Raw genomic sequence first — 57,671 nt, forward strand, 5'->3', positions numbered from 1 at the left:
ATACGAATAGTAATTCGTCTACAGAATTTAAATATTCGAATATTTCATCTCTAGTGTCGTTATTCCTATTAAAGCCAGGTGTCACTACAAATGTAAGTTTATTTTCATTTAAAAATCTGCATGGTAATTTAAATTCAACACACGCTCTATCTCTATATGTTTGATGGTGCTGAGACATCATATTATGGTAATCAGAGACATCTTCCGTTGTTGTAATTGCTGAGTCTGTTATAGCGTTTATTTCTATATGAGCATCATTTTTTAAAACTACTATATTTGAAATTGATTTTTCTAATATATTTTCTCCTAATATAGAGTTAATAAATGTAGTTTTTCCATTTCCTGAAGTTCCCGTTACTAAAATACGATTTGTTCTTAAATCTGCGAGCTCGTCAACTAGCCATTTAAATCGGTGACCTATTTCTATATTGTGCTTTTGTGCCCATTGTGTAATAGATTCAAAAAGGTGTAAGCTGTACTCTAAGCCATTTACATGATTAATAGAATGTGACAGTAAGTTTTCCGCATGTTCTATATTTGCTGAATCTATTTTGGAAGGGAAAATCTCATCCCATGCCAATACAGCTGCAGATGGAAATACAGCATAAGATGGATTGACTACCTTTAACCAATTTGCTAACAGATTTGGTATGATATCATTTAATTGTCTAAGCGTATATTGACCTTGAATTAATGCAAAGTACGTTTCTTCGTAAAGAGCAGAAACTTTGTTCCATATATCGGACGAATGTATTTCAATATGTAAGAAAAATTCATTTATTGTGTTAAGCCACAATAAGTAATTTTTTTCATTTTTATAACTGTTCCAGAGTGATGAAACCATTTGCGTAAATTGTACTTGATCTACATTATTTAATGTAGCTAATGCATCATAAAAATAGTCTGGTGAAATATGTTTAGTAAACCCTTTATCGATATATCCTTTTAACACCTCAAACCAAGGATACGATTCTATGCGAATTAACTCATTCACAGCAAGCTCTACTGCACTATCAAAATCTTGCTGTTCCTCATAAAAGGAACGGGCAATTTTTGTGACATTCGGATAATCAGGATTTAAAGAAACTGCTTCTTTAATAACACCGAAAGCTGATTCAAAATTATTTTGCTCAATGTAAAGAGAAAGTAATTGTAGTCTAATTTCGGTCATCAATATTTTATTATCAGTGGTAATAGAAGTATAAATATTTTCAGCAAATGATAACTGATTAAGTTCGAAATAAGCATCCGCAATATTTTTTTGTGCCCATGGTGCTAATTCATTACTAACCTTCTCCCATTTAAAAATAGCTGATTCAAAATCTTGATGACGATAATAAAATTCACCTTGTGCAAAACGAATATAAGACCCATCAGAAATCTCATTTTTTTCTTCGTTTACATAAGCTTGTCCAAGTACGTCAAGAGTTGGTTTTGTTCCATTCTCCATTAGGAATGTTTCATAATACATTTTTTTTATTAATTGTTTTTCTAATCTCATCTTTTCCCCCACTATATCTTGAAAATACATTTTTAAGATATGTCAATACTTTTTGTATGTATGCTTTTTATCTTAACAAAGAATATCTTTTGGAAAATTTCATTTTCCTTTCATTTTTCAAGTTAGATTGAATTTTTATGAGAAAAGTTTCAGTTTTTTTTCAATTCCCTTTCAGTTATGAAACAGCATTAAATGTTCCTAATAACCTAATAACACTATAATATTCCACATTATATTATCAGGAAAATCCCATATAAACCATATTATAAAAACAATCTATATTGAATTTATATACATAATTCACTGTGCTGTCAAACAAAAAAACAACAATAAGAGCCAACAGCTATTCATACCATTTCTTTCTCAAATTGTTTTCCTTTAAAATGTTTCAGTAGTTATGTAATTAAATTCCATTAACCTATATAAATAACTAGTCCAAAAAATATCTATATGCATATCATGTTATAGTAAAGAATTTAGGAGATCCTAAAAGGAGGCATTTTCATGTTTGAAGATAAATCTAAAATAAATTACCCATATGAATTTACTGAAACTACAACAGTTCCTCTAAAGAACCCCATTGACAAAAAATTCAAGAACGGGACAGGTACACATAACTTTCCAATTAAGAAGCACTATAAAGAGCAAGTTCTATACACTGAAAAAATCAATAATAATAAAAATAAATAATTGTATAGATCCTTATAACAATTAGCCAAATAAGAAGCAACATTTGGCCATGCATAGTTATTTGGTTAGTAATGTAGAAATCTTTATTATACAATTCATGCACCTTTTAAAAAGTGCTGTATACAGCGCTTTTTTATACATAGATAAATTTAAGCTAACGCAACCAAGAAATAAACTGCAAAATTACTCCACCTTATTTTCGTTTAACAATTAAATCTACATATTAAAAGGGAGCAACAGTAAATGTTGCTCCCTTTTGAAAAGTAATTTTATTCACTCTACATAACCCTCTTAAACATCTTCTCCAACTCATAAGTAGAATGATGCACAAGAATCGGTCTTCCGTGTGGGCATGTGTATGGGTTTGTTGTTGTACGAAGTTCCTCAAGTAAAGCAAATATTTGATCGTTCGTTAAATATTGATTTGCTTTAATGGATGCTTTACAGCTCATCATAATGGCTGCTTCTTCACGTAACTTTTTAATATCAACTTTTTTTAGTTTAACAACTTGCTCCATCATTTCATCGATAATTTCTGTTTCTTGTCCTTTCGGGAACCATGTTGGATGCGAGCGGACGATAAAGGATTGATGACCGAATTGTTCTAAAAATAGCCCGACTTTTTTTAGTTCTTCTAACTGTTCTTCGACACGTAAAAATTCAGTAAGAGATAGATCAATACGGTACGGTACAAGTAACTCTTGTACTTCTTGCGCTACCCTTCCTACTTTATCACGGAAGTATTCATAATTAATACGTTCCTGCGCGGCATGCTGGTCAATCATATATAAGCCTTTTTCATTTTGAGCGAAAATATATGTTCCATGCATTTGTCCAATTGGATAAAGTGGTGGTAAGTCATTCCCGTTCATTTCAATCTCTTTTATTTCCCGAACTTCTTCTTCTAATTCCTCTAGTTCAAAGTCCTCTTCATTACTGTCCCACGATTTCTCTTCTTGAATTGGTTCTTCGATTATCGGTTTAGTGGATGGTTGCCAACTTTGCTCTTCTCTTATGAGCGACTGTGGTGGTTGCCATTCTTGTTTCGGCGGTTGCCACAGTTGTGGTGGCTGTTTCACAGCCTGCGGTTCTTCTTGTTTTGCATCCATGCCAGTTGGTAAAACAATGTCCGGCATAGATGGTTCTTTCGGCTTTGCATGCTCAAACTGGAACTGTTCTTGCACACTTTCGTCTTTTTCTTTTTTCTTCGTTGTTACGCCTGCATCTGGAATGAGCTGTATTTTTTTAAATGCAGCTTGCAATGTTTCTTCGATCAGCTTTAGCAATTCTTGTTCTTTACTAAAACGAACCTCTAACTTCGCTGGATGTACGTTAACGTCAACTAGCATTGGATCCATTTCAATCGATAAGAAGCCAATTGGATACCGGCCGACTGGCAGTAATGTATGGTATCCTTGCTGAATTGCTTTTATTAGTACAAAGTTTCGAACGTAACGACCATTTACGATCGTTGACATATAATTACGAGATGCTCTTGTTACTTCTGGTAATGTTACATAGCCTTTAATTGTAAAGTCTAAAGATTCAGCTTCAATTGGAACAAGCTTCTTCGCAACTTGAATACTGTAAATCGATGCAAGTACTTGCCTTACATCACCGTTACCTGATGTATGAAGCAATTTCTTTTCATTATGAAACAGTTTTAACGATACTTCTGGATGTGACATTGCAATACGATACACGATATCTGTAATATTCCCGAGCTCCGTATGAATGGTTTTCATATATTTAAGACGCGCTGGTGTATTAAAGAATAAGTTTTGTACTGTAATATCTGTTCCTTTTCGGCTCGCAGTTTTCTCTTGTTTTATAATGTCTCCACCTTTAATTATGAGGTGTGTACCAGGCGCATCACCTGTGCTAGTAATTAATTCTAATTCACTAACAGAGGCAATACTCGGCAATGCCTCACCGCGGAAACCGAGTGTTCTTATGCGAAACAGATCGTTTTCATCTTTAATTTTACTCGTCGCATGGCGTTCAAAAGCGACGATACAGTCTTCTTCTGCAATACCATCACCGTTATCAATGATACGAATTTTCGATAACCCAGCTTCTTCTAAGTGGATTTCAATAGATGTACTATTCGCATCGATAGAATTTTCCACAAGTTCTTTTACGACTGAAGCAGGGCGCTCTACTACTTCCCCTGCCGCAATTAAGTTAGAGAGTTGGTCATCGAGTTTGCGAATTTTCCCCATCTACTTACTCATCCTTTCTTTAACTTCTTCTGTAAGCGATACAATTCGTTCATCGCTTCTAAAGGTGTCATATCAAGTAAATCAATTTTTTTAATTTGCGCAAGTACTGCGCTTTCTTTTTGATCAAGCACAGGCTTGTCTTGTTTTTTTGAAGATTGGTCTCCTCCAAAGAAAGATAGTTGTGACTCTTCTTCAGTCTCTTCTTTCTTTTCTTGTATTTCTGCCGGTTCTTCTTTTACAACTACAGGTTCTGGAACAACTTCTTGTACCTTTACTTCTACACGCTTTGGAATAATAATTTCTTCCTGTCCTTCTAGTTGTGCTAACACTTCTTTCGCGCGGGCGATTAAGCTATCTGGAAGCTCTGCAAGTTGCGCAACGTGAATTCCGTAACTTTTATCAGCTGCTCCATCTTGAATTTTATGAAGGAATACTACTTTTCCATTCTCTTCAATTGCTGAAACGTGTACATTTTTCAGTTGATCTAAACTCTCTTCTAACACAGTCAATTCATGATAATGCGTAGAGAATAACGTTTTTGCACCAATTTGGTCATGAATATGTTCAATGATTGCTTGTGCAAGTGCCATACCATCATACGTAGATGTACCTCGTCCAATTTCATCGAATAAAATTAAACTTCTTTCTGATGCGTTTGCAATTGCATTTTTCGCTTCTAACATTTCGACCATAAATGTACTTTGACCTGATATTAAATCATCCGCTGCACCAATTCTCGTAAAGATTTGATCAAATACAGGTAATACTGCTTCTGTTGCTGGTACGAAACAACCGATTTGCGACATAACAGTTACAAGTGCTAATTGTCTCATATACGTACTTTTACCAGACATGTTCGGTCCTGTAATTAAAAAGACATCCATCTTCTCTGGCATAATACAATCATTCGGTACATACAATTTCCCGTTCAATACTTTTTCAACGACAGGATGACGACCATCTTTAATAAAGATTTCACGCTTCGTTGTTAGTACAGGTTTTACAAACTGTTCTTCTTCACTAACTGTCGCAAAACTTTGCAGTACGTCTAATTCACTAATTACTTTTGCTAAATGTTGTAATTTCGGAATAAATACTTTTACTTCTTCACGAAGCGCTGTAAATAAATCGTATTCTAGTTGTACAATTTTTTCTTCTGCTTCTAAAATTAACGTTTCTTTTTCTTTCAGTTCATCTGTAATGAAACGTTCAGCATTAGCAAGCGTTTGTTTTCGTTCGTAGCGGCCTTCTGGAAGTGCTGCAAGATTCGCCTTCGTCACTTCAATGTAGTAGCCGAAAATACGATTGTACCCGATTTTTAACGATTTAACTCCTGTAATATCACGCTCTCGTTTTTCAAGCTCAGCGATCCACGTTTTTCCGTTTTTACTAACGTAACGATATTGATCAAGCTTGTCATTATAACCGTCTTTAATAATATCTCCATCTTTAATAGAAAGCGGTGGGTTTTCTTGAATACTTCTTCCTAGTAATTCAGTTAAGCTCTCACATGGATCCGCCCCTTGAATTAACCTTGCTGCATAAGCATTATCTAACAAACTAATCGCTTCTAAAATAGCTGGCACTTGAAGTAAAGATCGTCTTAACTGTAATAAGTCCCTTGCATTAACATTACCAAATGCAACTTTTCCTGCTAAACGTTCTAAATCATATACTTCTTTTAATTTTTCTTTTAAATCTTCACGTAAGAAGTAATCATTTACAAATGTTTCAACCATTTCTAAACGCTCTTCAACTTTTTCTTTCTGAATAAGTGGACGTTCCATCCACTGTTTTAACATACGACCACCCATAGCTGTTTTTGTTTTATCCAATAGCCATAATAATGATCCTGTTTTTTCTTTCGTTCGAAGTGTTTCCGTCAGCTCTAAATTTCGCTTTGAATGCACATCAATTTTCATAAATTGATTCGTATAATAAATTTCTACAGGTTGTAAATGATCTAATGAACGTTTTTGCGTTCTTATCACATAGTTAAATAAGCGTCCAATTGCTTTAATTAACTTTGCTTGCGAAACATTTTTCACAAGATGTTCTAATCCTTCAGGAATTGCCGTTGCATCTTCATATGAAATTGTCATTTTTAACGTTTCAGTTAATTTATTTAATTCATCTTTAGAAAATGAAGAATCTACAACAATTTCTTTCGAACCAGTTGCATACACTTCCAATAAAATATCTTCTACTGAACCAGTCAATAACGTTACTGTATTTTGTCCAGTCGTTAAATCATTACAAGCTAAAGCATATGATCCATCTTCAAAATGTGTTAATGCGGCTAAGAAGTTGTTTTCTTTCTCATCAATTGTACGCCCTTCCATCATCGTTCCTGGCGTAATTAGTTGTACTACTTCACGGCGCACTACACCTTTAGCTGTTTTTGGATCTTCCACTTGCTCACAAACAGCAACTTTATATCCTTTTTCAACAAGTTGTTCAATATAGTTTTTAGCTGCATGATGGGGTACACCGCACATCGGTATACGATCACTACTGCCACCATCTCGGCTCGTTAATGTAATCTCAAGCTCATGAGCTGCTTTAACGGCATCTTCAAAGAACATTTCATAAAAATCGCCTAATCGGAAAAATAAAAAGGCATCTTGATAGTCTGCCTTAACCTTTAAATATTGCTGTATCATAGGGGTATATTGCGTCATACTTTTCCTCCATAATTCTTACATAGTAATCAATTTTCATATATGTCACATTTCACGGACATCCATATCTCCTATTTCAGGAGTCTATCTTCATTATAACATATTTCATAAAGAATCATGTTCATTCAGCGCCACTTATGTAAAGTAAAAAGCTAGGAAGAACTTCTCCCTAGCTTTCTATTACTCTTCTTCTGCATCAACGATAAAGTTCGGATCTAATTCTTCAAATTCATCATCAGCAATTTGGAAATCATCATCTGATTCTACGCAGCCTTCAGGATTTACACTTACACAAATTTTCGTTTCTCCAACTACTTCTGTTACAAATTCACGTTCTACAGTTACAACAATTTTATTACCGTTTGGTGATACAAGCGCTTCTAAACAATTTGGTGGCTGAATAACACGAGCAATAATTTCTAAATCGTCACCAGAAAAGTTTTTATCACGATAACCAATGCTGACTTCGTCCGTGTAGTTCACGCGTTCTGTTACAACTTCAGTCTTTGTATTTCCATCAAATGAATACCAAGTGTTCACATCATAGAAACCTTCAATTTCCACATGCTTCCCATTCTTTCTTGCTTCGTACGAGTGGTTAATTACCCAGCACCCTAAAATACTTGTTGGTTCATTATTCGATTCACATGTATGCGTTGACTTTGTATACTTACGTCCTTTTCCAACCACTGCTTTTGTAATAATCTCTCTAAATTCGGACATTCGTAACCCTCCTCAATCACTATTCACTTAATCATATGCGTGACAATAGCGGAATGTGTCATTCTTTTTTTGAGAAGAACTTACGTTTAATCAACTAAAAAAAAAGAGATGTCAATATGACATCTCTTTAACAACCACAATTTCCTTTTTTACTTTCTACCGCTGCGCCAGTTTCACCCTTAAGTACATCGCCACCAGTTGAAATTAATATTTCATCTGTTACGTTGTTAGAAATTGTACTAGCAACTAACTGTAATAAGTCATTTACGTATGTTTGTGAAGATTTAAATTCTTGTACGACTGGAATACTGTCTAACTTATCTTGCAATGCATCAATTTCAGCTTCTACCTTTTTTAAAGCTTCCCACTTCCCGTAATGCTGCAAGTTTACTGCTTGTTTTTGCAGTGCTTTAATTTCATCGATTGCGCGCTTTACATTTTCATTTTTATGAATTTGCGCCTCTGCTTTCTTAAAAAAATCAACTTCTTCTGTTTCAGAAATCATTTTTGCTAATTCTTTCGCTTGTTCAACAATGTCATCTTTCGAATATACTTTCATCTATTATTTCACCTCAATCGGCTCTTCAACTAATTCCCCGTTAAGAGACCAAGTTTTTGCTTCCGTTACTTTTACTTTCACAAGCTGACCAATTAAAGATTTTGAAGCGACGAAGTTTACAAGTTTATTCGTACGAGTATAACCTGCAAGTACTTCCGGATTATTTTTACTTTCCCCATCAACTAACACTTCTACAATTTGACCTTTATAACGACTATTCTTTTCAATTGCCAACGTATTTACTAGTGTATTTAAGCGTTGAAGACGTTCTTTCTTTACTTCCATCGGTACATTATCTTTCATTTTTGCAGCTGGTGTACCTTCGCGAGGAGAATAAATAAATGTAAAGGCAGTATCAAATCCTACTTCACGATATAACGACATCGTTTCTTCAAATTGCTCATCTGTTTCATTTGGGAAACCAACGATAATATCTGTTGTTAATACTGCATCTGGAATTGCTTCTTTAATTTTTCTTACAAGTTCTAAATAATGCTCACGTGAATATTTACGCGCCATAATTTTCAACATATCTGTACTTCCAGATTGAACTGGTAAATGGATATGTTCTACTAGGTTGCCACCTTTGCCAAGCACTTCAATTAAGTGATCATCGAAATCACGTGGATGGCTCGTTGTAAAACGAATACGGGCAATATCAACTTTACGAAGTTCGTCCATTAAATCGCCAAGACCGTATTCTATATCTTCAAAGTCTTTACCATATGCATTTACGTTTTGTCCAAGTAACGTAATTTCTTTATAACCATTTGCAGCTAAATGACGAATCTCTTGGATAATATCTTCTGGACGTCTACTTCGCTCTTTTCCGCGTGTATACGGTACAATACAATACGTACAGAACTTATCACAGCCATACATAATATTTACCCAAGCTTTAATATCACCACGACGTACTTTCGGAAGGTTTTCAATTACGTCGCCTTCCTTTGACCATACTTCAACTACCGTTTCCTTCGAGAACATCGCATCTTTTAGAATGTACGGTAATCTATGAATATTATGCGTTCCAAACACCATATCTACATGCTGATTTTTTTGCATAATTTTATTTACAACAGATTCTTCTTGAGACATACAACCACATACACCAATTAAAAGGTCCGGATTTCTTCGTTTGAGTGACTTTAAATGGCCTAGTTCACCAAACACTTTATTTTCAGCATTTTCACGAATCGCACAAGTATTTAATAAAACTACATCTGCATCCTCAGTTGAAAAAGTTGGTTCATATCCAAGTGTTGTGAAAATACCTGCCATTACTTCCGTATCATGCTCATTCATTTGACAACCATATGTACGAATATAGAACTTTCGGCCTGTACCAAAATTGCGAAACTCTTCAGGTAATCCAAAATCCCGTTCAATTTTAACTTCTTCTTTCCCGCGCTTTTTCGCATCCTTTAAGGAAGGTGGTTGATATACACTTTCAAAGTATTTACTATAATCTTTCTCTTCTTTTTTCGTAGAGGAATTTGCTTGTTGACTTGCTAATCGTTGTTGCTCGTTCATCGGTAATCTCCTTTCACCCTTAACTATACACACTCTATAGTCCATTTTAATGCGCTTAGACTCACCTCAAAAATGGTTAGATAGCTTGGAGATAACTTGTCCTTTGAAACTTGAGTAATCAATCTAATCATTCATAAGAATGAAGTCTTCCCCACGCAAATAGACATTCCCTTTTTATCATTTCTTGTTGTCCTACCCAAAAGCATATTGCTTTATCCCTATAAACATTACCATAGTATGACGTGTTTCGCCAATTTTAACAATTCAGAGGCCCTTTATTATCTTACATTTCATAAGCAATGAACTTGCCATTTTCATACAACGATTTACATATTATTTTACCATTCTGAATTTTCTAAGTAAATAAAACTACCCTATATTTTTTGCACATAAAAAGGTTGCCAAATCGGCAACCTCCTCTTCTTACATTACATAAATTCAGCAACAAGCTCATCAAACATTTTCTGATCCATATTTAAATCAGATTTCACTAAAGGCTCTTCACTATAGCCTTTAACAAGTTCTTGATATGATGGTTGCTTAGTATTTTGATAAATCAAACCTGTTACTAAACCGTTATTTTCCATTAACGTTTGCATAGCCATCATGCGATTAGATGGATCATATCCCTCTACTGTGCTTAGTTTCGTTAAGTTCTCTTTAAACCAATCGTAAGTATTTACTTTATTATAAGTAACACATGGACTGAATACGTTAATTAATGAAAATCCTTTATGGTTAATACCAGCTTCAATAATTTGTGTTAATTCTTTTAAATCACTCGAAAAGCTTTGCGCCACAAATGTCGCACCAGCTGTTAAAGCCATTTCCATTACATTTAGTGATGGTTCAATTGAACCTTGTGGTGTGCTTTTCGTTTTAAATCCCGCTTCACTACGTGGTGAAGTTTGCCCTTTTGTTAACCCGTAAATTTGGTTATCCATTACGATGTACGTAATGTCGATATTACGACGAATAGAATGGATTGTATGTCCCATACCAATCGCAAATCCATCACCGTCACCACCTGAAGCGATAACTGTTAAATCACGATTTGCCATTTTCACACCTTGTGCAATTGGAAGGGCACGACCATGAATACTATGCACACCATATGAATTAATATAACCTGAAATACGGCCTGAACAGCCGATACCAGAAATAACAGCAAGTTCATCTGGATTTAAGCCAACGTTAGCTGCTGCACGTTGAATTGCAGCTTGCACTGAGAAGTCTCCGCAACCTGGGCACCAGTTTGGCTTTACACTGTTACGAAAGTCCTTAAATGTTGCCATTTAATACAACCCCTTTTTTGCATTCGTTGTAAATCTCTTTCGGCAAGAATGGGTTTCCATCATATTTTAAAAGACTAGAAATTTTCTCACCATTACCAAGATTCATTTTCATAATGTTAGCAAGCTGACCTGTTGCATTGTTTTCTACTACTACAACACGCTTCGCCTTTTTCACAAGTGGATCGATTTCAGCTGTTGGGAACGGGTGAATTAAACGCACATGAGCATGGTTTACTTTCATACCCTCTTGTTCTAAACGCGTCATTGCCTCTTCGATCGCACCACGAGTTGAGTTAAATCCAACAAGCAATACATCTGCTTCTTCATGCTTAACATTTTTATAAACAGGGGTATTAAACTTCAAGTTCTCCATTTTACGGAAACGTTTGTCCATTTGATCTTTACGGTTTATTGCTGATTCCGATGGCTTTCCAGTTTCATCATGTTCTACACCTGTAACATGGTGAACACCATTTTTCATACCAGGTAAAACACGCGGCGAAACGCCGTCTTCAGTTACTTCATAACGCTTGAAGTATGCTTTATTTTCACGTTCTGGTAATTCTGCTTCTAAATCAAGCTTACCACGACGGATTTCCACTTTATCTAATTTAAGTGGTTCTACTGTTTGTTTTCCTAACGAAAGCTGTAAATCTGTTAAGAAAATAACAGGAACTTGATATTCTTCAGATAAGTTAAATGCTTCTACAATGTCATAGAAAGCTTCTTCAACTGTACTTGGCGCCATTACGATTTTTGGAATTTCACCATGCGTACCGTAAATCATCGCCATTAAGTCAGACTGTTCTTGTTTCGTTGGTAATCCCGTACTTGGACCACCACGTTGTGTATCAACAATTACTAATGGGGTTTCTGTAATACCTGCTAAACCGATTGCTTCCATCATTAATGACAGACCAGGACCAGCAGATGCAGTTAATGTACGAACACCAGCATAGTTTGCGCCGATTGCCATTGTACAAGCTGCAATTTCATCCTCAGTTTGAATTACTGTTCCGCCGACTTTCGGTAATTTTTTAATTAAGTATTCCATAATTTCTGATGCAGGTGTGATTGGGTATGCTGACATAAAACGAGCACCACCAGCTACCGCACCAAATGCGATTGCATCGTTTCCAATCATAAACATGCGTTTTTTACCATCAGCTTTTTCAAGCTGCATCATGTTTACTTTCTCACCTAGTAATTCTTTCATATATTGAGAGCCGCGTTTAATTGCGTCCATATTCTTTTGAACGACTTGCTCTCCTTTACGACCAAAGATTTCTTCAACAACATCTAAATAAGCTGTTTCGTCTAATCCTAATACTGCACTTGATGCTCCAACAGCAACCATGTTTTTCATTAATGATGTGCCTAATTCTGAAGCAATATCTGTAAACGGTATCACATATAGATTTACATCTGTATTGTCGGGTATTGTTGGATTAAATTTCGCATCCGCAACTACAATTCCACCTGGACGTAGTTCGTGGAAGTTAAAATCAATTGTTTCTTGGTCAAAAGCAATTAAAATATCTAAATCATCTGAGATCGCGCGTACTTCTGTTGTACTTACACGAATTTTATTATTTGTATGGCCGCCTTTTATACGTGATGAGAAGTGGCGGTAACCGTATAGGTAATATCCTAATCGGTTTAATGCAATACAGAAGATTTCTCCTGTACTTTCAATTCCTTCACCTTGTTGGCCTCCAACTTTCCATGAAAGTTGACTAATCATCTCCTACACCCCTTTTGGCTGCATTCATTGTAGTGTATTTTTTTACAGTAATAGTTTAGCATTTTTTATGCAAATAAACTACAACGGACGCAAATTATGCCTCTTCTGATTTCCCTGAATCTTTAGTATAAAGCTATTTTGTTTTTCATTCTAGTATTAGGTCTTAAAAAAAGCAATAAAATCAAATGAATTAATTCCGAGTTTTCTGTATTTTTAAAACAAAAATCTTAAAAGCTTATATGTTCAACAAAATTTTCATATAAAAATCGCTCTACAGTAGATGCAGAATAGTGTTTACAAAGCTCATTCATTACATTTTCATAATCTCGATAAGCTGATACATTTACAACTGTTTCTAAAATCCCATCAAAATCTGAACCAAATCCTATATTGTACTCTCCACCTAATGAACAAATATATTCGATATGTCTTACTATATCTGTTATATTTGCTTCATTTTCATTCGTTAGAAACTGCGGTACAAAAGTGACACCGATCATGCCATTTTTCTTTATAAGAGCTTTAAGTTGTTCATCGTTTAAATTACGTGGGTGCTCGCAAAGTTTCATACAATTTGAGTGGGAAGCAATAGGATTTTTTGCAATCTCTATAACATCCCAAAAACTTCTTTCATTCAGATGAGACACATCAGTCCATACATGTAGCGCATTCAGTTCTTGTACAACCTGTTTACCAAAATTCGTTAAACCCGCCCGACGTGTCTCTAGCGCACCATCAGCTAAGAGATTGGCATAATTCCATGTTAGTCCAAAAGAACGTACTCCTAGGCGATACAACAACCGTAATTTCATTGCTTCTTTTCCAATTGCTTCGCATCCTTCTAGTGTTAATATCGCTCCAACCTCGTCCTGTTTTAACATGTTAATATCCTCTTTTGTCTGAATAAACTTTACACCCGATAGGGATAAAATTTCATTATAAAAAATATCTACCATTTGTAATGCTGCTTCAAATCGGTTTTCATATGCCACTGTTTCTGGTACATATATAGCAAAACATTGTATACTTCCTTTTCTTCTCTTTAACTGTTCAAATGTAATATGTAATTGTGAATCATCGTTAAAATTCCTTTTCCCTTGTGCACTCCATAACTGAAGAAGCACGTCACAATGAGCATCAAAAATTTTCATTTTCATTCCTCCATTATAAAAACAACCTGTTTGCATACTGCAAACAGGTTGTTTAAAACTTAACGAGGTTCTACAATTAATTTTATTGCTGTACGCTCTTCGCCATCAATCATAATATCTGTAAACGCTGGGATACAAATCAGGTCCAAACCACTAGGCGCTACAAATCCTCTTGCGATTGCTACTGCCTTTACCGCTTGGTTCAATGCACCTGCACCAATAGCTTGAATTTCTGCTGTTCCGCGTTCGCGAATAACACCTGCAAGTGCACCAGCTACAGAATTAGGGACCGACGTTGCTTTAACTTTTAATATTTCCATTCCGCGTTTCCTCCTCGTTTCTTTAAAAAGTATTAGCAATTATTTCACTTTAACTTATATTCACGAGAAATGGCGCGTATTCCTGCTAAATTTTCGTAATTTTTCTAAAAAATTAAAATATAATAACTTATCTAAAATTTAACGGAAATTTACTCAAAAAATGGTTGATCGTCATTAATTAAAATGCGCTCAATTTTCTTTGCTTTTCCTGTATTTGGATCCACATCAATTAACACTGCACTTAATTGCGTTCTGCCATTTGTTACTTCAAATCGTACTGGTAAGTTTGTTAAAAACTTCTTCAATACTGCTTCTCTGTCCATACCTAATATTCCGTCATATGGCCCTGTCATCCCAACATCTGTAATGTATGCTGTTCCGCTTGGTAAAATACGGTTATCTGCTGTAGGGACATGCGTATGCGTACCTACTACTGCTGTAGCACGCCCATCTACATACCAACCTAGCGCTTGTTTTTCACTTGTAGTCTCCGCATGGAAATCAACAAAGATAATATTCGTACGTTTTTTCGCAATATTAATTAATTCATCCACTTTACGGAATGGACAATCAATCGGAGGAAGGAAAGTACGTCCTTGTAAGTTAATAACTGCAACTTCTGTTCCATTACAGTTCACAAAGATAAGTCCTTTTCCTGGAGTTCCTTCTGGGAAGTTAGCTGGTCTTGCAAGATATTTTGCATCATCGATGAATTCAAATACTTCACGATTATCCCAAGCGTGGTTTCCAAGTGTAACTGCTTGCGCCCCACATTCTAAAAAGTTTCGATATATTTTTTCTGTAATCCCACGGCCACCTGCTGCGTTTTCTCCATTAATGATTGTTACTGTAGGTGTATATTTTTTCTTTAATGCCGGTACGTATTGTTGAATCATACCTCTACCAGGAGATCCTACTACATCCCCAACAAATAATATTCTCATATGTCTTACCCTTTCTATGTACTGCATTTTTTATTGCTATAGCATTAAGGAAATTCCTTATAATATGTTTATTATAAGTTTGTTTCACTTTTACGCTATATAACTAACTGTCTTTATTTTATCCAATTCCAACACAAAAAAATAAAGTGGTGTTTCACCACTTTATTTTGCGTATTCCACTGCACGTGTTTCACGAATAACAGTTACTTTAATATGTCCTGGGTAATCCAGTTCATTTTCAATACGTTTTCGGATATCACGAGCTAAACGATGAGCTTCTAAATCATCGATTGTATCTGGTTTTACCAAAATACGAACTTCACGTCCTGCTTGAATTGCAAATGATTTTTCAACGCCTTCATAAGACTCTGAAATCTCTTCTAACTTTTCAAGACGACGAATGTAGTTTTCAAGCGTTTCACTACGAGCTCCCGGTCTTGCAGCTGATAAAGCATCTGCTGCTGCAACTAAAACTGCAATGATAGAAGTTGGTTCTGTGTCACCATGGTGAGATGCGATACTGTTTATAACTACAGGATGCTCTTTATATTTCGTTGCGAGTTCAACACCAATTTCAACGTGGCTACCTTCTACTTCATGGTCAATCGCTTTTCCGATATCATGTAATAGACCAGCACGTCTTGCTAGTTTTTCATCCTCGCCAAGCTCTGCTGCCATAAGTCCAGTTAAATATGCAACTTCCATAGAGTGTTTTAAGACGTTTTGTCCATAACTTGTACGGTATTTTAAACGACCTAAAATTTTAATTAAATCTGGGTGTAATCCATGAACACCCACTTCAAACGTTGTTTGCTCTCCGACTTCACGAATATACTCGTCCACTTCACGTCTTGATTTTTCGACCATCTCTTCAATACGCGCTGGGTGAATACGTCCGTCCTGTACTAGTTTATCAAGAGCGATACGAGCTGTTTCACGACGAATTGGATCGAATCCAGAAAGGATTACCGCCTCTGGTGTATCATCGATAATTAAGTCAATACCCGTTAACGTTTCTAACGTACGAATATTACGACCTTCACGCCCGATAATACGTCCCTTCATTTCGTCATTTGGAAGATTTACAACCGAAACGGTTGTTTCAGCAACATGATCAGCTGCACATCTTTGCATTGCAAGAGATAAAATCTCTTTTGCTTTCTTATCCGCTTCTTCTTTCGCGCGAACTTCACTTTCTTTTACCATAACAGCGATTTCATGAGAAACTTCATTTTCTACTTTACCAAGAATAATTGCTTTCGCTTGTTCGCGTGTCAGATTGGAAATGCGCTCTAATTCTGTTTGTTGCTTTTGAACTAACTCTCCCACTTTGCTTTCCAACTCTTCAATCTGTTGTTGTCTCGCTACAAGAGAATCCTCTTTCTTCTCTAACTGCTGCTCGCGTTTATCGAGCGTTTCGTCTTTACGATCAAGGTTCTCTTCTTTTTGCATTAAACGATTTTCTTGTTTTTGTAATTCGCTTCTACGGTCACGAATTTCTAATTCAGCTTCTGTACGAAGTGTATGAATTTCATCCTTTGCTTCTAAAAGCGCTTCTTTCTTAAGTGCTTCAGCCTCACGATTCGCTTCGTCTAGAATACGTTTCGCTTCATTAGCCGCACCATTAATCTTCGCTTCAGCAATAGACTTTCGAACAAAAAAGCCAACAACTGCACCGACTGTTGTTGCAAGCAAAATGGAGATGAGTATCCAAACTGTACTACTCATGATTTCACCTCCCCTTGCTATGAATGAAAAAAGACTGTCGGCATGTACATTAAATTACAACATACAGCAAAGACCGTCGTCCCGCTTTTTTAAGGGACTTTCTTCATTTCACAATTAAAATGTCATATTATTATTTCGGTAAGTTTTAAACCTTACTCCGAATATTACTTCTCTTCTTGAGAAGAGTATATCGTATATAAGAAAAAATATACATTCTCATTGTATCTATCGTAATTTTCATTGTCAAGCGTTGTCTACTTTTACTTTCTTTACCTTCAGTCCTGAATGTTATCTGAATTTGAAAAATTGATAGCATATTATCCTGGAAAACCTTAGTAAATACCATTTTATTCCCTTAAAACGCATGAATATTCCTCTTTACACATCCCATTTGAGTCAAAAAAATATTTTAACCACTACGATAGATACCCCTTTAATAGAAGGTAAAAAATAAAAGACACGGGACCCGTGTCTTTTATTTTTTAATCTTGAAGAGTTGAATCTTCCGTGTCTTCCACACCAGAATCTTCACCAATTCCGTGATGATCACGAACAAAGAAGGCAATTTCCTCTCTTAAGTCCGTATTCTCTTTTAAGAATTGCTTCGAATTTTCACGACCTTGTCCTAAACGTTCTTCATTATAAGAATACCAAGCACCGCTCTTTTGAACGATATCAAGCTCAGAAGCCATATCCAAGATTTCACCTTCTCTTGAAATACCTTCTCCGTACATAATATCAACTTCAGCAACACGGAATGGTGGCGCTACTTTATTTTTCACTACTTTTACTTTTGTTTTATTACCAACGATGTCGTTACCTTGCTTTAATTGCTCCGCACGACGCACTTCAAGACGGACAGTTGAATAGAATTTCAACGCACGACCACCTGGAGTTGTTTCTGGGTTTCCGAACATAACCCCAACTTTTTCACGAATTTGGTTAATAAAGATTGCAATTGTTTTTGATTTGTTGATTGCTCCTGAAAGCTTACGAAGTGCTTGTGACATTAAACGTGCTTGTAAACCTACGTGTGAGTCACCCATGTCTCCTTCAATCTCTGCTTTCGGTACAAGAGCTGCTACAGAGTCAATTACGATAATGTCAACCGCACCACTTCGTACAAGTGCTTCTGCGATTTCTAATCCTTGCTCCCCTGTATCAGGCTGTGATAATAGTAATTCATCTATGTTAACGCCTAATTTTTGTGCATATACAGGATCCATTGCGTGCTCCGCATCGATGAATGCTGCTTGTCCACCTTGACGTTGTACTTCTGCAATTGCATGTAATGAAACTGTCGTTTTACCTGAACTTTCAGGTCCGTAAATTTCGATAATACGGCCACGTGGGTATCCGCCTACCCCTAGCGCCACATCAAGTGCTAAAGAACCACTTGAAATTGTAGAAATTCTACGTTCCGCTTGTTCTCCTAATTTCATAATTGAACCTTTACCGAATTGCTTCTCTATTTGTTTTAACGCCATATCTAATGCCGCTTGACGATCACTCATTCAAAATTCCTCCTTAACTGAATTGCTAATCTTATTATACCTATTTTCAATTCAATTTGCCAACAAAAATCGAACATTTATTCGATTTTTTTATTTTCCATCACACAAATACGGAATTTAACTATAAAAAAAGCTAGAAGAAACTTATATCTCTTCTAGCTTTTTATATAAATGATAAAATCCATATTTTGCTGATCGTTCTCTAATTTGTTGACGACTTCCACTTAAATTAAGAGGAAAGACTGCAGTTTGTTCACCTTTAATCGCTAATCCAACAAATACTGTTCCTGGCTCTTTCTGTTCTGAAGCATCTGGCCCTGCTACCCCAGTGAAACTAATTCCGATATCCGCTTTTAATAAATCCTTAACATTTTCAGCAAGATAACGAGCACATTCCTTACTAACTGCACCATCAGTATGCAATACTTCTTCAGGCACACGTAAAACATGTTGCTTCACATCATTATGATAACAAATGACACCGCCCTTAAATACAGAAGAAACACCAGCATTTTCAGTTACTTGATTTCCAAAAAGACCACCTGTTAAACTTTCTGCACATGCTAAAGTTAACCCTTTTCTCTTCAATAACTCGATTGCCTTATAATGCAAAAATTCTTGGTCATATCCGTAGAAAAATTCTCCTACTCTTTCTAAAATCAAATCTTCCACATGTTGAATTAGTTTCTCCGCTTCTCTAACATTTTGATGCTTAGCGGTTAAACGTAATGTCACTTCTCCATCATTTGCTAGCGGGGCAATTGTTGGGTTTGTTTGTCCATCAATTAAATCTTGAACTTTCACCTCTAATTGGGACTCCCCAATACCGAAGAAACGAAGCACACGTGAATAAATGTTTTCTCCTGTTGTAAAATTACGTAAAAAAGGCTCTACGTAACTTACATACATTGGTTTCATTTCTTTTGGCGGCCCTGGTAATAAAATATAAACTTTTCCGTTCTTATTTACCCCCATACCCGGCGCCATACCGTGGTCATTTGCAAATACTGTTGCTCCATTTAAAACGAGCGCTTGCTTTTTATTATTCTCCGTAAATTCACGGCCTGTACGCTTAAAGTAATTACTTATTAAGGCTAATGCCTTTTCATCATACACAAGCTCTTCATCTAAACTAGCAGCTATCGTTTCTTTCGTTAAATCATCTTTTGTCGGTCCTAATCCACCTGTGAAAATAAGTATATCAGCACGTTCTTCCGCAGCTTCAATCGCCTTTTGCAGTCGCTTATTATTATCACCAACAACAGTATGATAATACACGTTAATTCCGATTGAAGCTAACTTTTCAGATAAAAACTGGGCATTTGTATTTGCAATTTGTCCAAGTAATAATTCAGTTCCAACCGCAATAATCTCAGCATTCATCCCAATTCCCCCATAAACTTCTATTTTGAGTTTACAAAAGCAGCTCTATTTTTCCAGAAATAATCCCATCCTGAAATAACAGTAAAGATTAATGCAATCCATATGAAGATATCAGCAACTGGAATATGGATTAAATTTAAAGGTACATCGTGTAATAAATATGCTGCAATCGCAATAATTTGTGTCCATGTCTTAATTTTCCCTAGCTGATTTGCCGCAACTACTTCCCCTGTTCCAGCAAGTACAAGACGTAAACCTGTTACAGCAAACTCACGACTGATAATTACAATAACAATCCAAGCCGGTACATATTGCATCTCTACCAATGTAATAAGTGCTGCCGAAACAAGTAATTTATCAGCTAACGGGTCAAGAAACTTCCCTAAATTCGTTACAAGATTATACTTTCTTGCGTAATGTCCATCAATCCAATCTGTAGCTGAAGCAATGATAAAGATAAGTGCCCCTACTAAATGTTGAATTGGCAAATCAACATCACCAATTTTGTATGAACCCCAATCAAAGGGCGCTAACATAATTACCATAAAAATTGGAATTAAGAAGATTCTAGATATTGTAATTTTATTTGGTAAATTCACAGCTATTCCTCCATCATATCAAAAACATTTGTTCATCGAAAAAAAGTCATCGAAGCGATGACTGTTATTGTGCAGGTTGCTCTATCCCTTGGTTTTTAATCACCAATCTTTGGTGATATTCTTTTTGTGGATCTAACGGGAAAGCAAGCACTTGGCCATTCAGTTTAATTTCAACATTCGGTGCACTTCCAATATTAAGTCGTACTTCTTTTAATGTTGATACATCGCGTTTTTCTGTTTGACCGCTTTGTACTGTAGTGTTTAGAATTTCGTTACCCGCATCATCCTTAACATCTACATAACTTGCACCCTTCGCTGAAATTTCCAATTCTAACGTTTTATTATTATGAATTTCCAAAGTAGATACCTTACCAGTTGTTCCAACTACTTTCACTTCTTGCTGTCCAGTTGGTGGTGCTGGTTGCTCCTCTTTCTTTGGTTCTTCTTTCTTTGGTTCCTCTTTTTTCGGCTCTTCCGCTTTCGCTTCATCTTTCTTCGTATCTAACGGAGAATCTTTTGCTTTTTGAACTTCAATTTTCTCACTTTGAGCACTCGGAACTTTTTCATCATCTTTTCCAGTTAACGCTTGAAACACAAACCAGATTACGACTCCAACTGCGATTACTAACAGCGCAACTAAGATTTTCGGCATGTGATCTGCAACTGGCCATGATGAAGATTTTTGCATTGTTTCTTGTGTTTTTTGTCCCGTTGATACTTGTGGAACTTCACGCTTTTCAGATTGTGGTATCGTACTCTGATGTTCTACAAGCAGTTCCTCTCCATGTAATCCAACCGCATCTGCGTATTGTTTAATGAATGCACGCGCATAAAAAGCTCCTGGCAATACATCATAATTGCCTTCTTCAATTGCCACTAAATGGCGTTTTTGAATTTTTGTAATCTCATGCAGCTGATCAATAGTCAAGCCTTTTGCTTCTCTTGCTTCTTTCAGCTTTTGTCCCAATTCCGTCACTACTAACACCTCAATATTTCTTTAAAAGTCAAACATAGAGAAATTATTTTGCGTACCTTGCTCAATTTCATCTACTAAATTATATTGAATTTCTTCATCATAATCGTTACGCAACTCGATAATATAATCAAAATCATCCAATGTGTATTCTGACTGACTCACAAATACATCAGGATGTTCTACAACTTTCGTTGCAGGCAATCTCATAATTTCACGAACGAGCTGCCAATGTCTTTCGTTAGCACGCTTCGTTGACACAATTCCATCTAGGATGAAAATATTGTCATCGCTATACTCATCTTCAATTAATTGACTACGAACAGTTTGCTTAATAAGAGTAGATGATACAAATAACCACCTTTTATTTGCACAAACACTTGCAGCAACAATGGATTCTGTTTTTCCGACACGAGGCATTCCGCGTATCCCAATTAGTTTATGGCCTTCTTTTTTCATAATTTCTGCCATAAAGTCTACCAGTAAGCCTAATTCATCACGCACAAATCGAAATGTTTTCTTATCATCTGCATCTCGTTGTATGTACCTACCATGCCTAACTGCTAGCTTATCTCTTAGCTTGGGCGGACGATATTTCGTTACCGTTATGTTATCCATCGTATTTAAAATTGATTCAAGTCTAGAGATTTGCTCTTGATTATCACACATAAGAAGTAACCCACGTCGTGCATTATCTACACCATTAATTGTGACAATATTAATGCCGAGCATACCGATTAACGAAGAAACGTCACCAAGCAAGCCAGGTCGGTTTTTATGTATTTCATATTCAAAATACCATTCAATCATCCAAGATCACTCCCCTTGCTTACTTTACACCTACGTACTATATTATATGATTTCACCTTAATAGGGAAGCTAAATGTATAATCTATCCTGTGTAATTATTATACAAAAAAAGTAGAGAGGAGAATCTCCTCTCTACTTTTACTTATGTTGTACAAACTTAACCATTAAGTTTGCGATTGTATGTTGCTCCTGTTCATCAGCAACTTTCCAAAGCTCAGCTAATAATTTCTCTTGGTCATTGCGTCCTTCTACTTCATTAGCAAGGTAGTCGCCAACACGAAATGCCATATCTGATACCGCACCGCCGTCTAAACCTTTTCCTTGCGCTTGCTCTAAACGATCTCCTAAAAAGCTCTTCCACTGATCAAAATTATCTAATACTGACATAATTAAGCACCTCACTATTGAGTAATAAAATCATGCTTAATTTGTGCAACTATTCATTTTTTATGTAAGAAATTTTTAACAATGCCAACCGCCATTCACTCCGATGATTTGTCCAGTTATGTAAGATGCTCCTGGTGATACGAGGAATGCAACTGTTTTTGCTACTTCTTCTGGTAACCCTATTCTACCTAATGGTATATCTTCAGCAATTCCCATTTTATCTTCTTCAGAAAAAACACTTAACATTTCCGTTTCAATTGCTCCTGGTGCTACCGCATTCACACGTAATCCACTTAAAGACACTTCTTTCGCTAAAGCTTTCACATATGAATTTTGCGCCCCTTTTACCATTGAATAAAGCACTTCACAAGAAGCCCCTATTTGTCCCCATATAGATGAAACAATTACAATATTACCACTTCTCCTCCCAATCATAGGCGGAAGTGCCATTGAAAGTAATTTATATACGTTCTTCACTTGAAGTTCTACCATATAATCCAATTCATCGTTTGTTACATCTGTTACTAGTCCAAAAATACTCTTCCCAGCTGCATATACAATAACATCAATAGGCTGTTCAATTTGTCCCCACAATTGCTCTGGTCCATCACTAGAAGCCAAATTCGCTTGAACAGGGATAACTTCCCCCCATTCCTTCTGCAATTCCAATACCTTTCCTTCACTGTTATTGTAATGTACATAAACTGTATATCCATCTTGAATTAATTGTTTCGAAATAGCAGAGCCAATCCCCCCGCTCCCTCCAGTTACTAACGCATACTTTTTCATAAATTCCCTCTCTTATCTCTACAAGTTCAATTTTCACACAACTAAATAATACCCTCATCTTACAATTTTTCAATGATAAGATGAGGGTATCTTTAAAATGTTATTTTTTCGGTAACACCTGACAAACACTCATTTTTTCTTCTGATAACAATAATTTTGCTACTTCTTGTAAGTCTTGAACGGTTAGCCCTTCCAATACAGTCAATGCATCAAATAGACTAGATTCATTAAACGCATATCGTGTAAATTGATTTGCAATATATTCTGGTGAATTCAACGAGCGTAAAAAACCACCAATTTTCTTTTTCTTCACTCGTTCTAATGCCACCGCATCTAATTGATCATAATCTGTTTTTAATAAAATATCTTTTAAACGATCTGCCAATTCATCAGGTTGTTTCGTATCACCGCCAACCATTGCAAAACCGAAGTTATTTTCTTCTGTATAATCATACGAGAATGAATCATCAATAAGCCCTTCATTATATAAAGCTTCGTAATGAACAGAACTTTTTCCAAATAAATAATCTAAAAGTAACGTAAGCGCAATTTCTTGTTTTAAAAGCGCTTGCCCTTTTTCTTTTAAATTAGTCGCTTTAATACCAACTAAACATTTCGGTGTTTGCACAGGCATTGAAATAATTTTTTTCTTTTCATTTACCTCATTTGGTTCCTCTTCAAATGAACGCACAATTTCTGGCTGGTTTTTATAATCTTTTTTCGCTTGATTTTCACGTACTAAATCCATTGTTTTCTCTGGATCAATTGCACCCACAACAAATAATAACATATTGCTCGGATGATAAAATGTTTCATAACATTCATATAATAAATCTTTCGTAATTTTACTAATAGATTCGATTGTCCCTGCAATATCAATTTTAATTGGGTGTTTTACAAACAAGCTATCAATTAACCCAAAGTACAAACGCCAATCTGGGTTATCTTGATACATTTGAATTTCTTGCCCAATAATCCCCTTCTCTTTTTCAACTGTTTTTTCAGAGAAATAAGGCTCTTGCACAAAGTTTAGCAATGTATTTAAATTTTGTTCTACGTTTGAAGTACATGAAAAAAGGTAAGCTGTTCGTGTGAAGGATGTAAAAGCATTTGCCGATGCTCCTTGTTTACTAAACAATTGGAAAGCATCGTGATCTTCTTTTTCAAATAATTTATGCTCAAGAAAATGTGCAATCCCATCAGGTACACGAATCATTTCTTCTTTCCCTAATGGTACAAATGTATTATCTACTGAACCATATTTCGTCGTAAACGTCGCAAATGTTTTATTAAATCCTTGTTTCGGTAAAACATATACATCTAATCCATTAGGAAGTTTTTCATAATAGAGTGTTTCTTTTAATTGCTCATAAACAATTTTCTCCATTTACTCTCCCTCCGTTCCTTGTAAAAAGTAAATTGTATCTAGTTCAATATTTTTAGCAACTTTTACAATTTCTTCTTTTGTCACACTTTCTATACCTGTAAGCCATTCTTCAACTGGACGTGTACGATCTGAAATAATACCATGATATAGCATTTCTACAAATCCACGCGGTGTATCAATCGCCTCTAATATTTGATTTTGGATGACACTTTTTGTTTGATGTATTTCTTCTTCAGAAAACTCTCCGTTTTGCATCGCAAGCATTTGTTCTTTAATAATTTCAACTGCTTTTTCATAATTTTTCGCTTCAATTCCTGACATAACAAATAATAAACCTTTATGACTTTCAAAGCGCGATGCTGCATAGTACGCTAAACTATTTTTTTCACGCACATTTACGAATAACTTCGAATGAGAAAAACCACCAAACAATCCATTGAACAATTGCAATGCAAAATAATCTTCATCTTTATATGTGACAAATGTACGATAACCGATGTGTAATTTACTTTGTTTTAATTCTTGTTTTTCAACAACTTCTTTTTCTTCATTATTTCGTCTATGAAGGAGTACATTTCTTTCTCTCACTGGACGAGCTGAAATAGAAAAATACTTACTTACAAGATCAACAGCATTTTCTGAAATATCACCAATAATATATAGATCCATTTCATCTTCCGCTAACACCTTTTGATAATATTGATACAGACTTTCATTTGTAATAGAAGTAACACTCTCTTTTTTTCCATTTGCACTTAAACGATACGGTTCTACTTTGCACATTTCTTCAATTAAACGTTCGTTTGCATAACGCATTTTATCATCATAAGTAGCTTCAATGCGCTGTAAAAGTGCTCTTTTTTCACTTTCTACGATAGAAGGTAGGAAACCGTTCCCCTCCGTTGCTGGATGTAACACAATATCCGATAACATAGAAAGCGCTTTTTCAAATAACGGTGGTGCATCATGTAAATATACTTCATTTGCAATGTCTACATAAATGGAGATGATATGGTCTTCTCCTTTTTTACTTACATCTACCGCTAAAGAAGACCCGTATAATTCTTCTAAATATTGACGAAGACGAATTACAGAAGGTAATTTTTCTGTCGCACTTTGCAATACGTATGGCAATAGGGCACGCTCTGTCACCGTCTCTTCATTTAAAGGCGCTTTAAAACGAAATACAAACGTATTCGTTTTATATTTATCAGTCGGAATAATATGTACGCGTAAACCACCTAACTCATGTAGTTGTTGTTCCATTAGTTTCATTTATAGCCCTCCTTTACGTATATAGGAATATTCCTCTTCAATATACAGTTTTTAGAAATGAAAAATCAACTTTTCTTCCTTATTATGCTTACATATGATCTTTCTAAAAACTTTAATATGTAAGGAACATAGTAAAATTCCGTATTAAATATATTCTATGTAAAAAAGCCCACACTAATGTGCGAGCTTTTTTATACTTATAAAATACTTATCGTTTTCCTTTTTCATAAGGAGTTCCTAATGCTTTCGGAGCTTCAGAACGGCCTACAAAACCGACAAGTGCTAATATTGTGAATACATATGGTAATATCGTTAATAAAACACTTGGAATTTGATCTAATACAGGAATTGTTCCGCCCGTTACACTAAGAGATTGCGCAAAACCAAAGAATAGAGCTGCACCTAGTGCGCCTAGTGGATTCCATTTTCCAAAAATCATAGCCGCTAAAGCTAAGAAACCTTGTCCTGTAATAGTTGCCCCTGAGAAGTTATTAGAAATTGACATTGCAAATATCGCTCCACCAATTCCAGCAAACACTCCTGATATACAGACTCCAATATAGCGCATTTTATATACGTTAATCCCCATCGTATCCGCTGCCATGGGGTGTTCACCAACAGCACGTAGACGAAGACCGAACGGTGTTTTATAAATAACATACCAAACAACGAATGCTAAAATAATGGCAATATACGAAGTTATTGGTACGTTCGAGAAAAATATTTTCCCTAAAACCGGAATATCCGAAAGGCCTGGAATATCAATCTTTTCAATACGATACTGAATAAAGTCAGTCTGCCCTTTATCAAAAATCTTCTTAATTGCAAATACTGTTAAACCAAGAGATAAGAAGTTAATTGCTACACCACTTACAACTTGATCCGCTCGGAATGTAATAGAGGCTACCGCATGAAGTAATGCAAATAATCCACTACCAATTGCCGCAAATAATAACGCAATCCATGGAGTCATCGTTCCCCAAGTATCACCCATTAATAAGTTTGTAACTACTCCAATAAATGCACCAAATAGCATTAGTCCTTCTAATCCGATATTTACAACACCCGATCTTTCACTAAATACACCACCTAATGCTGTGAAAATTATAGGTGCTGATGTATATAACGTACCCGTCACAAGAATGGCTAATATATCTAAAAAGCTCATTTATTTCCCCTCCTTGCTCATGCGTGTAAGCGCCCATCTTAACACATAACTACATGCAACAAAGAAGATGATACATGCAATAATTACATTAATAAGCTCTGATGGTACATCTGCCTCAAAGTTCATTTGAGGGGAAGCACTTTTCAAACCACCAAATAATAAAGCTGAAAGGATTATACCAAACGGATTATTCCCTCCAAGTAATGCTACAGCAATCCCGTCAAATCCTACTCCTGTAAACGAAGACATCGCTGTCATACTCTGGAATGTTCCTAACCCTTCCATCGCTCCACCAATCCCCGCAAATGCACCAGCAATTGTCATGGAAAATACTACATTACGAGAAACTTTCATACCCGCATATTGAGAAGCATGCTGATTAAATCCTACCGACTTTAATTCGTAACCTAAAGTTGTTCTATCTAATAAGAACCACATTAAAATAGCGATTAAAATTGCTACAATAATTCCCCAGTGTAGACGTGAACCATCAGTAATAGAAGCAAGCCAGTCTGAAGATAGTGACGCACTCTCTTTAATATCATACGTTTTGTCATTACCCGCATGTAAGAAACGCTTAATAATGTCATATGTTACATACAACGCGATATAGTTCATCATAATGGTTACAATAACTTCATTCACTTGAAACTTTCCTTTTAAATATCCCGGAATGAAGCCCCAAATTCCGCCCACCAATGCTGCGAATAAAATAGATAATGGAATATGAAGGAAAGCTGGTAGTGAGACTGCATAACCGAACCAAACCGCCGCAAGCCAACCAACTAACAATTGACCCTCTACCCCGATATTAAATAAACCTGTACGAAATGCAAACGCCACCGATAAACCAGCAAGAATAAGCGGTATCATTGTACGAAGCGTTTCACCAATCGCACTTGCGCTACCGAACATACCTGTCCAAAGTGCACTATAACCAACAATTGGGTCATAGCCACTAACTAGCATTACAATTGCTCCTACAAGTAAGCCGAAAATAACGGATAGTACTGGGACTAAAATATTTATCGTTCGCTCTGTTAAAAGTTTTTTAGCCATTGGTACCCACCTGCTCCTTCTTTGTTCCTCCAGCCATTAACAATCCAAGCTGTTGTTCATTCGTTTCTTTCGCATCAACTATTGCTACAATTTTCCCTTCATAAATAACAGCAATTCGATCGCTAACATTTAAGATTTCATCTAACTCTAGTGATAAAAGTAGTACACCTTTTCCTTTATCCCTTTGCTCTATTAATCTCTTATGAATAAATTCAATTGCTCCTACATCTAAACCACGTGTTGGCTGTGCCGCGATTAATAAATCTGGATCACGGTCTACTTCACGTGCAATAATTGCTTTTTGTTGATTCCCCCCAGATAGAGCGCGTGCTAACGTTTGCTCACTAGGTGTACGTACATCAAACTGTTCAATAAGAGCCTTTGCTTTTTCTGTAATTTTGCTGAAATTTAAAATCCCTTTCTTTGAAAACGGATTTTTATAGTACGTTTGCAGAACTATATTATCTCTAACAGAAAAATCAAGAACGAGTCCGTGTTTATGACGATCTTCTGGAATATGACCAATTCCCTCTTCTGTTATTCTTCTAACAGGCCAATTTGTTATTTCTTTTCCTCTAATTGCAATAGAACCTGACTCAACTTTTCGTAAACCAGTAATTGCTTCTATTAATTCACTTTGTCCGTTTCCATCAATTCCTGCAATCCCAACAATTTCCCCCGCACGAACAGTTAAGTCAAGGCCTTTTACAGCAGGTAGTTGACGTGCATCGTGAACAACAAGGTTTGCAATTGAAAGTACCTCTTCTTTTGGCTTCGCGTCTATTTTTTCTGTTTTAAAATTCACTTGACGTCCGACCATTAATTCTGCAAGTTTATTTTCATCCGTATTTGCAACGTCAACCGTTCCAATCCCTTTTCCTTTACGAATAATCGTACAACGATCGCAAACTTCCATAATTTCTTTCAACTTATGTGTAATAAGAACAATAGATTTTCCTTCTTGCACAAGCTTTTTCATAATTTGAATTAGCTCATGAATTTCTTGTGGTGTTAACACAGCTGTCGGTTCATCAAATATTAAAATTTCTGCACCGCGGTAAAGAGTTTTCAAAATCTCAACACGCTGTTGCATACCAACTGAAATATCCTGTATTTTCGCATATGGATCTACAGCTAAGCCGTATTGTTCAGACAGCTTTTGAATTTCTTTAGCAGCTTCCTCAACAGCAATTTTCCCTTTTTTCTTCGGTTCATTTCCGAGAATAATATTCTCTGTAACTGTAAAATTATGAACAAGCATAAAGTGCTGATGAACCATTCCAATACCAAGGTCATTTGCCACATTCGGATTGGTAATGTTTACAGACTTTCCTTTAATTTTAATTTCACCTTGTTCTGGTTGGTACAAACCAAATAGTACATTCATCAATGTGGATTTCCCTGCACCATTTTCTCCAAGTAAAGCATGTATCTCACCCTGCTTTACTTGCAGCGTAATATCATCATTCGCTACAATGCCTGGGAATACTTTCGTAATATTATTCATTTCAATTACGTATTCCATTGTGTTCCTCCTTTTAACAGGGAACATTCCCCTATTACACTATTAACTTATTAAGCAATTCGGAAGTTTTATACATACAAAGGTTAGTTCTATGAACTAACCTTTGCTATTTCTCTATTTATTTTTTTAGAGAAGCTTCATATTCTTTATACTCTTTATCTGTAGCCGGTACTTTAATTTCACCGTCTGTAATTTTCTTTTCAAATTCTTCTACTTTTGTTAAAATTTCAGGGTTAACTTTTTTCACGTTATCAGTTGTTTTTGAAATACCAATACCGTCATCTTTTAAGCCAAACGCTTCAATTTTTCCACCTTTTAACTTTCCATCTTTTGCTTCTTTAGCTACTTTTTCTACAGCTACATCAACGCGTTTTATCATTGAAGTTAATGTTACATTTTCAGGCATACCTTCTTGATGTTGGTCACGGTCAACACCGATTACCCAAACATTTTCACCTTTTTTCTTACGGTTTTTCGCTTCAGTGAACACACCGTTACCTGTACCACCAGCAGCATGATAAATTACATCTACGCCTTGACCGTACATTGCTGAAGCAAGAACTGTACCTTTTTCAGGCTTATCGAATGCTTCTGCATATTCAGATACGATTTCAATGTTTGGATTTACTGCCTTTGCACCAGCCTTAAATCCATTTTCAAATTTACTAATTAAATCACTCTTCATTCCACCAACAAATCCTACTTTATTCGATTTTGTTGACATAGCCGCTACTGCACCTACAAGGAATGATCCTTCATGATCTTTAAATGTAATGCTCGTTACGTTCGGTGCATCTACAACAGTATCTACGATTGCAAATTGTTGTTTTGAAGATTCTTTTGCAACTTCTTTAATTGCACCTTCTAATTTATAACCAATTCCGAAAGTTAAATCATATTTATCTTTTGAGAATTTTTTCAAATTCGGAATATAATCAGCTTCTTTTTCAGACTGAAGGTAACGATAATTTGTCTTTTCTTTTAAACCATTATCTTTACCAAACTTTTGTAACCCTTCCCAAGAAGATTGGTTAAATGATTTATCATCAACGCCCCCAACATCTGTTACGAGACCAACCTTGAAGTCTTTATTGTCTTTCGTGTCTTTCTTATCACTGCTCGCCTTATCCGAGTTACCACATGCACCTAAAACTGTACTTGCTGCTAATGTTAATGATAATAAAAGGCCTGCTTTTTTCTTCATACTAGAAACCCCTCCAAAAATGATATATATTTATTTATTCTTACGCTGCTGTCCCTTACTTCTTGCTGTCACCTCCCTAAAAAGGAATTTACCTACATACGCTTTCTTAATACGTGGAAGCTAAATTTATCAGCTCTAAAGTAATTGATAGAATATAAGATTGGCTCATCATTTTGATCATAGTGCATTTGTTTTAATACAAGCAGTGCTGTTTCAGGCTCACATTCTAAAATCGGTGAGATTTTCGGATGATAGCCAATTGGCTCAATGTGAGCAACCGCATATGTTATGCGCTTATGCGTGTTATTATGTATCACCGTTAATAATGATTCCTCATTGTAACCCGATAAATCTGGCAATATTTCTTTTGCAAGTTTATCGATACAATACACAACAGGTTCCCCATCTGCTGTACGCACGCGTTCAATCATCACTGCATTAAAACCATCTTCACTATTAAACTTCTCTTTTTCCTCTTCAGTTAAAGTTGTAGTGGATGATGATAAAAAGATTGTTCCTGGTGTTTTTCCCACACTAGAAATCATATCTGTAATACTAGAAAGTTGTTCTATTCCAGAAGAAAATAATGGCTTTGCATTTACAAATGTCCCTACACCATGTCTACGAATGACAACATTTTCTTCTTCTAAAATACGTAATGCTTCCCTTAAAGTCGCTCTACTTACGCCAAGTTCTTTCGCTAAATCAAACTCTGATGGTAACTTTTGTCGTTCTTTATAAGCCCCATCTTTAATTTTTTCTTTGATGTGATCAATCACCCGTAAATATAGGTGACGACTATCGGATTTTACTGACATAAGACTCCCCCGCATTTCAATTATTCGACCTCTGATGTAAGACTTCTTTTCTCTTTTTTCAACTTACAACATAGTACAAATGACTAACTACTAAAAATAAGCGCAATTGTCGAATAAATAATAATAATTTTTTAAGATGAAATTTTCACTCTTTACTGTATAAAAAAAACTTTGCACCATAAACATTCCTCATTTCGAGAAAAAGTTCGGCACAAAGATCCTTTACATCCTTTGTTACACACTTTTCCCCTCATAGTCTAGCAATTCATGGTTGCCAGGTAGAAACTTATGGACCTTATCTCCAAGATTATATGAGGCAGTGATTCTTTTCGAAGTAATCTTACCACTTGCTCTCATACGTGTCAACAAAATCCAGCATTTTTCTGCATTAAATATCGAACATTTACATAAAACATACTCAAAGTATTCGTATTCTATAGGGACCCTATAAATGTAAGCCCTTTCTTTATTGCTGAGTATAGTATATAACAAAAACACTATATAAAAAAGCCTAATTGTAAAAACAATTAGGCTTTTTTTAAGAACTTTTTTCTTGTACATCATTAATGAGTACTTCTCTCGGTTTACTACCTTCATATGGACCTACTACACCATTCATTTCCATTGCATCAATTAGACGAGCAGCTCGCGTATAACCTACTCTAAACCTACGTTGTAGCATAGAAACAGATGCTGTTTGCATTTCCACTACAAGTTGAACCGCTTCATCATATAATTCATCTTCTACTTCCTGCTTCGTATCAGGAACATCTTGCGGAATCATATCTTCTTGATATTGTGCTTTTTGCTGTCCAATAACATATTCTACAACTCTCTCAACTTCATCATCTGATAAAAATGCGCCTTGTACACGTACAGGTTTCGATGCACCAATTGGTATAAACAGCATGTCGCCACGACCTAGTAGCTTTTCTGCACCACCACCGTCAAGAATTGTACGAGAATCTGTTTGAGAAGATACAGCGAATGCAATACGTGATGGAATATTTGCTTTAATAACACCCGTAATAACGTCAACTGACGGACGTTGCGTTGCAATAATTAAATGAATACCAGCAGCACGAGCCATTTGCGCTAGACGCATAATCGCATCCTCTACATCAGACGAAGCAACCATCATTAAATCTGCTAACTCGTCCACAATTACTACAATATACGGTAATTCGGGTTGTTTCGCTTCTGATTGACTATTATGTTCTTTTATATAATCATTGTATCCTTCAATGTTACGTGTACCACTATGAGCAAATAATTCATAACGACGTTCCATCTCACTCACAACTTTTTTCAATGCTTGCGATGCTTTTTTCGGATCAGTTACAACTGGCGTTAACAAATGAGGCACACCGTTATATACATTTAACTCTACCATTTTCGGGTCAATCATCATTAATTTTACTTCATGCGGTTTTGCACGCATTAAAATACTAACAATAATACCATTAATACATACACTTTTCCCGCTACCTGTCGCACCAGCTACGAGTAAATGGGGCATTTTATTTAAACGGGCTAATACAGCTTCACCTGTAATATCTCGGCCAAGACCAATTAACAACTTCTCTTCCGGATGATTATTAGCCTTAGAATCAAGAACTTCCCTCAGCGTTACCATCGAAACTTCTGAGTTCGGAACTTCGATCCCTACAGCTGATTTCCCGGGAATTGGCGCCTCAATACGAATGTCCTTTGCAGCTAAAGCAAGGGCTAAATCATCACTTAAACTGACAATTTTGCTTACCTTTACCCCCATATCAGGATACACTTCATATTTTGTAACTGCAGGACCTCTATGCACTTTGGTTACTTTCGCTTTCACTCCGAAACTTTGGAATGTACGTTCTAATTTACGAGCATTCTCATAAATTTCCGCGTTTTCATTTGTAACTTGCTTATTCTTTGGAAATTTTAATATATCAAGTGAAGGAAGCTTGTAATCTTTATTTTCTACATTTGAAAATTGCATAGGAGGTGCTTGCGCTTCACTCTCTAACGATTCAACGATTTTTTCTCCACGCTTTTTCTTTGATTCTTCAATTGGTGGAGTCTCTTCAATAAACGGTGAAGTGATCAAATCTTCTTGCTCTACTTCAATTCGTTTATCCTCTTCTTCATTTACAGGATAATTCTCAGTGAAATTTGAAATAATTGGCGGATCAATTTGGATTTCTTCCATCGGCTCAATAACTTCTTCTTGTTCTGCAGCACGTTTGCTTCTTGTACTTCTTGTTGTTTTTTTCTTTTCTGTTTGTTCAGCCGTTCTTTTGGATCTCCAATCTTTATAATCCCCTTGTATCACTTGAAATTGACTTCTAAGAATTCTACCAACTGGAGCTAACACTTCTCCAATATGTTTATTTGTTATACAGAGTACCCCGAGAATAACTAAAATAATTCCAATGATATAGGCTCCTACTTCGTCGAATAGGAAGTAACATGTCGCGAACATAAGCGCACCAAACATACCACCACCTAAATGAACGCTATCTGGCCCTTTTTTCATTTCAAGAAAGAAGTTATCTTTCGTACTCACAATAACAGAAGTATTTTGCACTGCTCCATCTTTTGTAAGAAGGTTAAATAATGTAATATGACTAAACATTAATATTGCCAATACAATTAAATAAAATCCAATTAACCGTTTATTTAAAAGGTTCGGCCATCCGCGTTTTATAACAAAGGAAACCGATAAAGCTATTACACCTAACACACCAATTATGTACCACTCACCAAAGAAGAAGCGAAAAAATAACACAAACGATTTCCCTACAACGCCTAGCTGTAAAATCGTAATGATTGAAAGTGCAAAAAGAGTTAAACCGACGATTTCATAATACAAAGTTGGCTTTATCGTACGTCTTGCCTTTGCCTTCGTCCCTCTTTGCTTTTGTTTTGCCATTTCTTCACCTCGTGTTCTACATATAAGTAAAGCTCTCCTAAAAACGCTCTATTTATATGTCTGTTTTCTCTATTTTTCAGGTCTTTATATCTTCTATTTTTACACTTCTTGTAAAATGCTAAATAAACAGAAGAAAGCAGCCTACTCATGGCTGCTCAACCGTCTTGTTTTTTATATTATACCATAGCTTCTAAACAAAATCCTTCTTTTTGCTAAAAGGTTATTTTCTGACCTGGCTCAAACTCTAAATAGTGAAGTGGGTCCGTACTTAGCACACGTACAATAGAATAACACCCATGTTCCTCTTCAGAAACCATTAATTCCACACCATTTATATTTACAACTTTTTGACTTTCACATTGTGAATAATCGGCCGGATACACAAGTTGCTCTGGCATAATTGTATATAAAATCATTGTAACATTGTCCCTTCTGCACTACCTTCAGCGCGAACATCGATTAATTCGTTTAATTTTCGAATTGCATTTCCAATACCACCAACATCATCTATAAGACCGTACTTTACTGCATCCCCACCAATTACATTCGTCCCAATATCTCGCGTTAAATTTCCTTTCGCAAACATAAGCTCTTTAAAACGATCTTCTGTTACTTTCGAGTGCTTCGTCACAAAACGAATGACTCTTTCTTGCATCTTATCCAAATACTCAAATGTTTGTGGCACACCTATGACAAGACCTGTTAAACGAATTGGATGAATTGTCATCGTCGCAGTTTCCGCAATAAACGAATAGTCAGTAGAAACAGCAATCGGTACACCAATGGAATGTCCCCCACCTAAAACTAAAGATACTGTTGGCTTTGAGAGTGAAGCTACCATTTCAGAAATTGCTAGTCCAGCTTCAACGTCACCTCCAACCGTATTTAATATTAACAGCAAACCTTCAATTTTTGGATTTTGTTCAATCGCAACAATTTGCGGAATGATATGCTCGTATTTTGTTGTTTTATTTTGCGGCGGTAATTGAACATGACCTTCCACTTGTCCGATAATCGTTAAACAATGAATACGTGATTCATTCATCTGTGGTACATTTGTCTGTCCAAGCTGTTGAATTTTTTCTACTATTGAAGCCTCTTTTCCAGCTTCTTTTGGCTCAGCTTCTTTTTCTTCATTTGTATATCGATCACGTTCTGTCATTTCGCATCCCCTTTCACTCGTATATAACTATTATTTCTTAAGTTATAAATTTCATTCGATAGGGTTAAAAAGAAAAAAAGATCACCCATAAGGGTGATCTTTTTTATACTTCCATAATAATCGGTAAAATCATAGGTTTTCTCTTTGTCTCTTCGTACAAGAACTGTCCTAATAATTCACGAATATTTTGTTTTAACATTGACCATTCAATCGAATATTCTTTAATTGACTGCTCAACAATCATACGTACAATCTCTGTAGATCGTTCAATTAACGCTTCTGATTCACGAACATATACGAAACCACGTGAAATGATTTCTGGACCAGAGATAATTTTCTTTTCATCTTTACCAAGTGTTACAACAACTACTAATATTCCATCTTGAGATAACATCTTTCTATCTCGAAGAACGATATTACCAACGTCACCTACACCTAATCCATCAATTAAAACATTACCAGCTTGTACTTTACCGACTAAGTTCGCTTCATCGTCACCAAAAGCAATTACATCGCCTTTTTCTACGATAAAGATATTTTCTCTTGTAATACCTACATCTTCAGCTAAATACGCATGTGCTTTTTGCATACGAAACTCACCATGTACGGGTACAAAGTACTTCGGTTTCATTAAATTTAACATTAATTTTAATTCTTCTTGGCTACCGTGACCTGAAACGTGAACTTTTCTTTCGCCGTAATAAACAACTTCAGCTCCAGCTCTAAATAACAAATCAATAATTTTTGATACAGATATTTCATTACCCGGAATTGGCGAAGCAGCAATGATAACAGTATCACCTTTACGAATTGAAATTTGTTTATGTGCTTGTTTTGCCATTCTAGATAGAGCAGCCATCGGTTCACCTTGACTACCTGTCGTTAAAATAGCTACCTTTTTCTCTGGGAAGTTGTCTACTTCTTGTAATGAAATAACCATACCTTCTGGAACATCTAAATAACCAAGACGTCTTGCAATGTCTACTACTTTCACCATACTACGTCCTACTACGGCTACTTTTCGCCCTGTTTCGGCAGCTGCATCAAATACTTGTTGAATACGATGTACATTCGATGCAAATGAAGCAACGATAATACGACCTTCTGCACCGTAGAACACTTTAGAAATTTCTACACCAACTTCTTTTTCTGAACCTGTATACCCTGGACGCTCTGCATTTGTACTATCAGATAATAGGCAAAGTACACCTTCATTTCCGATTTGCGCCATTTTCCCAAGATCTGCTCCACTATTTCCAATTGGAGTTTGATCGAATTTAAAGTCTCCCGTATATACGATTGCACCTTTTGATGTATGGAAACAAACGCCAACAGAATCCGGAATACTATGTGTCGTTCCGAAGAATGACACTGTTGTAGTGTTAAACTCTACTGTTGAATTTGAATCGATTGTTTTTAGGTCTACACGGCCTAACATGCCCGCTTCACCAAGTTTTTCTTGTATAAGTCCTACTGTTAATTTCGTTGCATAGACTGGAATAGATAATTTACGAAGCACATACACAATTCCACCAATATGATCTTCATGACCGTGAGTAATAAATAAACCTTTTACTCGCTCTTGATTTTCCACTAAATATGTAATATCAGGAATAACGATATCAATTCCAAACATTTCATCTCCCGGGAACATTAACCCCGCATCTACGATAAAGATTTCAGAATCAATTTCAACACAGTACATGTTTTTCCCGATTTCACCTACTCCACCAAGAGCAAATACTTTAACAGACTCATTCTCTTTTCTCTTCATGTTGTTGCCTGGTTTAAAAATCTTGCAAACACTGATTTCACTAAAATTGCAGAGACACCAGGGGAAACTCTACAACCACCATATTTTCACCGTCCAAGACGAATGTCCTTACCGTTATGCGATATCATGTCCTTGTTTATTTTTTAAACCAGGTTTCACCTCTCTTTCATTATATAAATCAAATATCTTATTCGATATGATATGAAAATTTAATTAAATTATAATTTTTCCCAATTTTGCTAAGCATACCCGTACTAAGCTACTTAGCCATATTATACCTGATACAAGAAATAGAACACAAGTTAAATCGTGCGAAAGAAAAAGTAAAAGAAAGGAACAGCACTAAAAGTATATGGCTTATTTCCGCTGCTTTTATACTCCATGTTATTTGAAAAAAAAACTTAAACACTTTAAATTACTTTCATTTGATGGATTTCCTAGATTTTTTTCTTGAATTGCACAAAAACACTTATAAAATGAAGCTTTTTTATAGATTACGTCATATTTGAGGCAATTCCTATAAAAACATAATCGAAAGTATTTTCTGTACTAGCAAATACTTTTCAACAAAATTAAAGATGTAAGATCCTTTTCTTATAAACATTGCATTACATGACAAAAGGCTATGAATTACAAAATCTAATAGAAATTTAATAAGGTTAAATTTTTAGCAGGATTTGACAGCCATTATCGAGAAAAAGATGTTGGAACCAAATTAATGAAAGAACAATATCATACTTTAACAAGTAGAGAACGCGTAGCGTAATATACTCGTTTTCAACATAAAATGTTTTCTATATTATAGGGTCATATACAGACGAGAAAGGCGATCCTAAAATCATTTTACAAAAGATTCACTTTAAAACAGATTCAAACATTTTCATATCAATAAAAAAATGACCTAGTTTCACACTAGGTCATTTTTATTAACGAGGAATAGATTGCATTACAGATTGTAACGTTACTCTTTCTTCTTCTGTTAATGGAAGAAGTGGTAAACGTACAGAACCTACATCTAATCCAACCATTTGTAACGCTGTTTTTACTGGAGTTGGACTTGGCGCCATAAATAACGAATCAGTTACTCTTACAAGTAATTGATGTAATTTTTGTGCCTTTTTAAACTCTCCTGCTTGAAATGCTGTAATCATTTCTTGCATTTCATTTCCGATAACATGAGATGCTACCGAAACGATACCTTTAGCCCCAACTGCCATAGCCGGTAACGTTAAACCGTCATCACCGCTGTATACCGCAAAGTCGTCCGCTGTTTTTTCAATGATTTCTGTCATTGTCAACACATCGCCGCCGGCATCTTTAATAGCAACAATGTTTTCTATTTCTGATAAACGAACAACTGTATCAACGGAGATTTGTACAATAGATCGTCCTGGAACGTTATATAGCATAACCGGAAGCGGCGTACTTTCAGCAATTGCTTTAAAATGCTGATACATTCCTTCTTGACTCGGCTTATTATAATACGGTGCTACTAGCATTACTGCATCCACACCAACTTCTGTTGCCTTTTTAGTTAAGTCAATAGAAGCATGCGTATTATTGCTACCTGTTCCAGCGATTACGGGCACTCTTTTATCGACAACAGATACGACATGGCGATATAACGCTACCTTCTCTTCTGAAGTTAATGTAGGAGATTCTCCTGTCGTTCCTCCTACCACGATTGCTGTTGTACCGTTATCAATTAAATAATTTACCAATTTCGTTGTCTTTGCAAAATCGATATTCCCGTTTATATCAAACGGTGTTACCATCGCGGTTGCAATTGTCCCAAAATCTATCATGGTCTCACTCCTTATTGTTCCAGTTGCTTTTCTTTTGAAAGCTCAAACGCACTATGTAATGCATTTACAGCCTCCACTAAATCAGTTTCTTTTACAAGAACCCAAATTGTTGTATGACTATCTGCCGATTGCAGGATTTGAATACCTTTTTCTGCTAAAGCTGTAACGATTTTCGCAGTAACCCCTGGGTATCCTGCCATTCCAGCTCCAACGATAGATACTTTCGCACAATGCTCTGTCACAATTGGCTCATATCCAAGGTTCTTTAATAATTTAACTGCATGACTTGATACATTATCACTCACCGTATATGCTACACCAGTAGGTGAAATATTAATTAAATCGACACTTATTCCTTCGTTCGCCATCTCTTTAAACACATGTTGTTGCAAATCATATGCCGTTTCTTTTGCAAGCACTTTAATTTGCGTTACGTTTGATACGTGGGCGATACCTGTAACAGGACGTTCTTCTACATCACGACCTCTTGTAGCACCGTCATATGCTGAAATAAGCGTACCTTCACTATCAGAATACGTAGAACGTACACGAAGTGGCACTTTTGCATGCATCGCAATTTCAACTGCACGTGGATGAACGACTTTCGCACCTTGATAAGCCATGTTACAAATTTCGTTATACGTTACAGTTTGAAGATGACGTGCATCTTTTACAATACGAGGATCCGCAGTCATAACACCTTCTACATCAGTGAATATATCGATGTATTCAGCATGAAGTGCAACACCTAATGCTGAAGCTGAAGTATCACTACCTCCGCGTCCAAGTGTTGTCGTATCACCTTTTTTCGTTTGCCCTTGGAATCCTGTAACGACGATTACATCTACATTTTCTAACTCTTCATGTATACGATCGCAATTCATTTCAATAATCTTTGCATTCGTAAAGTCATCATTCGTTACAAAACCAGCTTGTGCACCATTTAATGCTGCTGCTTTTATACCGTTCTCATTCAACATATTAGAGAAAACAATTGCAGAGATTAACTCTCCGCACGATAATAATAAATCTTGCTCACGTTTAGAAATAGTAGATTCCTCTTGATTTACAAGACTTAATAACGTATCCGTTGCATATGGTTCACCTTTACGACCCATAGCAGATACGACAGTAACTACTTTATAACCAGCAGCTAATGATTTCTTTATATGATGAAGCGCATGCTTACGTCCATTGTCATCACGTACTGATGTGCCACCAAATTTTTGAACAATTATTTTCATATTTTGCACCTTCTCTTAGCCGTTTACACTAATTGTAATTTTACTAAGCGCTCTGCAATTTGAACAGAATTCCATGCAGCGCCTTTTAATAAGTTATCAGATACGACCCAAAGATGGAATCCTTTATCGTTATTTAAATCTTTACGGATTCTTCCAACGAATACTTCGTTTTTACCTACTGCAGTAGCTGGCATTGGATATAACTGCTCTTCTGGATTATCTTGCAGAACAATACCTTCCGCATTTGCAAGTAAGCTCTTTAATTCTGCTACTGTTACGCCTTCTTTTTCTACTTCGATGTAAACAGACTCAGAGTGTCCTGATACAACTGGTAAACGTACACATGTTGCCGCTACTTCTAATTCAGGCATATGCATAATTTTTTTTGTTTCGTTAATCATTTTCATTTCTTCAAATGTAAATCCATTATCTTGGAACTTATCAATCTGTGGAATCGCATTAAAAGCAATTGGGAAATGCTTCTTATCACCTGATACAGGAAGAACATTTGCCTTAACTTCTTCGCCATTTAAGATTGCTTGTGATTGTTCATGAAGTTCTTCAATAGCTGCCGCACCAGCACCTGATACAGCTTGATATGTGGAAACGATTACTCGTTTTAAACCATATTGCTGACGAACTGGCTCAAGAGCTACTACCATTTGAATTGTAGAACAGTTTGGATTTGCAATAATACCATTATGTTCTTTTAAGTCGTTTTCATTTACTTCAGGTACAACAAGTGGCACGTTTTCTGTCATACGGAATGCACTTGTATTATCAACAACAATCGCACCGCGTTTTGCTGCTTCTGGCGCTAATTGTTTCGATACAGATCCACCAGCACTAAATAGTGCGATATCTACTCCTTCAAAGCTTTCAGGAGTTGCCTCTTGAACTGTAAATTCTTCGCCTTTAAATACAAGTTTCTTACCTGCAGATCGTTTAGATGAAAGTAACGTTAATTTCCCGATTGGAAATTCTCGTTTCTCTAAAGTATTTAACATTTGTTCACCAACTGCGCCGGTTGCTCCAACTACAGCGACATGAAAAGTTTTTTGCTTTTCCATCACTATGCCCCTTTCTAGATACCAATCCTTCTATAACTTAGAATCAGAAGGAGTATACAATACCCCTTCTGATCTTAATAACGTTAATTTTATCATATTCTACAGTAAGAATGATGGTTTCATCAAAAATTGTCCGTTTTTTTTCGTTTTTTAATTCATATATCTGAATTTTTCTACGACCACCGGTTGCAATTGCTTTCCTTGCAGCGCTTCTAATACTGTATCTTCCAGTAACTCCATACGAGCTACCATTGAGTTCGGTTTTTTCTCTGGCGCATCTTGACCGAATGGGACGAAATAGATATTTTTTGTGGCCATTAGGCGCATGAGGTTGACGCCAACAGGGTGATAACAATATAAATATTTCTTTTTTCTTCTATTATATGTCCATTTCGCAGACTGTAAATTTATTTTCATTTCCATACATGTCTATCATACTCTTCATTAATACAATAACTCATCCAAAGGGATTGTATGGACAAGTTTTTTGAATGTGGATTTATGCGAGTTTAAGAAAGTATACATTAGATTTTTTACAATACTTATGTAACTCAACCATTTATTCCTGTTATAATTATATTTTGATTTACATATATAAGGAGGTTTTTATTTGTTTACTGCATTAATGTTTTTGTTTTTATTAGTGTCAATACTATCGGTAATTGCACTAATTATAGGTCTGATCAAACCAGGAAAGGTCGTTCGTTTTGGCAACACAAAAACAAGAGGTCGAGTTATATTAATTTTCTTGCCGATATTATTCATTTCGTTTATTTTAGCAAGCGTGTTTGCTAGCAAGTCGATAACTCCAGAAGAACGAGTTGCAATTGATAAAAAAAGAGCTGAAGAAAAAGTATTAAAAGAAAACCAAGAAAAAGAAAAAATTGAAAAGGAAAAGAAAGCTAAAGAACAAGAGAAAAAAGCACAGGAAAAAGAAGAACAAGAAAAAGCTAAACTAGAGAAAAAGGCTACTGAAGAAAAACACAAACAGGAAGAAGCACAACAGAAAGCTGAAAAAGAAGCTAAAGAAAAAGCCGAAGCCGAAGCTGAAGAAAAAGAGAAACAACAAAAAGAAAAGAAAGAAGATACACCAGATAAGGAAAAACAATTACCAGCCACACAATCAAATAAAATTTCTGTTAAAGCTGGTCTGGGTGATACAGAAGAAAACTTTGTAAAAGAATACGGTTCAAATAAAGGGTCCACTTCAATCGCTAGATTTGCAAACGATTATATTATAGCAATGTTTTTAGAAGGTAGAGCAAATAATATCACCCTTCAATTTTCCCAATCAGGAAAACAAAGCCGTTCATTATCCGATGTCATGACAGAAGTGAAAAATATACTTCCAGTCGATGCTATAGAGAAAGAGCGTTATACAGATGCTCAAGATCCAGAAAGAGAAATCATTACATTCACTAGTGAAATATTGAAAAATAGCGTTCCTGAAACAGCATTCTTAGGTGATGAGTCTGGGACATGTATGGCTATAATTCGAAAAGGATTAAATGAAGAATATATTTCTGCGGTTATCGCTTTAGGTAATAGTAATCCATAAAATGGAGACTATGCGTGAAGGTGTTGAATTGACATTATCAAAAGTAGACACCTTACATGAGTTGGCTTAAGTAATGAAGAAAGCCCTAACTAGAGAAACAAATAATATCACAAGGAGAATACACTAAAATGAAAGCAACGAAACTAGTATATCTCGCACTTGCACTCATGCTTGTGGGTGGAGGTTGTGAGGTATCTAAAGACCATTTAAAAGATAGTACATCTCTAGATGCATCAGACAAACAAGAAACTGCTAAAGAAAGCCCAGCAGCAAAAGCTTATAAGACTGAAGTTATGGATTTAACTAAAGAGTTAGAAACCTCTATGGGTGAAATGTCTAAGATAATTAATGAAGATAGTACGCTAAGTACATCAAAACAGCGTTTCAGAGACGCATTAGCTAATGTATCAAATGTAACAAACAAATTCAATGCTCTATCACCTGGTGATGGGCAAAAAGATATTCATGAACTTATTTTACGTTCGTTGAAAATTATGCGTGACGGGATAGAAGACGTATACGTTTACCTAGATAATATGAATAAATCTGAGGTTAATGATGGTTTTAGCTTAATAAATAAAGGGTCAGACATGTATATGAAAGCTATAAAGAAGTTGTACTAGAGTAGACTTATATAACACCAAATTTGAAAATGATGATTCAAAAGGTAAAATATTAAATTTCATTGAAGTTAAATACGAAGTTAAAGAAAAGAAATAGTACATACTTAATATATAATTTCTTTCAGGGGGCATCTTCATGAAAGTTGTACGCTCTATATTTAAAGGCTTTCGTTTAATGGGTTTAATTGTAAAGCCAGTACTTAAAGCATTATCTAAAAGTAAATTTTAAATCTCATAAATATTAAAATCCCCTTCTGCATATAGGTGCAAAAGGGGATTTTTTCAAATTATTCTATTCGTTCTACAGACAGTACTCATAGATAAATAAGAAACGGTGTATATTTACCCTAACATTTATAAAGATGAAAATCAATATATAATCATCTGCATATAGAACCAGATAATAATTTTTGTTAATAAAACTATTCTTTTGTAAGAAAATATTTAACATATATAGGCATCATTTACAATTATGTAGATTCTATTTCACGCGAATATTATTATATTAATCTAAAGTTTCTGTATTTACATTTTTTTCTTTTTGTCTCATAATTTTAATTGGAGGAGGGAGGAAAAAAATGGTTCAAATCAAAGTAACACCTGAAATGCTAGAAGAAGTTGCTAATCGTGCAAGTAATACCCGAATCGTATTAGAATCTATACATAATAATTTATGTAATGAAATAGATCAATTGTGTTTTCAATGGATTGGTGCCTCTAATCAACAGTTCATTCAAATGTTCAATGATGCGAGACCAAGAGCTTTTACATCTATCAATTCAATTATACAAGTGGAAGAAGATTTAAAACGAATTGCTGAAAAATTCCGTAATGCGGATGATCAAGATGTTACGTTGGAAGAAGGCGCAATGTGTGGTAAACCTTCTTCTGAAGAAAAAGGATTTGATAGCGGCAAACTAGCTCGAGATATTGCTGGTGAATTAACTGGTGAGTATGATATTAAAAGAGTTTGGGATGGAGTTGACCCTTCTACTGGAGAAAAACTGTCAACCTGGGATAGAATTTTTGCAGGCGGAATGGCCGTAGCTGGTATTACACCATTTGGAAAACTCGCTAAAGTTGGAAAAGGTGTAAAAATGACTGCAGATGCAGCTCAAGCTACTAAAGCCGCTAAAACTGCTAGAGCTACTGAAAATTATAAAGCTCATCTTGAGAGACAGGACAAATTATTAACCAGTAATGGCGCATATCGTAAAGCTAGACGTAACGCTGGAATCCCAAACTCTACTCCACGCCAAAAACCTACTCAAATCTTTGATGGAACTAGTGAACATAGGTGGGTAGAAGAATATTCTAATATTAAGAATGAAAAAGTATATATAATTGAGCATAGAGAAGATAAAATGGGAAGGGGTTCCCATTTCCATACTGCAGATGATGAAAAAGGAAGCCCGCTGGAAAAAGGAAGATATAACCAACACCCTGGACATTATCCGGAAGATTTTGAAGGATACAAGAAAAAAGGAAAAAAATAAGAAACTAAAGGTGTGAAAGATTTTGAGTAATATGAATAAAAGCCGAATCGAAATTCTAAAAATGAAAGCAAAAAGAAACGCTAGTAGAAAAGAACTAATAGACGAACTTTCTAATATTGTTACGATTTCTATGGACTCATTTATGGATGCAGAATCTAATGATTTATTTTGTAAAGAATTATTTAATACGCTAGAACAAAATTCAAACATAAAAAATTTTGGTAGCACTGATTATGAAGAAAACGGAAGACTATCAATAGCGCTGTTAAAAGAAACAGCTAAAAATATTAAATTTCCAGTTAATCAAGGGAGACTCTTTTTCTCTAAAGGTGGTAAAATTGAAGCAGTTAAGCTAAACATTGCTGAAGTATTTGATAATCTAGAAGAGTTATCAACCATATCAAGATTTCTAACTGGGTATGCGGATTTTGTATTAGTTGGTGATGATTTAGAATTCGGCGTATGTATCGAAAGAACGGAATATCATTATGAATTCAGTATGTGGGGAATAACGAAAATCTAAATTATGAAAATAATCCACCTTCAGATGATGTAAATCCAATCCTATTGGATGAAAACAATTGGCTTGTATCTAAAAATAATCAATTAGAAGGAATTAGGGTACCTGCTGCTACTTTGATTCAAATGATATAGAATGGCGTTGAAGATAGATAAAAAGGTTCTCTTAACTGAGAGCCTTTTTTCCCTTGTTGGTAACATATGTATTAACTCCTAACGCTATAATCGCTCCAATAAACCCCCACATTGGTCCAATTTTAGTAATATAATTCAATATTTCTTCGCCCATATAAATACCACTCTCCCAAAAACTAACTAAATAAAACATAATATTCAATATAGTAATTTTACCATATAACCACTTCCTAAGTTATCCATATCTTATATTTTGTGTAACTAAGCCAAACGCTACAGCCCTTGATATTTATAACTTTATAGGACTTTTTCTTTTGAGTTACACAATAGAAAATTTATGAATAACTTCACATCCTAAATATAATTTTGTTCCACAAAAAACTGAAGAGATAGATTATTTTTAGTAATATGCTACTTTATTTCAAGAAATTGCTTATCTAATTTCATTCATAAAATAAATAGATAATTAAAAATCAAAAATTTTAAAATCCTTTAAATTATATATTGAGATTTAACAAATTAAAATGTATAACAAACTGTATTTTAAAAAATAACTATGGAATGCTTTTTTATGTTTAATAATATTCCAAATGCTTAACTCAATAAACATCAAATAAAAAAGGATAAAGCAATAATTAGATTTTAAATCTAGTCATTGCTTTATCCATTGCATCCTGGTTTACTCCTATATATCGTAATGTTACCCGCTCGCTTGAATGATTGAATATCTCCATTAGCAAGGCTATATTCTTTGTCTGCATATACATATGATATCCAAATGTCTTACGTAGTGTATGCGTTCCAATCTCGTCTAATCCAAATTCTGCTGCTATGGTACTAAGTATTTTATATGCCATACTTCTTCCTATCGGTCGATTCTTCCCTTGTCTACTCTTAATTAGATATTCATTCTCTTCCATATCTTCACTGTACCATTTCAACTCTCTTCTCAAAGCTGCAGTAATTTGGATACGTTTCTGTTTACCTGTTTTCATTTCACGCATGGAAATATGACTTCCCTTTAAATCTCCAACCCTCAATTTTAGAATGTCACTTATACGTAGGCCTGTATTAATTCCCATAACAAACAAGATGTAATTTCGTTCATTCTTTTCTTTCAGGTATTCCTTAATTTCTTGTATCTGCTCTGGATTGCGAATAGGTTGAACAAAATTCATTATTCATTACCTCCAGTTTCTTCTGCCTCATATACTTCTAATCTAAGAGCAAAAGCTAAATTATAAAACGCTCTAGACTTCCAACGGCGATACGTACGTTCAGCCATTCCAATTTCGTTATAAATCATATAATCACATATGTCTTCTTCTTCTAAATAACGCTTATTAATGATATCCCTCTGAATCTTTCCCGCACGCTCATTACCTAAACGATTTAAAAACTGATCAATGCAGAATGACATATTTTTAAGATATTGTTCACGTTCACTACGCTTTATATTTTCTAACGCTACATCTTCTAATGGATTTCCCACTGTATTTGTAGGGCCATGATATCTCACTTCATATGAAGGAGTGACTTTCATTTCTTCTCGAACCATTCCGAACTGTTTGTAAATACGCACTTCTTCAAGAAGACCCTCTAATTTCTCCTGTGTTGCTGTGCGATCAATTTTAGATAAGAAAGTTAATTGATTCATATATATACGCTCCTTGTCTATTTGGCTAATAACATACAAAAAGCGGACACCAAACTACAGAGCAATATCCCTAATGCTCTTTGTAGTTCAGTGTCCGCTGGTTCTTCCAGTAGGACTAAATATTTAATTGCTATTATTATATCATTTTCTTATTTATTTTTAACTTTTTAAAGGAGTTTATTTAATAACTTGCAAACCACATTAACATTCCATATTATTACTTTTTATGGGATATTTTTCTGATTTACTTATCGAATGCTTACAAATAAAATTGATTAGTACTAATTGATTAAATTATTAATGCGGGAACAAAATGAAAGAAAAGGAATTTAAGGATTTTATAAAAGTACTAAAATTATTGCTTATAGTGGGCTGCGTTTATGCATTTATTCTTATATTAGAATGCATCGTGAGTTCAATTTGGAACCTCCTACTATTTCTTGCAATCATTCTCGTAATATTATGGTGCTATTATAGAAAGAAAAAAGAAAAAAGATATACGAAAGGAATCCTTATACTAATAATACTAATTTTATTGGCAATTTGGTCTATTGGCCCCTGTGTTTACCAGCGACACATTGCTCAAATGGAAAAAACAGAGTTAGAAGAAAAACAAAGAGAAATTGAAGGTAACCAGTACATAAAAAAAATGGAAGAAGATGCGAAGAAAGCTCAAGATGAAGCGAAGGAAGAATCTGCAAAAAGAAAAGCGGAAGAAGACAAATCTAAGAACAGCAAAAAAGAGAAACACTCATCTACTCCAAATTACAATTTTAAAGAAGATAGGGATTGTCCCGATTTTAGGAATGCTTCTGAAGCAACTGAATTTATGAAGAAATCAAAGGCAGCTGGATTTGGAGACCATCGTTTGGATAGAAATGGAGACGGCATTGCTTGTAATTAAGGGATAGTAAGAATTGTTTTTAGGAATGCGGATTTGAATTGTTTCAATATTTTTTCTGAAAAAGTACTTTATTTTACTAAAAGGTGGTTGTGGAAACAACCGCCTTTTTATTTATGACAAAATGAAATTTCTATAAAAATTTCATTTTAAAGCAAAACTATAGAGCCTATCGGCTCTGAGCATCTTCATATACTTATTTATAGCTCCTGTCTACTGCTTTAATAAGTTCCCAATCATCTCTCAACCTCTGTTTCTTTGTTTCAATTTCATTCACAGAGTGATTTAGTTCTTTTCGTAAATACTCCAAATCCTCAATCGCTTTCTTTCCAGCTCCATTTTGCGACCAACCTGCTTGTATAAGATTATAAATATCATTTACTCTCTCTTGATTTTTGTTTATATCTATAATCAAATTTGTTAAACGCCCTAATGCTGCTTCTATATGTTCCTCATTAAAATACATTTGTCTCATTTTTTTAACCACTCAAATCCTTGAAAATTTTCATCTGCTTCCTTATATTCATCGGCTTTTCTCTTTATAAAAGCTGATACTTCCCCGGCTTTTGTCGCATATACTCTACTGGTTTGATCTAAGCAATGATACAACTCTTCAATCCTTCTCTCCAGACGTTGACTCTTAGTTGAACTAAGATGCTGCATTACTTCTGAAACTACTCGTGGTATCTGATTTTGAAATTCTTCCGCACTTTGTTGCATTTTTTTTGCCGATTCTTCTAAGTATTCCATGACTATCTTGATTTCACCATGCTGTATTGAATATCTGGGAGACTTATATAACTTGTGACCCGTGTTTACGTCAACTAACATGGAATTATTAATATTACCGAAACTATCAAAGTGATAATTTCCTAGACCATGATAATCCTTTGCTCCTATTGAATCTAAAAACCTATCAATTTGATGCATCCCATAGTCATTATTTGCTGTTTTAAAATCAGAATTGACCATATAGGTATCACCAATATGTGTTTTATCTTCTCTTAGAGCACCACCGGAAATCGAATCTTTCGGATTTATATAATTAGTTATTTGTCCTTTATATTCTCCTGCATCTACTTTTTTCTTTATGTCCTTTGGAAGCATATCATAAATACCAGGGGCACTGTAAGTAACAGCAGGTACACCACATATTGCACTAGCAAATTGGGCATTGGCACCACCTAAAGAATGTCCTGTAGTTGAAATTTTCGCACCCTGATATTCATTTTTTACTATTTCTAAAAGTGATACTGATTGTGTAAACTGGTTAGCTGCTATTACTTGACTTTTATCATACGGATTTATTTTCTCACCGTCTTGTATCGGATTCTTACCCATTAATATATATTTTGCATCAGTTAAAAAATCAGGCACCGATCTATCTAATGATTCTTTCCCTTCCGTTCCTCTATAAGCAACAACAATTTCTTTAGTTGTTTCATTTTGAAAAACAACTGCATCGAAACCTGTTTCAGGGTCATGCAATTTTGCGCCTTTTGGGTGTATTGGCTTCCAACCGGCAATGTCTATTTTATCTTCTTTTTGATATGCAGCCTCAGATAATTTATTATAAGTTGAATCTGATATAGTAGTAGTCAACCTTTCTCCCTCTTTCCTTAATCCCATTCATTTGGTAATATTAGTATAATTATAGTGGGAGGTGAATTGCAATCAAAAAATCACTAAAAATTACAATAATTATCAGCGTAATTCTTATCGGTATGGCTTCTTGCGCAGTTATAAAATTCATACATACAGCGAATCCTTTAATGTCAATGACTCCCCAAGAAAAGCAAGAAATTAAAAATAAAGCAAACAAAGCTACGATAGAATATTTTAAGAAAGAAAAAAATATTGATGTTACTATTACAGATACTGAATTTTCAAGTGAATTGGGCGGATTAAAACTTTTTGTTAACGGATATATTTCTAATGATAAAACTAAAACTTTTTCTGTTGTAGTATCTTCCACCAATGATTACGAAGTAAGAGAACTTTCCTCACCATAAAAAAGAGAGCTAGATTTGATACACTCCCCTTATAGCAGACAGTAAAAAGAACTCACCTTGATTTCTTTACTATGGAGGGGAGTTTTCTATGAAAAAAAGAAACCTATGTGATTTCAGTTAGCCACCTAAACATGGATGTCCAAGCTTCAAAACCGAATGAAAAATAGAGGTGGTAAGAAATGAAAAAAATCCTTTTAATAACATTATTGGTTGTTTTAGGTTTAGGTTCGTGCACTATATATCAAATTTATAAGGCTACCCACCCTTATAGTGAAAAAGAACAAAATGAAATGAAAGAAAAAGCATCACAAGCCGCTATTGAGTATTTTAAAAAGGAGAAAAATTGGGATATTACAGTGACAAAAGCAGAATTTTCTACAGATATCTCTCGTAGTAGGCTTGAGGTATCTGGCTATATATCTGGTGACAAAAAGAAGAAGGTTTCTGCAAGTATAGATTACAGTAATGATTATACAGTTGGTAGTATAAGTTATTAACATTACAAATTGACTTTTTTCTCTAATAGCATTTTCACCCTCTATAATATCAAATACATAGACAAAACCCAGATAAAGATTATAGTTAAACTTTGTCTGGGTTTTGCTTTTCCATACTCTCCCACTAATTCAATTACTTTACAATCAAAATAAACAATTATGCCCTCTACCTCATATCAATTCGCATAGACCTTTTCACAGTCATATCATCCTCGCAAATTAAAACATACTTTTTTGAAAATAAAAAACTTATAAAATCAGCACTCCAAGCCCCCCCCCCTTTAAATCTCGATTTTTTCTTAAATCTTCTTTTCTAAAATAGTATTAAAGTAATCTCGTCTTCCGCTCTTCCATCCGAATTACTTTTCCACTTTGATATACAAATGATTGTTCACCAAATCCACTTTGAGGTGGTTCTATTAGCTGAACCTGACCATTTTTAACAATATATATTCCGTTTGTTTTCAAATCTATTTCAGCTGTCATTTCAACAAGATTTTCTTTTCTAATTCCCACCAAGATCACTCCCATATGTTATAATTACTTTGTCGAAGTAAGTTGAGAGTGATCTCAGCTTTTTTTATTTGTCTATAGATATTGCACAACATTTTCTGGAACAAATGCTTGGTCAAGTGACAAATGGAGACGTATTGGAATCGGCTTTTTTTCATCCCTTGCTTGCTTACACACATTTTTTCTGCCTCTTCCCATACAAATCGTTTATCCTCCGCTCGTTTATAACGCCAAATCCCAATCGTATAATCCTCAAATAACTCATACCGCTCATCAGGCGCTGTAGTTGGTTTTAATTCATCAATTGCTTTGGCTTGGCGTGGTATTTGCACAAACACATCTGTATACCTTAATTTTGAATTCAAACGGTGGATATGAGCTTTCTTAGGATCAAATGATACAACTGGCTCCACGTCAAAAATTGTTAATTGCTTTGGCATTGTTTTTTCCCCTCCAATACCTGCAAACTTGCTATTAGAATCCCTTCAAGCTGCGTTAACGTTAGTTGATCTAATGTTTGCCCGTTAATTTCAGTTAATCCTAATCCCAATAATTTACGAATGATTATTAGTTTTCTACGTTCTACTTCCTGACGTAACAACATGATTAAGCCTCCTGTTGATGATTGAACTTTCTCTCTAAATTTACAAACTTACTAAATTCTTTAATGAATGCTAGTTCAACAACACCAACTGGACCGTTCCTTTGCTTCGCTAAAATAATTTCCGTTATGTTTTTATTTTCTGTCTCGCGGTCATAGTAATCTTCACGGTATAAGAACGCTATTAAATCCGCATCTTGCTCAATTTGACCATTCTCACGTAAATCTGATAGCAATGGTCTCTTATCTTGCCTACTTTCTACAGCACGACTTAACTGTGATAATGCAACTACACATACATTTAGCTCTCTTGCCATCAGTTTTAACTTACGACTAATCTCACCGATTTCTTGCATACGGTTCCCTCTATGCTTTGGATCCCCTACAATAAGCTGCAAGTAATCAATTGCAATTAAAACCTTTTTATCAGGGTACTTACGCTTTAATTCCCTAGCCTTTGCATAAATCTCTTGCATCGTTACATTTGCTTTATCGTAAATTTCTAATGGCAAATCATTAATTAATCCCATCGCTTGACTAATCTTTTCCCAATCCTTTAAATTACATAGCTTCTTAGGATTCTTTAATTTCGTAGCATCAATATTTCCAGTACTTGAAATCATCCTCTTAAGTAGCTGTTCCTCCCCCATCTCGAGCGAAAAGATTCCTGTTGCTGTATGAGCACTTGCTGCATGAAAAGCGACGTTTAATACAAATGCTGTTTTCCCCATTGAAGGACGGGCACCGACAATGATTAAATCGCCTTCTTGTAACCCTGCTGTCATTCTATTCAAGTCGTCATAACCAGTTGGAATACCAGTTAAATCTCCTACATCAAATTGCATGTTCTTATACAAATCAACAAGCGTATCTTTCAAGTTAAATTCATCTGAGTAACCCGTTTCTTCAATGGCGCTTAATTCATCAATTGATGTACTAATAGCACTCATGTCCCTATCTTGCTGAAGGCGGTTATATAAATTACCAGCAACCTCTTGAGCATGTCTCATCTTCCAAGCTTCAATCACTAAACCTTCGTGATATGAGAAATTCTTAGTTGTTGTTACAACTTCCGTCAGGTTTACAAAGAATTCGATTCCGCCAATTTGATGCGTAAAGCTTTCATCGAATTTTCCAATGAGAGCAACAAGATCTATCGGAACCTCATCATTCTCTAATTCTCTCATTGCCTTGAAAATCACTTGATGCGTTGGTAAAGAAAACTGTTTTACCTTTAGCTGACAATCTTTAATTAAATCGCCTTCTTGGATTATGCTACCTAAAACACTTTGTTCAGCTTCAACATTGCGAATCATATCATTACTCATTTGGCCAACCACGCATTCTGTTGATTAAGTACTGCAAGTTCTTCTTCTGTTGGAATGTTCTGCTCCCATGCTTGTTGCTGCTGTATTACGTTTTTAGTAGTTTCTGATAAGCCTTTTTGTTGATAAGGTGCTTTTGTCTGTTGCTGCGCTTTTGTTAATCTCTGAGCACGAAATGCTTTATCAGCTGCCTCAACATCAGTTACTTTTTTAAAGCCTTTAAGATGCCAATCTCTTAAAATCGTATTTACGTAAGACATGTTTCTCGTATTCTTCTCTAAAGCAATCTCCATAGCCTTAATAACTAGTTCTGCATTTAAATCATCTATCCAAGCATAAATACCATCTGCAATAAAAGGTGTAATGAATCCGAAGTTTTGCTCATAAAAAGAAATTGGATTAACCTCAACAACTTCTTCCGCGCCTGCGCGTTCTTCTTGTTGTTGTTCTTTTTCTTTTTCTTTTTCTTTTTCTTCTTCTTCTTCCTTGCTAGGGTCTTGGAAGCCCCTTATAAGCCCCTCCAAACGGACTGATAAATACTCCTTAATACGAGGGATTTTAAAATCTTGTTCTCGTTCTAATTGCAAGCAAGTTTCATAGAAATCAACTAAAAAATCCTGGTCCTTTACAGATTGAATTTCTTTTAAAACACACTTTTCAATGTTTACATTTTTAATTGGATTGAATTTCAACCAGTTGATTAAGAACAATTCTTTTGTTTTTTGGTTGTAATTAATTTTTCCGTATTCAGCAAAACGTTCTAATAGCTTCATAACAGTTTCACGGTTATATCCTGTATCAGTTTCAATAATACGAAGTGGAAGCTCATAGATTCCTGATTGAGACGTCTTACTGTTTGTCATCAAATATAAGTAGAAATACTTCTCCTCCGGTGTAAGATCTAACACAAATGAATCCTGCCAAAATGAAACGTGTACTGGTCTATAAACTGCCATATTATTCATCCTCCCGTTTACATATCGCGAATCCGTCCTCTACACGTAATAAGCGATAATTCTTATATCCTATTTTGAGATATTGTCTTATTAAGTAAATTAGGTGTCGCTCTGATGTTGCTTGTTGAAACACTTTAGGGTTCAGCAACACTCTATGTAACGATTTGTCTAAAAGCATGTAGCACACTCCGTTGTTATACGAATACTAATTTGATATAATTAATCCTAAGATCTTTTGCAAGACCGTTTGTCTATCACTCTGCCAAGTGATAGATCTTTTTATTTTCTACGTTTTACTAACGAAGCGTTAACTCCTCTTGCTCTTAAATCTTTAATTACTACACGATAATTCATCGTTGCCTCATGTTCCTCTTTTGTATCACGAAGCATTTTAAATTCCCTTATACATCGCTCCAGCTCTTCTTCCCAGTGATTTGATTCTTCGGTTGATTCTGCATTAAACATGTTATGAATACATTCACTCATACAGTTACGAAGTTTATTCGCAAATGAGACATCCCCAGGAAGAACTAGATCATGAAGACGATTGTTTTTATCATTCATAAATTACATCTCCTTTCTGGTCATAATGACAAGCAAAGTACTTTTCTATTTTTTATAAAAATATTAAAAATCTATTATTTCGGTATAAATTAAACTTAATGGAAGAAACTATAAGTTCATTAAGTTGTCCAAAAAATTAATATAATGATATAATTATTTTGTAAAATATATTGTCAGCTACTGTTGTCTAGGCGGTAGCTTTTTCTTTTGCCCATTTATGTTTCAAAATAAATGACGCTTCAATAATCTTGATTCGAATCCCCAACAATTTCTTCTCTTGTTTTAGCTCAACTGTTTTTGAATCCTCATTAAGTAATTCTGCTATTTTAATTTCACCAGTTAGTTTTGCATCATAGCGAATTAATTCCTTATATTCTCTTAAACTAGGTTTCTTATAATCTACTGTCATTTCCCTTCCTCCTTTACAGCACCTTTGTTAAATTAATTAAGCTATCCACCGATTGAATAATAACGTTCTCCGCCATAGCCTTTTGCAACCAACTTCTTTGTATTTGTTCCATAATGCCAAAATGAACTTGTTCAAGAGCTTGAACTACACATTGAGTAGCTTGGATTGTATCGAAGATTTCTTTTGCATGAACTGCGTATTCATGTTTCTTTTTTTCATCATGCTTCCATGATCTTGTTGTAACTTGTAAGTTCATGATTTCCTTTGCTGCCGCAATTCCCTCTTCAGCTTGTTTAATGTAGTTCATAAATTGTAGATTTACATCTTGAGTTAAACGTGGATCTGTAGGTGGTAACCCAACACCATAAATATGTTTAATCGCTTGTTGATTTAACTTTGCTCCTGTTGCATGGCACCAATCCATCGCAAGTTCAAATTCTGGTTTAGAAAGTCCAGATTCAATACGGGTTAGTCTTTCATGTGTAATACCAAGGTACTTAGATAAACCTTTCTTCGTTTTCAGCTGAACATTGTCACAACATTCTCTGGCATTCTGTAATAATTCTCCTATCGCTGAATTGCAGTATATGCTTGTTCCCATATCTGTTCGCCTCCATATTTAGTTTTCAAATGGTTACAATGAACTTAGTACATATGTAACTTGTCTACTTTTCATATAAAAAGAGAGGAACTATTCCTCAACATTTTCTTTTACTTGTATTTCTTTGATGATGGCCCAACCAGCCTTGTAATATGCTTGACGGATTTTATCAATATCCTTTTGTGATTTTGGCTCAGGAGCCACAACATGGACTTTCGTTTTTCCAAATTCATAAGTCGCCGCATATTCTTCTTGTTGGCTCATGGTGTCACCTCTTGAAGTGCTTTTTATATGTTTATGCGACGGTTCTGTTGGTACTGCCATGTTAGTTGATGGCATTTTCTCACCTGCTTTCCATCTATTAAGTATAAGATTCTTGTACTCTTGTACATCAAATTAAATCCTTTACATCACTACCAAGAATAGTGGCTAATCTAATAGCCTTTTCAAGATTTGGATTACTATAACCATTTTCCCAATTACTTATTGTAGATTTTGTAACTTGCATTTTTTTTGCAAGATCTTGTTGCGTTAACTTACTTTTTTTCTAGCTCTAATTAATTTGATATTTTTGTTCACTGTCTCGCTCCTTGTATAAGTATTTTGTACTTTTATTATAGGTATAAGATTCTTGTACAAAGTTTTACAATCCATCTTTATAAGGTACAATATCTTTGTACTTTTTATTAACGGGAGGTGCTAAAAATGTTGAGACAAAGATTAAAAGAGATGCGTAAAACGCGTAAGCTCACTCAGCAAGGATTAGCCGATAAAGTAAATACCACTAAAGGCACCATTAGTAACTATGAGAATGGTCATAGCACTCCCTCAAACGAAATGCTAAAAGATTTAGCGAATGTTTTAGGAGTAACAACAGATTATCTATTAGGAAGAGAAGATGAATCAAGAGTGTCTAATACACTTCCTGATTTAAACAAAAAAGATACTCGTGATATCGCTCGTGACTTAGAAAAGACTTTAAAAGACTTAGAAAATAGCGAAGATGCTTTAATGTTTGATGGAGAACCAATAGACGAACATACAAAAGAAATGATTCGCATTTCTCTAGAAAACTCTATGCGCATGGCAAAACAATTAGCAAAACAAAAATTCACTCCAAACAAGTATAAAAAAGATTGAACGGAGCGAGAAATGAAAATTAAAGACTACGTAATGAAAATCGTAAAAAAACACGGCACAACAAACCCCTTTGAAATTGCTAAACGAAAAGATATTATAGTGTTGTTTGAAGACCTTGGGAATACTCTTGGTTTTTACAACACTTATAAACGCTTTAAATTCATTCATATTAATAATAGGATTGATGAAACCACACAACGCTTTGTC

General features: G+C 35.1%; 55 protein-coding genes, 4 pseudogenes and 1 riboswitch (2 of these 60 cut by a window edge). Of the genes and pseudogenes, 11 read left to right on the plus strand and 48 right to left on the minus strand.

Going from position 1 to position 57,671, the window contains the following annotated elements:
* Window positions 1-1,501: the 5' portion of a dynamin family protein gene (locus tag ACS2FK_RS00280; protein ID WP_063548431.1), read on the minus strand. It extends 1,283 nt beyond the left edge of the window; the window shows 1,501 of its 2,784 coding nt (coding positions 1-1,501); the start codon lies at window positions 1,499-1,501; its stop codon lies beyond the left edge, outside the window.
* 504 nt (window positions 1,502-2,005) lie between these two features.
* On the opposite strand from ACS2FK_RS00280, the gene ACS2FK_RS00285 reads away from it, so the two are divergent.
* Window positions 2,006-2,191: a hypothetical protein gene (locus ACS2FK_RS00285; protein ID WP_000461138.1), complete on the plus strand. Its 186-nt coding sequence runs from the start codon at window positions 2,006-2,008 to the stop codon at window positions 2,189-2,191.
* Window positions 2,192-2,469: 278 nt separating this feature from the next.
* On the opposite strand, the gene mutL is transcribed toward ACS2FK_RS00285, so the two are convergent.
* From mutL to spoVFB, 33 genes and pseudogenes are all read right to left on the minus strand, one after another.
* Window positions 2,470-4,413, minus strand: a complete 1,944-nt coding sequence (mutL, locus tag ACS2FK_RS00290) for a DNA mismatch repair endonuclease MutL (protein WP_063548433.1) — start codon at window positions 4,411-4,413, stop codon at window positions 2,470-2,472.
* A gap of 8 nt (window positions 4,414-4,421) precedes the next feature.
* Complete coding sequence (gene mutS / locus ACS2FK_RS00295; RefSeq protein ID WP_000195993.1) at window positions 4,422-7,094, minus strand: DNA mismatch repair protein MutS; 2,673 nt, start codon at window positions 7,092-7,094, stop codon at window positions 4,422-4,424.
* Window positions 7,095-7,274: 180 nt separating this feature from the next.
* The gene (gene cotE / locus ACS2FK_RS00300; RefSeq protein ID WP_001288799.1) at window positions 7,275-7,817 is read right to left on the minus strand and encodes an outer spore coat protein CotE; all 543 of its coding nucleotides are present in this window, start codon (window positions 7,815-7,817) and stop codon (window positions 7,275-7,277) included.
* 127 nt (window positions 7,818-7,944) lie between these two features.
* The gene (locus ACS2FK_RS00305; protein ID WP_000870460.1) at window positions 7,945-8,376 is read right to left on the minus strand and encodes a RicAFT regulatory complex protein RicA family protein; all 432 of its coding nucleotides are present in this window, start codon (window positions 8,374-8,376) and stop codon (window positions 7,945-7,947) included.
* Window positions 8,377-8,379: 3 nt separating this feature from the next.
* Window positions 8,380-9,909 (minus strand): tRNA (N6-isopentenyl adenosine(37)-C2)-methylthiotransferase MiaB, encoded by a 1,530-nt coding sequence (gene miaB, locus ACS2FK_RS00310; RefSeq protein WP_001005391.1) that lies wholly within the window; start codon window positions 9,907-9,909, stop codon window positions 8,380-8,382.
* Between the two features lie 428 nt (window positions 9,910-10,337).
* The gene (locus ACS2FK_RS00315) at window positions 10,338-11,204 is read right to left on the minus strand and encodes a 2-oxoacid:ferredoxin oxidoreductase subunit beta (RefSeq protein ID WP_000190155.1); all 867 of its coding nucleotides are present in this window, start codon (window positions 11,202-11,204) and stop codon (window positions 10,338-10,340) included.
* On the minus strand, window positions 11,191-12,948 hold the full coding sequence (locus tag ACS2FK_RS00320) for a 2-oxoacid:acceptor oxidoreductase subunit alpha (RefSeq protein ID WP_000625417.1): 1,758 nt from the start codon (window positions 12,946-12,948) through the stop codon (window positions 11,191-11,193). Before ACS2FK_RS00320 ends, ACS2FK_RS00315 begins: the two co-directional genes overlap by 14 nt.
* 227 nt (window positions 12,949-13,175) lie before the next feature.
* Window positions 13,176-14,099 carry a dipeptidase gene (locus ACS2FK_RS00325; RefSeq protein ID WP_000688049.1) on the minus strand — a complete coding sequence of 308 codons (924 nt, stop codon included), beginning with the start codon at window positions 14,097-14,099 and terminating at the stop codon, window positions 13,176-13,178.
* A 59-nt stretch (window positions 14,100-14,158) separates the two neighbouring features.
* Complete coding sequence (gene spoVS, locus ACS2FK_RS00330) at window positions 14,159-14,419, minus strand: stage V sporulation protein SpoVS (protein WP_000404341.1); 261 nt, start codon at window positions 14,417-14,419, stop codon at window positions 14,159-14,161.
* A gap of 149 nt (window positions 14,420-14,568) precedes the next feature.
* On the minus strand, window positions 14,569-15,363 hold the full coding sequence (locus tag ACS2FK_RS00335) for a TIGR00282 family metallophosphoesterase (RefSeq protein ID WP_001221095.1): 795 nt from the start codon (window positions 15,361-15,363) through the stop codon (window positions 14,569-14,571).
* A gap of 162 nt (window positions 15,364-15,525) precedes the next feature.
* Window positions 15,526-17,091 (minus strand): ribonuclease Y, encoded by a 1,566-nt coding sequence (rny, locus tag ACS2FK_RS00340; RefSeq protein ID WP_000099769.1) that lies wholly within the window; start codon window positions 17,089-17,091, stop codon window positions 15,526-15,528.
* A gap of 482 nt (window positions 17,092-17,573) precedes the next feature.
* Window positions 17,574-18,605 (minus strand): recombinase RecA, encoded by a 1,032-nt coding sequence (recA, locus tag ACS2FK_RS00345; protein ID WP_001283854.1) that lies wholly within the window; start codon window positions 18,603-18,605, stop codon window positions 17,574-17,576.
* 144 nt (window positions 18,606-18,749) lie between these two features.
* Entirely contained in the window at window positions 18,750-19,988 is a 1,239-nt protein-coding gene (cinA, locus tag ACS2FK_RS00350) for a competence/damage-inducible protein CinA (RefSeq protein WP_000990687.1), read from the minus strand.
* A 20-nt stretch (window positions 19,989-20,008) separates the two neighbouring features.
* Window positions 20,009-20,587, minus strand: a complete 579-nt coding sequence (gene pgsA, locus ACS2FK_RS00355) for a CDP-diacylglycerol--glycerol-3-phosphate 3-phosphatidyltransferase (RefSeq protein WP_001052967.1) — start codon at window positions 20,585-20,587, stop codon at window positions 20,009-20,011.
* A gap of 64 nt (window positions 20,588-20,651) precedes the next feature.
* Entirely contained in the window at window positions 20,652-21,563 is a 912-nt protein-coding gene (locus tag ACS2FK_RS00360) for a helix-turn-helix domain-containing protein (protein ID WP_000137473.1), read from the minus strand.
* Window positions 21,564-21,584: 21 nt separating this feature from the next.
* Window positions 21,585-22,370 carry a DUF3388 domain-containing protein gene (locus ACS2FK_RS00365; RefSeq protein ID WP_000574107.1) on the minus strand — a complete coding sequence of 262 codons (786 nt, stop codon included), beginning with the start codon at window positions 22,368-22,370 and terminating at the stop codon, window positions 21,585-21,587.
* A gap of 138 nt (window positions 22,371-22,508) precedes the next feature.
* Complete coding sequence (locus ACS2FK_RS00370; RefSeq protein WP_000114444.1) at window positions 22,509-22,757, minus strand: DUF3243 domain-containing protein; 249 nt, start codon at window positions 22,755-22,757, stop codon at window positions 22,509-22,511.
* A 75-nt stretch (window positions 22,758-22,832) separates the two neighbouring features.
* Window positions 22,833-23,546, minus strand: coding sequence for an elongation factor P 5-aminopentanone reductase (ymfI, locus tag ACS2FK_RS00375; RefSeq protein ID WP_000759628.1), 714 nt, complete (start codon window positions 23,544-23,546; stop codon window positions 22,833-22,835).
* A 100-nt stretch (window positions 23,547-23,646) separates the two neighbouring features.
* Entirely contained in the window at window positions 23,647-24,933 is a 1,287-nt protein-coding gene (gene yfmH / locus ACS2FK_RS00380) for an EF-P 5-aminopentanol modification-associated protein YfmH (RefSeq protein ID WP_000411974.1), read from the minus strand.
* Window positions 24,934-26,208: an EF-P 5-aminopentanol modification-associated protein YfmF gene (gene yfmF / locus ACS2FK_RS00385; protein WP_000772415.1), complete on the minus strand. Its 1,275-nt coding sequence runs from the start codon at window positions 26,206-26,208 to the stop codon at window positions 24,934-24,936.
* Between the two features lie 208 nt (window positions 26,209-26,416).
* Window positions 26,417-27,376, minus strand: a complete 960-nt coding sequence (locus ACS2FK_RS00390) for an ABC transporter permease (protein ID WP_000008857.1) — start codon at window positions 27,374-27,376, stop codon at window positions 26,417-26,419.
* Window positions 27,377-28,435, minus strand: a complete 1,059-nt coding sequence (locus ACS2FK_RS00395) for an ABC transporter permease (protein WP_001085254.1) — start codon at window positions 28,433-28,435, stop codon at window positions 27,377-27,379.
* Window positions 28,428-29,960 carry an ABC transporter ATP-binding protein gene (locus tag ACS2FK_RS00400; protein WP_000456926.1) on the minus strand — a complete coding sequence of 511 codons (1,533 nt, stop codon included), beginning with the start codon at window positions 29,958-29,960 and terminating at the stop codon, window positions 28,428-28,430. Before ACS2FK_RS00400 ends, ACS2FK_RS00395 begins: the two co-directional genes overlap by 8 nt.
* A gap of 118 nt (window positions 29,961-30,078) precedes the next feature.
* Window positions 30,079-31,164, minus strand: coding sequence for a BMP family lipoprotein (locus tag ACS2FK_RS00405; RefSeq protein ID WP_000725769.1), 1,086 nt, complete (start codon window positions 31,162-31,164; stop codon window positions 30,079-30,081).
* Between the two features lie 92 nt (window positions 31,165-31,256).
* A complete protein-coding gene (locus ACS2FK_RS00410) occupies window positions 31,257-31,982 on the minus strand; it encodes a GntR family transcriptional regulator (protein WP_000114182.1) in 726 nt (241 codons plus the stop codon).
* Between the two features lie 233 nt (window positions 31,983-32,215).
* Window positions 32,216-32,317, minus strand: a riboswitch (purine riboswitch).
* A gap of 203 nt (window positions 32,318-32,520) precedes the next feature.
* The gene (locus ACS2FK_RS00415; protein ID WP_001118792.1) at window positions 32,521-34,902 is read right to left on the minus strand and encodes a DNA translocase FtsK; all 2,382 of its coding nucleotides are present in this window, start codon (window positions 34,900-34,902) and stop codon (window positions 32,521-32,523) included.
* A gap of 212 nt (window positions 34,903-35,114) precedes the next feature.
* On the minus strand, window positions 35,115-35,318 hold the full coding sequence (locus tag ACS2FK_RS00420) for a YlzJ-like family protein (RefSeq protein ID WP_000605020.1): 204 nt from the start codon (window positions 35,316-35,318) through the stop codon (window positions 35,115-35,117).
* The gene (gene tepA / locus ACS2FK_RS00425; RefSeq protein ID WP_000139807.1) at window positions 35,315-36,064 is read right to left on the minus strand and encodes a translocation-enhancing protein TepA; all 750 of its coding nucleotides are present in this window, start codon (window positions 36,062-36,064) and stop codon (window positions 35,315-35,317) included. The genes ACS2FK_RS00420 and tepA overlap by 4 nt, the downstream gene beginning before the upstream one ends.
* A gap of 103 nt (window positions 36,065-36,167) precedes the next feature.
* Window positions 36,168-37,838, minus strand: coding sequence for a ribonuclease J (locus ACS2FK_RS00430; protein WP_000823089.1), 1,671 nt, complete (start codon window positions 37,836-37,838; stop codon window positions 36,168-36,170).
* A 926-nt stretch (window positions 37,839-38,764) separates the two neighbouring features.
* Window positions 38,765-39,643: a 4-hydroxy-tetrahydrodipicolinate synthase gene (dapA, locus tag ACS2FK_RS00435; protein WP_000564763.1), complete on the minus strand. Its 879-nt coding sequence runs from the start codon at window positions 39,641-39,643 to the stop codon at window positions 38,765-38,767.
* 11 nt (window positions 39,644-39,654) lie between these two features.
* Window positions 39,655-40,887, minus strand: coding sequence for an aspartate kinase (gene dapG, locus ACS2FK_RS00440; protein ID WP_000692450.1), 1,233 nt, complete (start codon window positions 40,885-40,887; stop codon window positions 39,655-39,657).
* Window positions 40,888-40,910: 23 nt separating this feature from the next.
* Window positions 40,911-41,957, minus strand: a complete 1,047-nt coding sequence (asd, locus tag ACS2FK_RS00445) for an aspartate-semialdehyde dehydrogenase (protein ID WP_000414846.1) — start codon at window positions 41,955-41,957, stop codon at window positions 40,911-40,913.
* 150 nt (window positions 41,958-42,107) lie between these two features.
* A pseudogene (gene spoVFB, locus ACS2FK_RS00450) lies at window positions 42,108-42,296 on the minus strand (dipicolinate synthase subunit B); the annotation flags it as partial.
* A 271-nt stretch (window positions 42,297-42,567) separates the two neighbouring features.
* Here spoVFB and ACS2FK_RS00455 point away from each other — a divergent pair.
* The 5 genes from ACS2FK_RS00455 to ACS2FK_RS00475 all read left to right on the plus strand — a co-directional run bounded on the left by ACS2FK_RS00455 (window position 42,568) and on the right by ACS2FK_RS00475 (window position 46,288).
* Window positions 42,568-43,515: an NADH dehydrogenase gene (locus tag ACS2FK_RS00455; protein ID WP_080469865.1), complete on the plus strand. Its 948-nt coding sequence runs from the start codon at window positions 42,568-42,570 to the stop codon at window positions 43,513-43,515.
* 128 nt (window positions 43,516-43,643) lie between these two features.
* Complete coding sequence (locus ACS2FK_RS00460) at window positions 43,644-44,138, plus strand: hypothetical protein (RefSeq protein WP_063548435.1); 495 nt, start codon at window positions 43,644-43,646, stop codon at window positions 44,136-44,138.
* A gap of 578 nt (window positions 44,139-44,716) precedes the next feature.
* Window positions 44,717-45,634: a WXG100 family type VII secretion target gene (locus tag ACS2FK_RS00465; RefSeq protein WP_063548437.1), complete on the plus strand. Its 918-nt coding sequence runs from the start codon at window positions 44,717-44,719 to the stop codon at window positions 45,632-45,634.
* A gap of 22 nt (window positions 45,635-45,656) precedes the next feature.
* A complete protein-coding gene (locus ACS2FK_RS00470) occupies window positions 45,657-46,157 on the plus strand; it encodes a YxiF family protein (RefSeq protein ID WP_000069067.1) in 501 nt (166 codons plus the stop codon).
* Complete coding sequence (locus tag ACS2FK_RS00475; protein ID WP_176543943.1) at window positions 46,136-46,288, plus strand: hypothetical protein; 153 nt, start codon at window positions 46,136-46,138, stop codon at window positions 46,286-46,288. Before ACS2FK_RS00470 ends, ACS2FK_RS00475 begins: the two co-directional genes overlap by 22 nt.
* Window positions 46,289-46,923: 635 nt before the next feature.
* On the opposite strand, the gene ACS2FK_RS00480 is transcribed toward ACS2FK_RS00475, so the two are convergent.
* Both ACS2FK_RS00480 and ACS2FK_RS00485 read right to left on the minus strand, forming a co-directional pair.
* Window positions 46,924-47,466 carry a site-specific integrase gene (locus tag ACS2FK_RS00480; RefSeq protein WP_063548439.1) on the minus strand — a complete coding sequence of 181 codons (543 nt, stop codon included), beginning with the start codon at window positions 47,464-47,466 and terminating at the stop codon, window positions 46,924-46,926.
* Window positions 47,466-47,945 carry an ArpU family phage packaging/lysis transcriptional regulator gene (locus tag ACS2FK_RS00485; RefSeq protein ID WP_063548441.1) on the minus strand — a complete coding sequence of 160 codons (480 nt, stop codon included), beginning with the start codon at window positions 47,943-47,945 and terminating at the stop codon, window positions 47,466-47,468. The genes ACS2FK_RS00480 and ACS2FK_RS00485 overlap by 1 nt, the downstream gene beginning before the upstream one ends.
* A gap of 313 nt (window positions 47,946-48,258) precedes the next feature.
* Here ACS2FK_RS00485 and ACS2FK_RS00490 point away from each other — a divergent pair, with 313 nt between their 5' ends.
* Window positions 48,259-48,849 carry an excalibur calcium-binding domain-containing protein gene (locus ACS2FK_RS00490; protein WP_230387336.1) on the plus strand — a complete coding sequence of 197 codons (591 nt, stop codon included), beginning with the start codon at window positions 48,259-48,261 and terminating at the stop codon, window positions 48,847-48,849.
* Between the two features lie 193 nt (window positions 48,850-49,042).
* Here ACS2FK_RS00490 and ACS2FK_RS00495 read toward each other — a convergent pair whose 3' ends face one another.
* The gene (locus tag ACS2FK_RS00495; RefSeq protein ID WP_002161963.1) at window positions 49,043-49,321 is read right to left on the minus strand and encodes a hypothetical protein; all 279 of its coding nucleotides are present in this window, start codon (window positions 49,319-49,321) and stop codon (window positions 49,043-49,045) included.
* On the minus strand, window positions 49,318-50,448 hold the full coding sequence (locus ACS2FK_RS00500) for a lipase family protein (RefSeq protein WP_063548443.1): 1,131 nt from the start codon (window positions 50,446-50,448) through the stop codon (window positions 49,318-49,320). Before ACS2FK_RS00500 ends, ACS2FK_RS00495 begins: the two co-directional genes overlap by 4 nt.
* 122 nt (window positions 50,449-50,570) lie before the next feature.
* Between ACS2FK_RS00500 and ACS2FK_RS00505 the strand changes: the two genes are divergently transcribed.
* Window positions 50,571-50,858 carry a hypothetical protein gene (locus ACS2FK_RS00505; protein ID WP_080469867.1) on the plus strand — a complete coding sequence of 96 codons (288 nt, stop codon included), beginning with the start codon at window positions 50,571-50,573 and terminating at the stop codon, window positions 50,856-50,858.
* Between the two features lie 179 nt (window positions 50,859-51,037).
* The gene (locus ACS2FK_RS00510) at window positions 51,038-51,355 is read left to right on the plus strand and encodes a hypothetical protein (RefSeq protein WP_063548447.1); all 318 of its coding nucleotides are present in this window, start codon (window positions 51,038-51,040) and stop codon (window positions 51,353-51,355) included.
* 324 nt (window positions 51,356-51,679) lie between these two features.
* Here the strand turns inward: ACS2FK_RS00510 and ACS2FK_RS00515 are convergent, their stop codons facing one another.
* From ACS2FK_RS00515 to ACS2FK_RS00560, 10 genes and pseudogenes are all read right to left on the minus strand, one after another.
* A complete protein-coding gene (locus ACS2FK_RS00515; RefSeq protein ID WP_063548449.1) occupies window positions 51,680-51,871 on the minus strand; it encodes a DUF3954 domain-containing protein in 192 nt (63 codons plus the stop codon).
* 72 nt (window positions 51,872-51,943) lie between these two features.
* Window positions 51,944-52,308: pseudogene (locus ACS2FK_RS00520) on the minus strand (cell division protein SepF).
* Window positions 52,283-52,472: pseudogene (locus tag ACS2FK_RS00525) on the minus strand (hypothetical protein). Before ACS2FK_RS00525 ends, ACS2FK_RS00520 begins: the two co-directional pseudogenes overlap by 26 nt.
* Before the next feature lie 2 nt (window positions 52,473-52,474).
* Window positions 52,475-53,797, minus strand: a complete 1,323-nt coding sequence (dnaB, locus tag ACS2FK_RS00530; RefSeq protein ID WP_063548453.1) for a replicative DNA helicase — start codon at window positions 53,795-53,797, stop codon at window positions 52,475-52,477.
* The gene (locus tag ACS2FK_RS00535) at window positions 53,794-54,750 is read right to left on the minus strand and encodes a DnaD domain-containing protein (protein WP_063548455.1); all 957 of its coding nucleotides are present in this window, start codon (window positions 54,748-54,750) and stop codon (window positions 53,794-53,796) included. The genes dnaB and ACS2FK_RS00535 overlap by 4 nt, the downstream gene beginning before the upstream one ends.
* 279 nt (window positions 54,751-55,029) lie before the next feature.
* On the minus strand, window positions 55,030-55,314 hold the full coding sequence (locus ACS2FK_RS00540) for a hypothetical protein (protein ID WP_063548457.1): 285 nt from the start codon (window positions 55,312-55,314) through the stop codon (window positions 55,030-55,032).
* 187 nt (window positions 55,315-55,501) lie between these two features.
* Window positions 55,502-55,723 (minus strand): hypothetical protein, encoded by a 222-nt coding sequence (locus ACS2FK_RS00545; RefSeq protein WP_000215315.1) that lies wholly within the window; start codon window positions 55,721-55,723, stop codon window positions 55,502-55,504.
* A 13-nt stretch (window positions 55,724-55,736) separates the two neighbouring features.
* Entirely contained in the window at window positions 55,737-56,324 is a 588-nt protein-coding gene (locus ACS2FK_RS00550) for a hypothetical protein (protein ID WP_063548459.1), read from the minus strand.
* 90 nt (window positions 56,325-56,414) lie between these two features.
* The gene (locus tag ACS2FK_RS00555; RefSeq protein WP_002082295.1) at window positions 56,415-56,663 is read right to left on the minus strand and encodes a hypothetical protein; all 249 of its coding nucleotides are present in this window, start codon (window positions 56,661-56,663) and stop codon (window positions 56,415-56,417) included.
* Window positions 56,664-56,715: 52 nt separating this feature from the next.
* Window positions 56,716-56,903 (minus strand): annotated as a pseudogene (locus tag ACS2FK_RS00560) (helix-turn-helix transcriptional regulator).
* Between the two features lie 126 nt (window positions 56,904-57,029).
* Between ACS2FK_RS00560 and ACS2FK_RS00565 the strand changes: the two are divergent.
* Together ACS2FK_RS00565 and ACS2FK_RS00570 are read left to right on the plus strand one after the other, a co-directional pair.
* Window positions 57,030-57,464 carry a helix-turn-helix domain-containing protein gene (locus ACS2FK_RS00565; RefSeq protein WP_063548461.1) on the plus strand — a complete coding sequence of 145 codons (435 nt, stop codon included), beginning with the start codon at window positions 57,030-57,032 and terminating at the stop codon, window positions 57,462-57,464.
* Between the two features lie 12 nt (window positions 57,465-57,476).
* Window positions 57,477-57,671: the start of an ImmA/IrrE family metallo-endopeptidase gene (locus ACS2FK_RS00570; RefSeq protein ID WP_063548463.1), read on the plus strand. Its footprint extends 234 nt past the window's final position; the window shows 195 of its 429 coding nt (coding positions 1-195); its start codon is at window positions 57,477-57,479; the stop codon falls past the right edge of the window.

The organism is Bacillus cereus group sp. BceL220 (assembly GCF_051776965.1).
Taxonomy (GTDB): domain Bacteria; phylum Bacillota; class Bacilli; order Bacillales; family Bacillaceae_G; genus Bacillus_A; species Bacillus_A cereus.

Excerpts from the sequence above, each read along its gene's own strand:
- ACS2FK_RS00285 (WP_000461138.1), top strand. The coding sequence starts at position 2,006 with ATGTTTGAAGATAAATCTAAAATAAATTACCCATATGAATTTACTGAA.
- mutL (WP_063548433.1), bottom strand. The coding sequence starts at position 4,413 with ATGGGGAAAATTCGCAAACTCGATGACCAACTCTCTAACTTAATTGCG.
- mutS (WP_000195993.1), bottom strand. The coding sequence starts at position 7,094 with ATGACGCAATATACCCCTATGATACAGCAATATTTAAAGGTTAAGGCA.
- cotE (WP_001288799.1), bottom strand. The coding sequence starts at position 7,817 with ATGTCCGAATTTAGAGAGATTATTACAAAAGCAGTGGTTGGAAAAGGA.
- ACS2FK_RS00305 (WP_000870460.1), bottom strand. The coding sequence starts at position 8,376 with ATGAAAGTATATTCGAAAGATGACATTGTTGAACAAGCGAAAGAATTA.
- miaB (WP_001005391.1), bottom strand. The coding sequence starts at position 9,909 with ATGAACGAGCAACAACGATTAGCAAGTCAACAAGCAAATTCCTCTACG.
- ACS2FK_RS00315 (WP_000190155.1), bottom strand. The coding sequence starts at position 11,204 with ATGGCAACATTTAAGGACTTTCGTAACAGTGTAAAGCCAAACTGGTGC.
- ACS2FK_RS00320 (WP_000625417.1), bottom strand. The coding sequence starts at position 12,948 with ATGATTAGTCAACTTTCATGGAAAGTTGGAGGCCAACAAGGTGAAGGA.
- ACS2FK_RS00325 (WP_000688049.1), bottom strand. The coding sequence starts at position 14,099 with ATGAAAATTTTTGATGCTCATTGTGACGTGCTTCTTCAGTTATGGAGT.
- spoVS (WP_000404341.1), bottom strand. The coding sequence starts at position 14,419 with ATGGAAATATTAAAAGTTAAAGCAACGTCGGTCCCTAATTCTGTAGCT.
- ACS2FK_RS00335 (WP_001221095.1), bottom strand. The coding sequence starts at position 15,363 with ATGAGAATATTATTTGTTGGGGATGTAGTAGGATCTCCTGGTAGAGGT.
- rny (WP_000099769.1), bottom strand. The coding sequence starts at position 17,091 with ATGAGTAGTACAGTTTGGATACTCATCTCCATTTTGCTTGCAACAACA.
- recA (WP_001283854.1), bottom strand. The coding sequence starts at position 18,605 with ATGAGTGATCGTCAAGCGGCATTAGATATGGCGTTAAAACAAATAGAG.
- cinA (WP_000990687.1), bottom strand. The coding sequence starts at position 19,988 with ATGAATGCTGAGATTATTGCGGTTGGAACTGAATTATTACTTGGACAA.
- ACS2FK_RS00365 (WP_000574107.1), bottom strand. The coding sequence starts at position 22,370 with ATGATTGAATGGTATTTTGAATATGAAATACATAAAAACCGACCTGGC.
- ACS2FK_RS00370 (WP_000114444.1), bottom strand. The coding sequence starts at position 22,757 with ATGTCAGTATTAGATAATTTTGATCAGTGGAAGAGCTTTTTAGGAGAT.
- ymfI (WP_000759628.1), bottom strand. The coding sequence starts at position 23,546 with ATGAAAAAGTATGCGTTAGTAACTGGAGGGAGCGGGGGGATTGGCTCT.
- yfmH (WP_000411974.1), bottom strand. The coding sequence starts at position 24,933 with ATGGAGAAAATTGTTTATGAGCAATTAAAAGAAACACTCTATTATGAA.
- yfmF (WP_000772415.1), bottom strand. The coding sequence starts at position 26,208 with ATGAAACTAATGGAACAACAACTACATGAGTTAGGTGGTTTACGCGTA.
- ACS2FK_RS00390 (WP_000008857.1), bottom strand. The coding sequence starts at position 27,376 with ATGAGCTTTTTAGATATATTAGCCATTCTTGTGACGGGTACGTTATAT.
- ACS2FK_RS00395 (WP_001085254.1), bottom strand. The coding sequence starts at position 28,435 with ATGGCTAAAAAACTTTTAACAGAGCGAACGATAAATATTTTAGTCCCA.
- ACS2FK_RS00400 (WP_000456926.1), bottom strand. The coding sequence starts at position 29,960 with ATGGAATACGTAATTGAAATGAATAATATTACGAAAGTATTCCCAGGC.
- ACS2FK_RS00405 (WP_000725769.1), bottom strand. The coding sequence starts at position 31,164 with ATGAAGAAAAAAGCAGGCCTTTTATTATCATTAACATTAGCAGCAAGT.
- ACS2FK_RS00410 (WP_000114182.1), bottom strand. The coding sequence starts at position 31,982 with ATGTCAGTAAAATCCGATAGTCGTCACCTATATTTACGGGTGATTGAT.
- ACS2FK_RS00415 (WP_001118792.1), bottom strand. The coding sequence starts at position 34,902 with ATGGCAAAACAAAAGCAAAGAGGGACGAAGGCAAAGGCAAGACGTACG.
- ACS2FK_RS00420 (WP_000605020.1), bottom strand. The coding sequence starts at position 35,318 with ATGATTTTATATACAATTATGCCAGAGCAACTTGTGTATCCGGCCGAT.
- tepA (WP_000139807.1), bottom strand. The coding sequence starts at position 36,064 with ATGACAGAACGTGATCGATATACAAATGAAGAAAAAGAAGCTGAGCCA.
- ACS2FK_RS00430 (WP_000823089.1), bottom strand. The coding sequence starts at position 37,838 with ATGAAGAGAAAAGAGAATGAGTCTGTTAAAGTATTTGCTCTTGGTGGA.
- dapA (WP_000564763.1), bottom strand. The coding sequence starts at position 39,643 with ATGATAGATTTTGGGACAATTGCAACCGCGATGGTAACACCGTTTGAT.
- dapG (WP_000692450.1), bottom strand. The coding sequence starts at position 40,887 with ATGAAAATAATTGTTCAAAAATTTGGTGGCACATCAGTACGTGATGAC.
- asd (WP_000414846.1), bottom strand. The coding sequence starts at position 41,957 with ATGGAAAAGCAAAAAACTTTTCATGTCGCTGTAGTTGGAGCAACCGGC.
- ACS2FK_RS00460 (WP_063548435.1), top strand. The coding sequence starts at position 43,644 with ATGAAAGCAACGAAACTAGTATATCTCGCACTTGCACTCATGCTTGTG.
- ACS2FK_RS00465 (WP_063548437.1), top strand. The coding sequence starts at position 44,717 with ATGGTTCAAATCAAAGTAACACCTGAAATGCTAGAAGAAGTTGCTAAT.
- ACS2FK_RS00480 (WP_063548439.1), bottom strand. The coding sequence starts at position 47,466 with ATGAATTTTGTTCAACCTATTCGCAATCCAGAGCAGATACAAGAAATT.
- ACS2FK_RS00485 (WP_063548441.1), bottom strand. The coding sequence starts at position 47,945 with ATGAATCAATTAACTTTCTTATCTAAAATTGATCGCACAGCAACACAG.
- ACS2FK_RS00490 (WP_230387336.1), top strand. The coding sequence starts at position 48,259 with ATGAAAGAAAAGGAATTTAAGGATTTTATAAAAGTACTAAAATTATTG.
- ACS2FK_RS00495 (WP_002161963.1), bottom strand. The coding sequence starts at position 49,321 with ATGAGACAAATGTATTTTAATGAGGAACATATAGAAGCAGCATTAGGG.
- ACS2FK_RS00505 (WP_080469867.1), top strand. The coding sequence starts at position 50,571 with ATGGCTTCTTGCGCAGTTATAAAATTCATACATACAGCGAATCCTTTA.
- ACS2FK_RS00510 (WP_063548447.1), top strand. The coding sequence starts at position 51,038 with ATGAAAAAAATCCTTTTAATAACATTATTGGTTGTTTTAGGTTTAGGT.
- dnaB (WP_063548453.1), bottom strand. The coding sequence starts at position 53,797 with ATGAGTAATGATATGATTCGCAATGTTGAAGCTGAACAAAGTGTTTTA.
- ACS2FK_RS00535 (WP_063548455.1), bottom strand. The coding sequence starts at position 54,750 with ATGGCAGTTTATAGACCAGTACACGTTTCATTTTGGCAGGATTCATTT.
- ACS2FK_RS00540 (WP_063548457.1), bottom strand. The coding sequence starts at position 55,314 with ATGAATGATAAAAACAATCGTCTTCATGATCTAGTTCTTCCTGGGGAT.
- ACS2FK_RS00545 (WP_000215315.1), bottom strand. The coding sequence starts at position 55,723 with ATGACAGTAGATTATAAGAAACCTAGTTTAAGAGAATATAAGGAATTA.
- ACS2FK_RS00550 (WP_063548459.1), bottom strand. The coding sequence starts at position 56,324 with ATGGGAACAAGCATATACTGCAATTCAGCGATAGGAGAATTATTACAG.
- ACS2FK_RS00555 (WP_002082295.1), bottom strand. The coding sequence starts at position 56,663 with ATGCCATCAACTAACATGGCAGTACCAACAGAACCGTCGCATAAACAT.
- ACS2FK_RS00565 (WP_063548461.1), top strand. The coding sequence starts at position 57,030 with ATGTTGAGACAAAGATTAAAAGAGATGCGTAAAACGCGTAAGCTCACT.